We start from the raw sequence: 52,636 nt of genomic DNA on the forward strand, positions 1-52,636 counted from the left end.
TACATCCACCCGTCCCGGAACTTCTGCGCCTGCTCCTCGGGGTTGCCGACGTAGGCGTAGCCGCTCTTGACGGTCCGCATGATGACCTCGCCGATCTCCTGGCCGTCCTGCTTCGCCAGCTCGTCGGGCCGCGAGATCCGGTCGGCCTGCACGCGCACCACGGCCACGTCGTCGTCGAGGCATGCCCGGCCGGCGGCGCCCGCCGCGGCGGGCAGATCCTCCGGACGCAGGTAGGTGTTCCAGAACGCCTCCGTCGTGCCGTACCCGTTCGCGATCCGCGGCGTCAGCACCCGCTGGTAGCGCAGCGCGGCGGCGCGGTCCAGCGGCGCGCCCATGGTGACGATCCCCCGCAGCGATGTCAGGTCGCGCGGGTCGGCCTCCTGGGCATCCGCCAGCCGCTCCAGGTTGGTCGGCGCGCCGATGACATAGGTCAGGCGCTCATCCCGGATGGCATCCAGCACGGTCGCGGGATCGAACGCCGGCAGGCACACCACCTCCGATCCCACGAAGAACGCCGTGTTCGGACCGGCGCAGTAGTTGCCGCCGCGATGGAACCACGGCGACATGTTCATCGTCTTGTCGGTGGGTCCGAGCGGGAAGTGCATGACGACGTCGTGGGCGGTGAGCAGCTCGTTGAGGCTGGTCAGCGGCACGGCCTTGGGCATCCCGGTCGTGCCGGAGGTGTAGAGGCGGGAGGTCTCGTCCCAGGTGCTCGCCCCGTCGGGCGCGCGGAAGCTCGGCGCGCCGGCGACGAGCAGCTCCTCGAACCGCAGCGACCCGGGCACGAGCTCGCCCTCCCCCACGCCGACGATGACCGGCGGACGCGCGGCGGCGAGGTCGAGGGCCGTCGCGACGTCGGCGGCCTGCGCCGCCTCGTACACGAAGATCTTCGGCTTCGCGGCGTCGAGGATGAACGCGGTCTCGGCCGGCGCGAGGCGGAAGTTCATGGGCGAGCTGACCGCGCGCAGTCCCTGGGCGGCGACGTAGAGGAACGCGAACTCGGGCCGGTTCATGAGCTGGTAGCAGACGATGTCACCGACACCCACGCCCTGCGCCGCCAGGCCGGCGACGAGCTGGCCGGTCACCTCGCCGAGCTGTCGGTAGGTCCAGCTGCGCCCGCTCGGCGGGTCGGTGATCGCCGTCCGGTTCGCGTAGCGGTGCGTGTTCCGCTCCACGGCGGCGGCGTAGGTGAAGGTGCTCTCGAAGACGTTCCGGAGCGGGGTCGGGTCGTAGTCGGTGTTGCCCATGGGGGTTTCCTTCGTGCGTGCTATTCGGGTGAGGCGGCCGGCGCGAGGTCGGACCAGAACGGCGGCGCGGTCACGGTGAGACCGCCGTCGACGACGAGCGTGGTGCCGGTGATGTAGGAGGCGGCCGGCGAGAGCAGGAACGCGACCGCGCCGGCCAGCTCCGCCGCGGTCCCGAGCCGGCCGAGCGGGATGCGCTGGGCCGTCCGGTCGGATCCGAGCCCGACGACCGCGTTGTAGTGCCGGGCAGAGTCGGTGTCGAACATGCCCCCGTTGACGGCGTTGACGGTGATGCCGCGCGGCCCGAGCTCCGCGGCGAGGTGGCGCACCCACGACTCGAGCGCCGCCTTGTCGGCGCCGAGGGCTCCGTACAGCGGGAACGCACGTCGCGCGCCGTAGCTGCTGAGCGCGACGATCCGCCCGTCGCGGGGCATCGTGGGCACGACCGCCTGCGCGAGTGCCACGAACGAGCGGACATTGGTCGCCCACGAGCGCTCGAGGTTGTTGGCGGTGAGGTCGAGCGCGGGCTTGAACGCGGAGGCGGCGGCGTTCGCGACGAGGGCGTCGAAGGGCCCGCCGTGCGGGTTGGCGGGGTCGATCTCGGCACGGACGAGGTCCCGGATGGCGGCGGCGTCTTCGAGATCGAGACGCGCCGCCGACGCGCGACCGCCGCGCTCGGCGATGACGGCGACGACATCCGCGGCCAGCTGCGCCTCGCTGCGGAAGGTGAGGACGACGTCCCACCCGTCGGCCGCCAGCGATTCCGCGAGCGCACGCCCGACGCCCCGCGATCCTCCGGTGATCAGAACGCGTCGCCGCGTCGTGCTCGTGGGGCCCATCCCGCGTCACGATACGCCCGCGCGAGGGTGGGTCGCACGGGGTGTCGGCCCGGCGATGTCGGTGCCCGCGCGCACACTGGTCGGCATGGCGGACATCGAGATCATGGAGGTGCGGGCGTACGAGCCGCGCTGCCTCGAATGCGGCGAGGTCGGTCCGATCGAGTCGAGCGTCTTCTTCGCGATGGCGTGGGAGGAGGCGCACGTCTGCGTCGCCGTGCGCATCGACGCGGAGGCCTCGGAGCTGCGCGCCGCGTCCTGAGACGACTCCACCCCGGGGGCCGATAGACTCGCGGCGCACCTTCGGGGCGGTAGCTCAATGGTAGAGCCTCAGTCTTCCAAACCGGCGCGGCTGATCTGCGCTGGCCTGGTAGTACTGAGGAGAGCGACCCTCCCGGCAAGCCCGAGAGGGCGAAAAGAGGGCGAGAGCCCGCACAACTAAATACAGATTCGGGGCGGTAGCTCAATGGTAGAGCCTTAGTCTTCCAAACTAATTACGCGGGTTCGATTCCCGTCCGCCCCTCCAAGAAGTCGGCCTCCGCTATGCTCCACATACCCGAGCATTGGAGCAAGATGAGCGACTCCACGGCAGAAGATTCCGGCGGCGGGGCCGAGTCGAAGTCCAAGACGAACTCCACGCTTGCCAAGTTTCCTCGGCACACGGTCGAGCAAGCCCTTCGCATCCCGGAAGCGATTCTGCAGCAGAACGCGGGGAATCCGGCTACACCCGCTGAAGCCGTCCAATACTCCGGAGGCACCAAGGTTTCAGGTCGCTGGAACGTCGAGATCAGTTCCGCGAAGAAGTATGGCTTCCTCAAGACCGAGGGCAAGACGCTCGTGGTGGAGGAACGCGCCCGCAAGGCGATCTCACCCCAGAGCGAGAACGATCGCAGAGATGCTCTACGGGATGCCGTTCTGTCTGCACCCGATCTCGGCGAGGTCTACAAGTATTACCGCGGCGAGGCGTTGCCCGACGAACCCTTCCTCGCCAACGCCCTGACAGATCGATTCGGGATACCCGCTGACCAGGTGCCCGAGTTCCTTGACATCTTTATGAAGTCGATGCGGTCAGCAAACCTCATCGATGAGAGCGGAGCGCAGGTCCGCCTCCTCGACGCCGGACGTGAAACGTCGTCTGGCACTCCGGCCCCTACAAGCAAGAAGCCGACCAGGACAACAACCGGCGCGACCTGCTTTGTTATGCAGCCGTTCGCGGCACCGCTCGGCGGTTACTACGACCTGATCTTCCGTCCCGCGATCGAACAAGCCGGGCTCACCCCAGTGCGTGCCGATGCGGAGATCTTCGGCACTGGAAAGATCATCGACCAAATCTGGCGCGGCATCCAGGATGCCGAGATCCTGCTGGCGGAACTGACAACGAAGAACCCCAATGTGTTCTATGAACTCGGCCTCGCTCACGCCATCGAGAAGCCCGTCATCTTGATCTCGTCCAACGAGGACGACGTGCCATTCGACCTTCGGCACATCCGCGTGATTCTCTATGATCGCACCGATCCGTTCTGGGGACAGAAGCTGATCGACAACATCGCGGACAAGATCACGTCTGCACGGGAGCGTCCCGAAGAAGCCATCTTCAGACTCGCCGATCGCACATAGCGGGACTGCAGCAGCGCGGGTCGTGGTAACGGCGATCCTGAATAGGCCTAGTGCCCCGAGCGCGAGTCGACTCAGAAAAGGTCGCGAATCTCCACTCCGAAAGCAACCGCGAGCCGATGAAGGATGTCGATGCTGACGTTGCGCCGTCCTCGCTCGATACCGCTGACGTAGGTCGTGTGGACGTCCGCCCGCTCCGCGAGCGTCTCTTGCGACCACTGCCGCTCGGCGCGAAGTTCTCGAACGCGCGTGCCGAGCGCGTCCCGCCAAGGCTGCGGCGGGGCTATTTTCGGCACCTTTCAAACCTGGGCGTGTTGACTCATAGTCTCCATAGACGATGAGTAAGGTCGCGCCGTGGATGCGACCCGACCCCGCTCCCTGCGCGACCCAGACGCGGTATCCGAGCGCTATGCGCTATGGCAGACGAAGCCGACCCTGGCCGCGCTGCGTGACTACGTTGGAGACCTGTCAATCCACGGCAGGGATGCGCCCGCTTTCGACCCGACCGACGCCGGTTCTGATGCGCGGGTGATGTTCGTGCTCGAAGCGCCGGGGCCGAAGTCGGCGACCACGAAGGGCTCAGGGTTCATCAGCGCCGACAACAACGATCAGACCGCCGCGAACCTCTGGCAAGCACGAACGGACGCCGGGCTCATCGACGGCTGCATCCAGGCGAACATCGTGCCGTGGTATCTCGGCGCGGCATCGGTGAAGCCGACGCCTTTGGAGCTCGCGGACGGCTCGATACGGCTTCGCTATCTGATTGACCTGCTGCCGAGCCTGGACACCGTCGTCCTCTGCGGCGACTACGCGCGGCAGGGTTGGCGGCGCTACGTCGCCGGGCTGTTTGACGGCCCCGGCCCGGTCGTGATTGAGACACACCACCCGAGCCCGCAGTCGCTGAACTTCGGCACCCGACGCGCAGAGTTCACCGCCGCCGTCGCCAGGGCTGGCACGCGACCCTAGCGCCCGCCACCGAGACGGCGCGGAGCGGGCCAGGTGTCTTGCCCGCGCACACCCTCGCTGCGCAGGTCGGTTGCCTGCTGGCCGGTGGAGCCGGGGAGCACCCGTCCGGCGGGGGTGCGCCGGTTGTCGCCGGAGCGTCCGCCGTACTCGGTCGGGGTGCCTCCGGGCTGCCGGTAGTTGGGCTTGTCGGTCATGCCTCTATCGTCCCTCGCGCCCACATTCCGCCGCGCGCCGCTGGTAATCCATATCGCTCATTTCATATCTCCATAACGGCATGGAGATTGCGAATAGGGGCATTTCAAGCGGGGCGACTGCCAAACCGGGTTCAATTGCTCGTATGACAGTTGAGAACGGTTCTCAGGGCAGACCGGGCCGCAAGCCGGGTGACCTCGTGCGTCTGGACGCGAAGATCACCGCCGACCTTGACCGGGCGCTGAACGAACTCGTCCTCGCGACCGGGGTCGCCAAGGCGAGCCTCGTCCGTGCGGCGCTTGCACAGTACCTCGCCGCACACGGGGCGCTCACGCCCGAGCACCCCGAACTCATCACCCTTGCCCCGACCGCAGGCCCCGGCCTCGCATCCCAGAGAAAGGACACCCCATGACCATGAGCAGCATGCAGCGGAGGGCGGCACCACCGCCGAACGCCGACCTGCCGCCCTACCCCGAGCACCACGCGGCATCCTCGATCAGCCAGCAGATGGCGACCCGTGCCGCGCACTGGGGACAGACCGCCCGCGGGCTGCGCGACGAGATCGCCGCCACCGAAGAAGCCCTCGTCGCGGCGCTGGACGAGCAGGAGCGCCGCGAGGCGAACCGCACCCGACTCCGCGAAGCCCTCAACGCCAGCACGGATCGAGGTCTCCGATGACCATCCTCAACCCGCATGACACGCGGATCGCGGCGCGGCACCTCAAGTACGACAACACCGCCCAGGAGCGCGAGAACGTCCAGCGCGTGGACCGCGAGGTCTTCGACCGGGTCGCAGAGTACGAGCGCGGCGTCGTCGCCTCAGCGCGGGCGGACGCCGACAAGGGCGACCGGCTCGCAAACGAAGCGGTAGCAGCGGTGGCCGACCTGAACTCGCGGTTCCGCGCCGCTGCCGAGGACGGCAACGTGACCCGCGACCTGCTGCGCGAGTTCAACCGCGTGCGCGCTCAGGCCGAAGCACTGGCGGACTCGCTGAATGTGGCTGAGCGCACCGCGCAGTGGCACGCCGGGCGGCTGAGCGACGTCTACGGGACATGGCTCGCACTCGTGCAGAAGTACCCGACCCTCAAGCCAGGGATTCGGGTCCAGTAAGGCTGACCCGCCGCCGCCGTTCGAGCCATGTCGTCGGCGGCGGGTCTTCAACCGAACAACCCACTGAAAGAGAGGCAACGCAAATGACTCACGTTGACGACCGAAGGCTACTCGCCCCGCCGAGCGCGGCGCTCTATGACTACCACGAGCGCGCTCTGCAACCCGGCACGCGACACGAGCCGGCCACCATCAGCAGCGAGGCGGCGAAGACCACCCGACTACTGAGCACCATCGAGCGTGCCACGGCCCGCATCACTCTCCGCCCGCCTGTCGAGGGTGCCGGACTACTGCGCGAGGCCGTCGCACGGCTCCGCGTCTACGAGGCGCGCGGCGTGCTCGACCGCATGAGCGTGCACACCGTCGCCCGCAACCTGCACGCCGTGTTCTTCACCGGCCACCCATTCGGGCTCATCCACGCCGCCCGCGGCTGGCATCTTCTCGAAGAACTCGACCGCCGCGACCTCATCGAGGTCTGGCTCGACACGCCCTGCTCAGGAACGACGCGCAAGTGGCTCCGTGTTCGACTCTGCGACCGACTCGATGAGTTGCGCTTCTGGGAGTCCGGAAATTGACGTTCCCGACAAGGAGATCCACAAGATTGAGTGCCAAGAAGACTGTTATCCGCAGATGTATCACCCGGACTACAAACTCAGTTAGTCTGAAAGGCATGGCACCCGCGACCCTCGCTCGTCCCGTTGCTGTCCGCGCCGCCCGCGCGATCGCTCCCGCTGAGGTTCTTGAGGTTGTTCGTTCTCGAAGCGACGAGTACGTGCGCGAGCAGATCGCCAAGCGACGCGGCATGAAGTCGGCCGAACGCGAAGCACAGCAGGTGGCTGACCGTCGCGCTCGGGCAGAGGCTGCGGCGGCGGCACTTCGCGCAAGCTGAGTGAGCCAGCTCCCACGTCTGCGCGTAACCCAGCGCTGTCTTCGTGACGACCTAGGGCTGGATGTAGCGCACGCGTCCCGTGACGCGCGCCACTACTGCGCAGAACACGAGGCGCTGCAAACGTTCGTTGGGAAGCGATCTGGCGCGCCCGACGTGGGTGAGCCAGCGCTTCGCATGGGACCGAGCCACGGATCTGTGAAGACGCTTCACATCAACCGCGGGCGAGCGGTGACGATCTTCGACGCTGACAAGAACGTCTGTTGGCTCATCGGCTATGGTCCGACACACGCCAAGGGCGAAGACCGCGACGTGTTCAACGACTTCGAGCGCCTAGACGGGCGCGGCGAACTGCTGCCGACCGCCGACGACTACGAGCTGCTAGAAACGCTCAGCACCGCAGCGCAGATCGATGCACTGACCGAGCTCGGATTGGCACTCTACGAAGAGGCGCGGTCGGAGCCCGGTGTCGAAGTAAATCGCACACTGGGACTTAAGGACGGCAAAGAAGGGTCGATGCTGATCGTCGTCGACCTAGAGGTCTTCGACGACGGCGAGGCCGAACAAGGCTGGATCGTGTTCACTATCCCGCCGCAAACAGGCATTGGTGAGGAGCAGTTGTACGATGTGCTTGGCGCCATCCTTCCCGCGAACATGGACGGCGACTCACTAACGATGGTCGCCAAGGTCGGCGACAGGGCGATCAACTACAACGAGTTGGCATGGACTTGGTCCTGCTACCCAGACGCCTAGGCAGCGAGACGCGACTACGACACTCCCGTGACCACTAGCGCCGCGACGGCGATAGCCAGGGAACCGACAGCGACGGCGAGAGAGGCAATGGCGATGCCAGTGCTTAGGCGCTGCGCGCGGTCGGCGTCGGCCTTCGCGTTGCGCGCCACTTCCAGACTGGCGTTGAGCGCTTCAATCACCTGCTCAAGCGACTCGCTCGTCTCTTGTGCCGCCGCCGCAGCGCGCCGGATATCGCCGTCGCGCTGCGAGCGCATCGACGCTTCCATCTGCTCGCGCGTTGGGACAAATCCGTAGCCGCTCATGCGCCCATTTTGTCGCAAAGTGCACTCTCTTGGGCGGGCGTAAGACTGGTGGCGCTGGTCGGGTTCGGGCGGGCGCGAGAGGGCGAAAAAGAGGGCGACCACGCTCCGCCGAGACGATCCGAGGTTGACCGAAGGCGACCGAGTGTCGAGCGCCGAACGGCCCGAGAAGCCCCGAAATCACTGGGCACGGCGGCTCAGCGCGGTCGGAGTCGGTCGACGGCGGCAAGCAGCGGAAACAGTTTGAGGAGCGGCTTCCAAACTGATTACGCGGGTTCGATTCCCGTCCGCCCCTCTCCGGAGTTCGGCTCCCGGTAGGCCGTCATCATGATGGAGATTAGGATGTTCGGCAGCTCGACGCCGAGCTTGGCCACCGCCCGCGCCGGCGGCTGCGGTCCGAAGAACGCGGCGTAGGCCTCGTTCATCCCGGCGAAGTCCTCGGGCCGCGCGAGAAGCACGGTGACCTGCACGATCGCATCGACCGACGCGCCACCCGCCTCGAGGATCGCCACGCAGTTGCTCAGTGCCTGCGTCGTCTGCTCCCGGATGCCGCGGCCCGCCAGCCCCGTGGTCACCTCGATCCCGGTCATCCCCGACACGAAGAGGAAGGGACCCGCCGCCACTCCCTGGCTGTACAGCGGCGAGGCGGGCGCGTCCGGCGTGCTCACGATGCTCTTCATGCCGACACGGTAGGCCCATCGGCACGGCCGGGCACCCGCTCGAGAGCCTGCGCGTCGGCTCCGGATCGCCGTGACCACTCGGCCGCGCGGCCCGACGGCGTGCACGCTGGACCTCCACCGACGAGAGCAGGTGCCTCATGAGCGACCCCACCACCGGCGAGCCGATCGATGACCCGAGCAAGGAACCCACCACGGAGCCGTCCGGGACTCCCCCGGAGAACCCGTCGGGTGCAACCGCGTAGAGCTCAGCCGCGTCGCGTGGCCTCGTCCGCCAGCGTCTGCAGCGACGGCGGCAGTCGTCCCGCCCCGAAGTCGTAGTAACGCGCCCATTCGGGGGTGATGGCGATGCGCACCATCTGCTCGTACATGCCCCGAACCGCCTGCTCGAAGCCGGCCAGCGCCTCGGGCGGGATGGTCTTGGCCGCCGCGTCGAGGTACTCCGGCGGGATGCCGTCGACCGTCTCCACGGCGGCGGTGCCCCGGATCAGCAGGGACCGGGCGTCGGCGGGTGTCGCACCGGTGTCGATCGTGACCGCCGCGTGCTGCCGCTCGCGCAGGGCGCGGCCCTTCGGCGCGACGGTGGACGTGCAGATCACGAGCTGCTCGCCCGTCCAGACGAAGCCGATCGGGATCACCCGCGGGGTGCCGTCGTCGCCGAGGTACGCCAGGCGGAGCAGCGGGGCATCACGCAGGAGGTCGCGCGCGCCCGGCTGGCCGAGCTCGGCGCGGATCTCGTCCCTGTTCATCCGACGATCTTGGCAAGGCTCTGCCGCGCAGGACCACCCCGACGCGGGGGATACGCCGGGGTGGCCGGCCGTGCAGCACTGAGCAGCTACCGAAAAGCTAGACAGGCGAACGAGTGCGCTCACCCGGTCTACCCCCGGATTGCCAGAGCCTGCTCAGCCTGAGGCGGCCCGGCGACGGCGGGCCCGTGTCGGTCGTCTGGCCTAGTCCGTTCGGCCGATGACAGCGGTCGCCCGTCCCCATATGTTGGCTGCGCGCCGCAGCGAAGGGGAACCGCATGTCGAAACCGCACGTCCGCCCATCCGGGATCCTCGGCCGACTCTCCCGCCTGCGCAAGCCCGGGTCGGCAGCCGTCGCGGCCGTCGCGATCGGGGCGCTGCTGCTGTCGGGCTGCGTGCCGTCCGGTCCGCCGAGCAACCAGGAGGCCGGCGCCGCCGCCGACACCTCCCTCTACGCGGGAGCGCTTCCCGCGCCCGTTCCGATGCCCGAGTCGCCTCACCTGCCGCCCTACCCGCAGGTCCCGACCGATCAGACGCCGGCCGCGATGCAGGCATACAACCGTGCGCTCGGCGTCTACTCGGCGGCCTTCACCGGCGCCCAGGCCGCGACGAAGGCTCAGGCTGCCGCCGTCGACAAGCTCGCGGCCGAGACCCGGAGGGGCGGCAAGACGGCGGTCGCCGCGTGGGAGTCGCTGCTCGTGACCGCCGGCATCGCGGTGGCGGGAGCCGACGGCAAGCCGGTCTCCCTGCACGGCGACACCGGCTCAGGATGGCTCACCAGCGACGCCGAGCTGCGCCTGCACTCGATGCTCTCGGCCTCCCCCGGCGGCATCCGCCTCACGGACCTCGCCGACTCCTGGAGCACGACGTTCCAGCTGTCGAAGAACGACCTCGCGAACCTGCTCTACAAGGCGCTGTACTCCCCTGCCGACCACGACTTCGGCGTGGTGTACCAGGCGATGGGTCCGGGTCTCGTCTCGGGAGCCAAGCAGGTTCCCGTCGCGGACGCCGTGCTCGACTGGGCGCAGACGGAGCTGGTCATGCGCCGGCTGGCGGTCGAGGTCGAGGTCGCGAGCAGCAGGAGGGGAGACGTGGCGACCTCGGGCTATCGGACCGTTCCGGATGCGGGAGCCGCCGTGATCGACCCGGCCGCGTACAGCGCCCCCCGGACCGCCCATCGCGATTGCGTGAGCTACGACAAGAACCCCTGGGGCACCCGGATCCTCGACCAGACCCAGAAGACGCACTCGCAGTTCGTCTTCGACGGGCTCGTCGAGCACTTCTCCGACGCGGCCAAGGAAGCGGCGGGGAACAATGAGCAGAAGATCTTCACCGGGGGTCGCTTCATCGGCATCGCACGAGTGCTGCTTGCGGCCGCGTCGCTCTACGCCAAGGCCACGTCGCTTCGGGCGAGCTTCGACATGCCGAACGCCCCCCTCGTGCGCACGAAGGAGACGCACCCCGGGGAGGTGCGCGACCTCAACATCACCTACACGTTCGACGCCGGCAAGTGGGAAACCGCCCGCGCGTGCCTCAACCTGCTCCTGGGCTTCGCGGGGATCGAGCTACCAGGCACGTCGCCCAAACCTCCGTCGGACATGGACGTCCGGCTGACGACCGATGACCCGTCGATACTCCGGATCGGCGACGGGACCGGCAAGAGCAAGAAGGTGGACAGCGACCAGACCGACAAGGACGGGAGGGTCTCCTTCAAGCTGTCGGGCGCACCGCAGGTCGACCGCCTCCCCCCGCAGGCGACCCCGGACGACACGACCGTCACCATCCGCGCCCTGAACGATCTCGCGAGCTCGGACTTCTTCGGCGACATCCTGTCGGTGCCGTGGGATGCGGCGGACGCCGCGGGCACCTTCGGCCTCAACTTCATCCCGCAGCTGATCGCGCGGTCGAAGTTCATCACCTTCCGGTATCCGGTGCCGGTGCGCGACTGGGAGCTCCATGCGGACTTCCAGGTCACCGCCGTGGGCGAGGTGACCGAGCGCGCCGCGGGCAACGTCCTGTACACGGGATGCGGGCCGGACATGACGGTCGTGGGCTCCGTCAAGGGAACGGCGACCTTCGCATCCGATACCGTCGATGTCTCGGCGCAGCTCCTCAGCAATCGGACGGGCGTCGGCGCCGGTGAGGCGGTCACCTTCGGTGCTCGCGGCGAGGACTTCCAGCTGCGTGACGCGGGCCGCGGCAACGGGGTGTTCATGTTCAGGCTTCCCGTGTCGTACAAGACCGAGAAGGTCTCGCCCTCGTCCGGCGAGCAGCCCATTCGTCACGTCCAAGACATCAGCGCCGAGTGCGTCGGCAGCGGCGGTCTCAGTACGCCCCCGAAGAAGAGCTCCGACTGCGGCGTGCGCGACTACAACTCGACACTCGATGCGACGATCCCGAAGGCGCGCCACGTGTATCTCGCCGACGAGGTCCCCAACATCTACGGCCTCTGGAAGGACTGCGGGACGATGAAGCTGCAGCCCGCCGACCCGCCCGTTGCGCCGACGATGGACGGCTGTCAGAGCCCGAAGGTCTCTGGCGGGCGCATGCCCTCCACCGCGGACATCTTCGACAAGTCCAAAAAACGGCTGGAGATCAGCGGCACCATGAGCTGCAGGACCGAGGGCGCCGGCAGCCTCTCGACGCTCGAGTACAACTGGTCGCTCGAGTTCTGCCGGGTGGAAAACGGGAAGCCGGACTGCTGACGCGGGCCTCTGTCAGACTCCGCTCCGGTTGATGAGCTCGACGACCGGGATCTCGCGGTCGACCCGGTCCTGGTGCTCGGCGAAGAAGGGCGCCTGCTCCACGATCGCCGACCACGCGGCCGACCGCGCCGATCCGCGCAGCACACGGGCGGTGGCGTCGTACTCGCGCTCGTCCTCCTCGACGTGCGCGTGCGGGTCCGCCTCGAGGTCGCGCAGCCAGGCGGGGTCATCGGCCGCGCCGTTGGCCGAGGCGACCACGTAGCTCGTGCCGCGCACGTGCAGCCGCATCATCGGCGTCGTGCGCGGTGCGCCGCTGCGCCGTCCCGTCGTCGTGAGCAGGAGCAGCCGGTCGCGGTGCATGCCCTCGACCTCGCCGCCCGCGCGGAACTGCTCGATCACCTTCGTATTCGCGTCCTGCGCGCTCATGCCCCTCAGGGTGGCGTGCGCGCGAACGGACGTCACGGGCCTCTCAGCGGACTCCCCGGCCCGATACCGTCGTGCCATGGCGTACGCCGAGAACCGGATCACCGTCCCCCGACCGGGGCCGGTGGTCTACGCATTCCTGACCGACCTCGATCACATCACCGCGTGGATCCCCGCCGTGCAGCGCGTCGAGCTGCTGGCGGGAGCGGCGGGCACGGTGGGCGCCGAGTACGAGGCGGCGGTCGACGTGGGCGGCAGCCTGCGATCCGGGCGCCTGACGATCGTGCGGGTCGACCCGCCGACCGGGATGACGATGCGCATCGCCGCCACGCCCATCCGGATGACCGCGACCGTGCGGGTCGACGACGAGGGCGAGAGCTCGCGGGTCACGGTCGTGCTCGACGCGCCGACCCACGGCCTGCTCCGGCTCATGGACGGGCCGCTCCAGAAGGCGTTGCAGGACGCGCTCGCGCAGCTGCCCGGCCTCGCACGCGCGATCGCCGAGCAGGCCTAGGCAGCCGGGCCGCAGAGCTCAGGCGGCCGCCTGCAGCCAGGCGAGCACGGCGAGCACGCGGCGGTGGTCGGTGCCCGAGTCCTCGAAGGCGAGCTTGCCGAAGATCGAGGTCACGTTCTTCTCGACCGCGCCGACCCCGATGAACAGGGCCTCCGCGATCGCACCGTTCGAGCGCCCCTCGGCCATGAGCTGCAGCACCTCCCGCTCGCGCGGCGTGAGGGTGGCGAGCGGATCGTGCCGCCGGCCGATGAGCTGCGCCACGACCTCCGGGTCGAGCACCGTGCCGCCGCCCACGATGCGCGAGATCGCGTCGTCGAGCTCGGCGAGCGAGGCCACGCGGTCTTTGAGCAGATAGCCGACCCGGCCCTGCCCGGCGCCCAGCAACTCCTGGGCATAGGCGACCTCCACGTACTGGGAGAGCAGCAGGATGCCGATGCCGGGCTCCCGCCGCCGGAGCTCGATCGCGGCGCGCACACCCTCGTCGCGGAAGGTGGGCGGCATGCGCACGTCGAGCACGGCGAGGTCGGGATGCAGCTCGGGCACGGCGCCCAGCAGCGCGTGGGCATCGCCGAACGCGCCGATCACCTCATGCCCCGCCTCCTCGAGCACCCGCACGAGACCCTCGCGCAGCAGCACCGAGTCGTCGGCGACCACGACGCGCACTCCCACCCGTCGAGCGTACCGAGCGCGTCGCGCGCTACTCGACCCGCTCTAGGGGGAGGTGCGCCGCGATCACGGTCGGGCCGCCCGCCGGGCTCGTGATGTCGAGCGCTCCGCCGAGGCCCAGCACGCGCTCCCGCAGGTTGGCGAGGCCGTGACCGGGTTCCACCGCGGCGCCCCCGCGGCCGTCGTCGGCGACCGTCAGGTCGAGCCAGGTCCGGTCGGCCTCCGGAACGCGGCGCAGAGCCACGGTCAGGTCGACCTGAGTGGCCGACGCGTGCTTGGCCGCGTTGGCGACGGCCTCCGCGACGATGAAGTACGCGTTGCGCTCCAGTTCCTGCGGCAGCTCCGTGCCGGCCGGCACGCTGGAATGGAACCGGATCGGCACCGCGCCCCGGGCGGCGAGCGACTCCAGCGCGGCCACCAGTCCGCGGTCGAGCAGGATCGGCGGGGCGAATCCGCGCGACAGCGCACGCAGCTCGTCGAGCGCCTCCTTCGACTGCGTGAGCGCCTCGCCGATCAGCCGGCGCGCATGCTCCGGGTCCGCGTCGAGCTGTCGGTCGGCGGCGGCGAGGTCCATCTGCATGCGGACCAGCCGCTGCTGCGGGCCGTCGTGGATGTCGCGCTCGAGCCGCCGGAGAGCGGTGCCCTCCGCGGCGACGGCCGCGCTGCGCGACGCCGAGAGGTCGGAGACCTGCTGACGCAGACCGTCGCTGCGGAAGGCCCCGAGCATCCCCCGAGCCACCCCCCAGTGCGCCCAGACCAGCCCGCGGATCACGAACGGAGCGGTCACCAGGAAGAGCAGACCGACCACGAGATACGCGACCTTGTCGGTCGCCTCGGGGTCGACCCCCGCCGGGAGGAGCCCGATGTGCGTGAGCAGCCAATGCGCCGGATACACGTCCTGTCCGCGCTGCGGCAGGAAGATCGACCAGAACCAGTAGCTGGTCCCGCCGAGTGCCGTGGCGACCCACGAGACCATCACCGAGAACGTGACCGTCGACACGATGAAGTTGACCAGCGCCGCCCACAGCAGGTGCAGCCAGTAGTGCCCGTTGCCGAGCACCGAGCGCAGCCATCCGAGGAACCCCGTGCGGGCCCGGGGGTCGCGCCAGTCGGGACGCGGGATCTCCGGCATCCCCGCGAAGCGCAGCAGCGCGAGTTCCAGGGTGCCGAAACCGCGGGCGACGTAGAGCCCCGCGATCAGCAGGATGACGCCGATGAAGAAGGTGACGATCGTGCCGATGCCGCCGTTGAGCAGGCCGAGCGTGACGCCGAAGCCGACGCTCGCGAGCGGGAAGGCGATGAACAGGTAGAGCAGCTCGCGCGGGACGGCGCTCCAGAGCCGTCCGTAGCGCCGCATCGCGCCGCCGCCCTCGCGCGTGGTCATGTCCGACATCGTCTCAGTGGTGGTGGTCATCGGGGGCTCCTGAATCGTCGAGCTTCCATGTCGCCGGCACCTTCTGGCCCGGCCTCACCACGAGGAACTGGCCCATCATCCCGCTGTCCTCGTGACGCAGCAGGTGGCAGTGGAACATGTACGGGTGGTCGGCGTCGGCGTAGTCCTGGAACGCGATCACGAGCCGGACCCGCTGCCCCGGCGGCAGGTAGACGGTGTCCTTCCAGCCGGCGAGCGCGGCCGGCGGCGGCGCACCGTCGATGGACTGCACCCGGAACTGCACGTCGTGCACGTGGAAGCTGTGCGGGGCGCCCATGTCGTTGACGACATCCCAGATCTCGGTCGTGCCGACCCTGACGACCGCATCGATGCGGTCCATCGCCATCTTGCGGTCGTTGATGGAGGTGCCGTCCATGTGGAAGACGCGCTCCCCCGCCACCCGGCTGGTGTCGATCGCCGGCAGCGGCACGAGGGCCGCCGGGATGTCGCCGGCATGCCGCAGGGTGGCGGCGGCCCGCAGCTGCAGCACGTCGAAGCGGTCCGCGGCGCCGCCCATCCCGTGCACCTCGCCGAGCCTCGGCGGCTCGGAGCGCAGCACGACCCGCTCGCCGGGCGTCATCCGCACCAGGATCTCGGCGCGCTCCCCCGGCGACAGCTGCACGCTGCGCGAGCTGACCGGCTTCGCGAGCAGCCCGCCGTCGCTCGCGATGAGCGAGAACGGCCGGTCGTCGGCCAACGCGAACCGGTAGCTGCGCGCCGGGGATGCATCGAGCAGGCGGAGCCGGACGACATCGGTCGTGACGTCGAGGTAGGGGCCGAGCGTGCCATCCACGAGCAGCCGGTCGCCGAGCCGGCCGGTGAAGTCGTCGTCGCCCGTCGCGAACGAGCCGTCGGGCTGGAACCGCACGTACTGCACGGCGATCGAGATGTCGTCCACGCCGTACTCGTGCGGCAGGGGAAGCGCGCGTTCGGCGGGGTCGTCGAGCAGGAAGAACCCGGCGAGCCCGCGCGCGACCTGGTCGGCGGTCTGCCCGTGCGGATGCGGGTGGTACCACAGCGTCGCGGCGGGCTGGTCGATCCTCCAGCGGGGGTCCCAGTCGCCTCCCGGGGCGACCGTCTGGTGCGGGCCGCCGTCGTCGGCGGCCGGCAGATGCATCCCGTGCCAGTGCACGGTCGTGGGCTGGGCGAGCCCGTTGTGGAACCGCACCTCGACCCGGTCGCCGCGCGAGGCGCGCAGGGTGGGCCCGAAGTAGGAGCCGTCGTAGCCGAGGGTCGGCGTGCGGTGGCCGACGCCGAAGGCGGAGCTGCCGGAGCGCGCTTCCAGGTCGAAGACCTTGGTGCCGTCCGGCCGGATCGTCGGGGTCGCCAGCGGCGGGATCGCGAGCGGGCGATCGAAGTCGACCCTGCCGACCGTGGAGACCGGCGCGCTCACGAACCCGCAGCCGGCCAGCAGCACGGCCACCCCGATGCCCAGGGCGGCGAGAGCGGAGATCGAGGCGAGCACGGCGCGGGGTCGGCGGAGCATGCATCCAGGCTCGCGGGGCGGCGACGGCCCCGGCATCCGGACGACGACCGGATCGGGGGTGGGGACAACCCCCGCACCGGTCCGCGGGTGCCGCGAAGGGCAGCCTCAGCTTGCTTGCGGAATCCCGCGGGCTGCGAAACGGTTGACCCGACGAGGAGGCATTCCATGACCGATGTGAAGTCCGTTCCCCTGACCGGTGTCGACGCCGATGTGGCCGCCGGCGTCGCCCAGTTCCTGAGCCCGGTGGTGCTCGACCTGCAGGCGCTCGCCGTCGACGGCAAGCAGGCGCACTGGCACGTGCGCGGCACCAACTTCCAGGCCGTGCACGAGCTGCTCGACCTCGTGGTCCAGCACGCGCAGGACTACGCCGACCTCGCCGCGGAGCGGGTCGTCGCCCTGGGGCTGCCGGTCGACGCGCGCATCCAGACGGTCGCCGCGAAGACCACGACGCCCGCGCTCGAGCAGGGCTTCCAGCAGTCCGACCAGACGATCGCCCAGGTCATCGCGCAGATCGACGCCGCGCTCGTGACCGTGCGCACGGCGGTCGAGGAGCTGAACGAGCTCGACCAGGTGAGCCAGGATGTCGCGATCGAGATCGCGCGCGGGCTCGACAAGGACCGCTGGTTCCTCTTCGCCCACCTGGCCGCGTAGCCGCCGAGCGGGCGCTACTCGGCCCGCTCGATGCGCTCCATCTCGTCGGCGAGCGCCGGCTGGGCGTAGGGACCGCCGGCATCCCGCAGGCCGTCCATGATCGTGTCGCGCACCTCGGGCGTCTTGTTCTGACTGAGCTTGAGCCGCGCGTCGAAGCGGGTGACCCGCAGGCGCAGGCCCACCGTTCCGAGGGCGAGCCGGCGCGTGCCCTCCGGATCCTCCGCGAGCGAGTGCGGATGCGGCATCCGGCCCTCGAAGTGGTCGGTGAGCCGAGTCAGCACCCGGAAGTTCTCCTCCTCGGAGAGGACTTCGGGCACGCCGTAGAGGTGCGCGGTGACGTGATTCCAGGTCGGCACGATGTCGCCGGGCCCGTACCACCCGGGCGAGACGTACCCGTGCGGACCCTGGACGATGACGAGCATCTCGCGCTCGCCCACCTCGTGCAGCTCGTCGTCGGGCCGGCCGAAGTGCGTGACGATCACGATGCCCTCGGCCTCGTCGTCGAGAAGGGTCGGGTAGTGCGAGGCGACCATGCCGTTCGTGGTCGACGACACGTACGTCGCCCAGGGGTTCTCGCGGATCAGGCGCTTGACCTCCTGCTCGTCGGCGGTGACGTAGCGGGGGGTCTGCCTCATGGCAGCATCATGCCTGATCGACCGGGCACCAGTAGAGCTTGCGGCCGCCCAGCTCCTGCATCGCGATCGGGGTGCCGCACACCCGGCAGGGCAGGCCCGTGCGGTGGTACACCCAGTGCCGGTCGTCGCGACTGGCCATGGCCCGGGCGAGATCCTCGGGGCTGAGGTCGTCCATGGTGAGCATCTGGCCGGTCTCGACGCCGATGGACATGAGGTGCACCCAGTCGTGCCACAGGGCGCGCACCACCTCCTCGGGCAGCTCCCGGCCGGGCGTGAACGGGTTCTGCCGCGCCCGGAACAGCAGCTCCGCGCGGTAGACGTTGCCGATCCCGCTGACGACGGCCTGATCCATGAGCAGCAGGGCGATCGCGACGTTGCGCTTGCGCACTCCGGCGACGAAGCGCTCCTCGTTGGCGACGGGGTCGCCGACCTGGGGATCCGGGCCCAGCTTGTCGATCTGCGCCTGCGCCTGCTCCGGGGTGTCCACCTCGCACACGGTCGGGCCGCGCAGGTCGGCGACCGCGGTCGGCGTGAGCAGCCGCACGCGCACCTGGCCCACCGGCTCCGGCGGCCAGTCGCCGTCGACCGGGGCCTCGAGCTTCTCCTGCTCGCTCATCCGCAGCCGGGCGCGGCGGGGGGCGCCCATCGACCAGGGCGAGTCCTCGTACCCGGCGAGGTCGGTGCCGCGCTGGTTGGTCTGGCCCATCCGGCCGTTGGCCGAGAACGTCGTGGCGTCGACCGTGATGTCGCCCGCGAAGTCCCACGCGCCGTAGAGCCCGAGATGCACGCGCAACAAGAGCTGATGATCGAACTGCAGGAACATCTGCTTGCCGACGGCGAACGCGTCGACGATCTCATGCCCGTCGAGCTGCGCCGCACCGGCCGCGAACCGCCCCTGCGGCGAGCTCACCGCGACGGGCGCGTTCTCGAAGTGCCGCGCGAACTGGCGCGCGATGCGGTGGATGCTGTGGCCCTCGGGCATGCTGGCTCTTCCGGATGGGGTCGATCTAGTAGACGTCGATCTCGTGACCCGCGATGCCGCCGGTCAGCTCGTACTCGGTCAGCTGCGCGATCCGGCGGGCGTGCCGCTCCTCGCCGCTGAACGGCTCGCCGATGAACGCGTCGACGAGAGCGAGCGCGACCTCGGCCGTGTGCTGCCGGGCGCCGATCGCGATGAGGTTCGCGTCGTTGTGCTGGCGGGCCAGCAGCGCCGTGTCGTGATTCCAGACCAGCGCGGCCCGGGCTCCCCGCACCTTGTTCGCGGCGATCTGCTCGCCGTTGCCGGAGCCGCCGAACACCACGCCGAGCGCGTCCACGCCCGACCGCTGGTCGTGGACGACCGCGAGCGCGGTGTTGATGCAGAAGCTCGGGTAGTCGTCGAGCGGGTCGAAGCTCTGCGGTCCATGGTCGATGACCTCGTGCCCGGCGTCGCGCAGGTGCTGCTGGAGGTCGCGACTGAACTCGAGGCCGGCGTGGTCGGTTCCGACGTGGATGCGCATGCTCCTCACCCTAGAGAAACGGCCGGGACGTCGTTCAGGCGGCCCAGTACCCGGCCGCGCACAGCAGGCGGGTCTGCGCGTCCGCCCCGGCGGGCGGCTCGATCGCGGGCGGGAAGACACCCCACTGCCGCCACTCGTCGGCGTGCGGCATGACATGGCGGTCGAGACCGTCGACGAGTTCCGGCGACATCGTGTCGTCGAACCCGGCCAGGCGCGCGATGTGCCACGACTGGAAACCGCGGTACATCGCGAGGTGGGTCAGTGCCTCGGCGAGCGGATAGTCGCCGTAGCTGAAGTGCACGGTGCGCGCTCCGTCCAGCGGAGCGGATGCGGCCGCCGTCGCGGCGGCGTGCGCGCTGCGATACGCGGCGATCGGATCGTCGGAGGCGAGCACGGGCTCCCAGCGATCGCCGATCTCGTCGAGCGGCGTGCCCCGCAGCACCTCCGGCACGAACGCCTCGTCGTGCGCGTGCACGAGCACGATCTGGCCGAGCGTCGGGTCCTCGAACCGGCGCGTCCAGTCGGCCGGCGCCAGGAGGGCGAGCTGCCCGGGCGAGAGCCGCTCGATGACCGCGGCGAGCGCGCCGTCCGCGGTGAGGAAGAGGTCCTGCTCGGGGAGGTTCGGCATGGCCCGGACGCTAACAGCCGCCTGTGACACTCTTGTCGGCCCGCGGCGACGGGAGGATGATCGAAGGCACACCGCGTGAAGCGAGGTCGACATGAGTTCTCGAACCGACATCCCCGACCTGATGCCGACCCTGTCGGCCGGCCGGCACCGTTCGCCCCGGCGGGGCGCCTGTTTCATGGAGTTCGCCTCGTACCTCGCCGGCGAGCGCTGGAGCGATCACCCACGCTGCACCGACCCGACGCTCGCGGCCCTCGCGCGCGCGGTCAACGACACCATTCACGACGATCGCCGCGGCGACCTCGTGCCGCACATCCCGCGCGTGATCGGGCTGCGCGGCGACGACGCCCGGCTCGGACTGCTCGTCTCGCTCCGCGCCGCGACGAGCGCCCTGCCCGTCGCGAGCATGGACCGTCAGCGCGCCCTGGCCGTCGCGGTGCTCGCCGCCCTCGAGGCGCTCGCGGTGTACGGCATCAACGAGCCGGCCGCACGCGACGACGCCCTGGACGCTCTGGCCGAGACGCCGGATGCCGCGGCCTGGGCCGCCGCGCACCTGGCCGTCTGGCAGGTGCAGGCCTCCGAGCTCGTGCGGCACGGCTGCGACGCGATCGTGCGGGCGGCCGCGATCGGCCTCGCGCAGGCGTGCGTCGACGATGCCGACGACCGCCTCGCGGCGATGCTCGTCTCGGCCATCGACGACGCCGAGGCGTTCCTCGGGCGCACGCCGCATCCGGCGCCCGCGCCCATCGAGACCGCCACCCGCGAGCCCGCGCTGACCTGAGCGTTCTGGGTTCGAGGATCCAGCGGCGGGAACGCGAAGCCTAGGCTGGGGGGATGCCTGGAGAGAACCTGACCCGAGTCGAAGCCCAGGAGCGCAAGGCGCTCGTCGACGTCGAGAGCTACGACGTCATCCTGGACCTCACGACGGGCCCCGAGACGTTCCGGTCGACGACGACCGTGCGCTTCTCGGCCCGCGCCGGAGCCTCGACCTTCCTCGATGCGATCACCCGCACGGTGCACTCGATCCGCCTGAACGGCGCCCCGATCGACGTGGATGCCGCCGACGGAGTGCGCATCCGCCTCGACGGCCTGCAGGAGCACAACGAGCTCGTCGTCGACGCCGACTTCCTCTACACGAACACGGGCGAGGGCCTGCACCGCTTCGTCGATCCCGTCGACGGCGAGGTCTACCTCTACAGCCAGTTCGAGGTCCCCGACAGCCGCCGCGTGTACGCGGTCTTCGAGCAGCCGGACCTCAAGGCGACGTTCCGGTTCACGATCACCGCCCCCGAGAACTGGACCGTCGTGTCCAACTCCCCCACCCCGGATCCGACCCCCGCGGGTGACGGCGCCGCCACCTGGGAGTTCGAGCCGACGCCGCGCATCTCGAGCTACATCACCGCGATCGTCGCCGGGCCGTACGCATCGATGCACGATGAGCTGACGAGCTCCAGCGGCCGCACGATCCCGCTCGGCGTGTACGTGCGCAAGTCGCTGGCGCCCCACATGGATGCCGACTACATCTTCGACATCACCAAGAAGGGCTTCGCCTACTACGAGGAGAAGTTCGGCTACCCGTACCCCTTCGCCAAGTACGACCAGCTCTGGGTGCCCGAGTTCAACGCGGGCGCGATGGAGAACGCCGGCGCGGTGACCTTCACCGAGACCTACGTCTTCCGATCGAAGGTGACCGACGCGATCAAGGAGCGTCGGGTCGTCACGATCCTGCACGAGCTCGCGCACATGTGGTTCGGCGACCTCGTGACCATGAAGTGGTGGAACGACCTGTGGCTGAACGAGTCGTTCGCCGAATGGGCGTCGACCATCGCGACCGCCGAGGCGACCGAGTGGACCGAGGCCTGGACCACGTTCCAGGCCATGGAGAAGAGCTGGGCGTACCGGCAGGATCAGCTGCCCTCGACCCACCCCATCGTCGCCACGATCAACGACCTCGAGGACGTGCAGGTCAACTTCGACGGCATCACCTACGCCAAGGGCGGGTCGGTGCTGAAGCAGCTCGCCGCGTGGGTCGGGATCGACGCGTTCTTCGCGGGCGTCGGCGCGTACTTCGCGAAGCACGAGTACGGCAACACCGAGCTGACCGACCTGCTGGCCGAGCTCGAGACCACGAGCGGCCGCGACCTCGCCTCGTGGGCGAAGCTCTGGCTGGAGACGGCCGGCGTCAACACGCTGCGTCCCGAGATCGAGACCGACGGCGAGGGCACGATCACCGCGTTCCGCATCCTGCAGGAGGCGCCCGCCGATCACCCCGACCTGCGCCCGCACCGCCTCGCCGTCGGGTTCTACGACGAGCGCGACGGCAGGCTCGTGCGCACGCACCGGCTCGAGCTCGACCTCGACGCCGTGGCATCGACCGAGGTCGCCGATCTGGTGGGCCGCGCCCGGCCGGACCTCGTGCTGCTCAACGACGACGACCTCGCCTACGCGAAGATCCGCATGGACGACCGCAGCCACGCGACCGCGCTGGCGCGCCTGTCCGACATCGAGTCCCCGCTCGCCCGCGCGCTGGTGTGGGGAGCGGTGTGGGATGCCGCCCGCGACGCCGAGATCCCGGCGAGCGCCTACGTCGACCTGGTGCTCGCGCACATCGCGCCCGAGACCGAGTCGACGACGCTGCGCCTCACCCTGACCCAGCTGCTCACGGCCGCCCGGATCTACGTGGCCCCGGCCAAGCGCCCGGCGACGATCGATCGCATCGGCGACGCCCTGTGGGCGCTCGCGCAGGGCGCCGAGGCAGGGTCGGACGCGCAGTTCCAGTTCGTCAAGTTCTTCGCCAACGCCGCGTCGAGCGCGGCCCACGCCGGCAGCCTCCGCGGCCTGCTCGACGGCTCGACGGCCCTGCCGGGGCTCGAGATCGACGACGACCTCGGCTGGGAGCTGCTCGAGGGCCTCGTGCTCGCGGGCGGGGCCGGCGAGGAGGAGATCGCCGCGCGACTGGAGAGCGACAACACGGCCAACGGGCAGCAGGCCGCCGCGCGCGTACGGGCCGCCATCCCGACCGCCGCCGCGAAGCGCAGAGCCTTCGAGACCGGATCGCGCGACGGCTCGATCCCGAACACGATCCTGCGCAACATGGGGCTGGGCTACCAGCACGTGAACGACCCCGTGGCGCTCGAATCGCTCGTCGCGCCCTACTTCGAGATGCTCGAGGGCGTGTGGCGCAACCGCACCTACAAGATCGCGGAGTACATCGTCGACGGCTTCTACCCCGCGCCGCTCGCATCGCAGGCGCTCGTCGACGCGACCGAGGAGTGGCTGAGCGAGAACGATGAGATCCCGGCGCTGCGTCGGCTCATCGTCGAGAACCTGGCCACCGTGCAGCGTGCGCTGCTCGCGCAGAAGCGCGACGCCCGGGGGTAGGGGGCCGGCATCCAGCCCCCGATCGTTAGGGTCGGAGGGTGATCGAAGTCCACCAGCTCACGAAGACCTTCGGCGCCACCACCGCGGTCGACCACGTCGACTTCACGGTGCGCCCCGGGCTCGTGACGGGATTCCTCGGGCCGAACGGCGCCGGCAAGTCGACGACCATGCGCATGATCGTGGGCCTCGACCGGCCCACCTCCGGCGAAGCACGCGTCGACGGCGTGCCCTATCGGCAGCTGCGCGACCCGCTGCGGCGAGTGGGCGTGCTGCTGGATGCCAAGGCCGTGCACAGCGGACGCACCGCGCGCGAGCACCTGCGCGCGATGGCGGCGACGCACGGGATCGGCGCGGGGCGGGTCGACGAGGTCATCGCGCTCACCGGGCTGCAGAGCGTCGCGCGCCGCCGGGTCGGCGGCTTCTCGCTCGGCATGGGCCAGCGGCTCGGCATCGCCGCCGCGCTCCTCGGCGACCCGCAGACGCTCATCCTCGACGAGCCGGTGAACGGCCTCGACCCCGAGGGCGTCGTGTGGGTGCGCACCCTCGCCCGGCATCTGGCCGGGGAAGGCCGCACCGTCTTCCTCTCCTCGCACCTCATGAGCGAGATGGCGCAGACCGCCGACCACATCATCGTGCTCGGCCGCGGCCGGATCATCGCGGACGCCCCCGTGGGCGACATCATCGCGCAGTCCACGGGCGGCGCCGTGACGGTGCGCTCGCCGCAGCCGGCCGAGCTCGGCGCGGCGCTGACCGCGGCGGGCGCGACGGTGACGACCGCCGCCGACGGCGCGCTGCTCGTGACCGGGATGGCCGCCCCCCGGATCGGCGAGCTCGCCGCCCAGGACCGGCTCGTGCTGCACGAGCTCACCCCGGTCGCCGGATCGCTCGAGCAGGCCTACATGGAGCTCACGCAGGGCGAGACCGAGTACGTCTCCGGCAGCGCGCCGGAGATGCCCGCACCGCCCCCGCCCACCGGGGCCCCGATCTCGACAGGAGGCCCGCGATGAGCGCCGCCGCTCCCGCCGCGCCGAGTCTGCAGGGGTCGCACGGCGTCACCTTCGGCGGCGTGCTGCGCTCCGAATGGATCAAGCTGCGCAGCCTGCGCTCCACGTTCTGGTGCGCGGTGATCATCGTCGTGCTGAACGTCGCCCTCTCGCCGCTGCTCCTCGCGGTCCTGCCGGCCGATCAGCTGCCGTCGGGCACGTCGCTCCTGTCGTTCATCGTGAGCGCGATCACGGTCGGCAGCGGCTTCACGTCGCTCGTCGCCGCCGTCATCGGAGCGCTGACGATCACCGGGGAATTCGGCACCGGGATGATCCGCTCGACGTTCACGGCGGTGCCGAAACGGACCCCCGCTCTGGCGGCGAAGGCGATCGTGCTGACCCTCGCGGTCTTCGTGGTCGCCGTGGTCTCGGTCGCCCTCTCGACCCTGATCGTGCTCGCCCAGGCCGCCGGCCGTGGGCTCGACGTCGAACTCGACGGCGCCTTCTGGCTCGCCCTGCTCGGCGATGCCGGGTACCTCGCGCTCATCGGCCTGATGGCCCTCGCGATCGGCGCGATCATCCGGAACACCGCGGGTGCCATCGCGACCATGGTGGGGCTCATCCTCGTGCTGCCGAATATCGCGAGCCTCGTCGCGGCGCTGGCGAAGGTCACCTGGCTGCAGAACGTGGGCGAGTTCCTGCCCTCCACCGCGGGCTCCCGGATGTACGCCTATCCGGCATCCGGCCTGGACGACGTGACGCGGCAGGTACAGCCAGGCGCGATCCTCCTGGAGCCCTGGCAGGGGCTGCTCGTGCTCCTCGCGTGGATCGTGGTGCTCGGCGCGGTCGCGATCGTGCTGGTGCGACGCCGAGACGCCTGATGGGCGGCTGGAGCGCGTTCTGGGAGCAGGTCGGGGTGTTCTTCACCTCGGCCTGGGGCCGCCCCGTGCAGGTCGCCCTCATCGTCGTGCTCGCGATCGTGGCACGGCTGGTGCTGCACTTCGTCATCCGGCGCTTCGTCGAGCGGGTCATCTCGGGTGCGAAGAAGAAGGCCGGCGTCGACGACACGACGGCCATCGCGGCCTCGCCGCTCGCGGCCATGCGCGTCGTGCAGCGCAGCCGGGCCCTCGGCGGCGTGCTGTCGAGCATCGTCACGACGCTCGTCGTCATCGTCGCGGTGGTGTGGATCGTCTCGGTCGCCGCACCGCAGGCGGCCGGCGCGTTCAGCCTCATAACCGCGGCCCTCGGCGCCGGGCTCGGCTTCGGCGCGCAGAACATCGTCAAGGACGTGCTCAACGGGCTGTTCATGGTCGCCGAGGATCAGCTCGGCGTGGGCGACGTGATCGACACCGGATTCGCGACCGGCGTGGTCGAGCAGGTCGGCATCCGGATCACCCAGGTGCGCGACGTCAACGGCACCCTCTGGTACGTGCGCAACGGCGAGATCCTGCGCGTCGGCAACCTCTCCCAGGGCTGGGCCCGCGTCATCATCGACCTCGCGGTGCCCTACGACTCGGACGTCGAGCTCGTGCAGCAGAAGCTGCTGGAGGCCGCGACCGCGTTCGCGGGCGAGTCCAAGTGGAAGCGTCTCGTGATCGAGAAGCCCGAGATCTGGGGCATCGAGTCCGTCTCCGCGGAGGCGATCGTCATCCGGCTCGTCGTGAAGGTGCGCTCGGGCACCAAGGATCAGGTCGCGCGGGCGCTGCGGCCGCGGCTCAAGATCGCGATCGACGAGCTCGGCGTCACGCTGCCGCCGCTCAACTCGATCGCGCTGCGTCCGACGCCGGGCGGCCAGCTGCCGGGCGGCCGGCCCGCGCCGAAGCCGCCGACGACATCACCGGCCGGAGCCCCCGCGAAGCCGAGCTCCTCGAACGGCGGGCGAGCCGGATGAGCGACCTCACCCTGCGCATGGGACAGGACGGCGATCCCGTCGGCGGTTCCTTCTGGGCCGCCGTCGGCGGGCGGGGGACGTTCGAGAAGCTCGTGCGCGCGTTCTACGCGGGCGTCCGCGACGACGACGTGCTGTGGCCGATGTATCCGGAGCATGACCTCGAGGGCGCGATCCAGCGGCTCACCGGTTTCCTCGAGCAGTACTGGGGCGGCCCCGGCACGTACAGCGAGCAGCGCGGGCATCCGCGGCTGCGGATGCGGCACGCGGCGTTCCCCGTGACGCCGCTCGCGCGCGACCGCTGGCTGGCGCACATGAGGGCGGCCCTCGACGCGCTCGAGCTGTCGCCCCTGCACGAGGCGATGCTGTGGGACTACCTCGAGCGCGCCGCCCACGCGATGGTGAACCGCGCCTAGCGCGCCTCAGGCGACGCCGAGATACGCCTCCTTGATCGACGGGTCGGCCATGAGCTCGCGGCCGGTACCCGTCTTGGTGATCGACCCGGTCTCGAGCACGTAGGCGCGATCCGCTCGGGCGAGGGCCTGGTTCGCGTTCTGCTCGACGAGCAGGATCGTCGTGCCCTGCTTGGCGATCTCGGTGATGATCGAGAAGATCTGCCGGATGAACTGCGGCGCGAGCCCCATCGAGGGCTCGTCGAGCAGCAGCAGGCGCGGGCTCGACATGAGCGCGCGGCCGATGGCCAGCATCTGCTGCTCGCCGCCGGACATCGTGCCGCCCATCTGGGTCCGCCGCTCCAGCAGGCGCGGGAACAGCGAGTACACCCGCTCGAGATCGTCGGCGACGCCGCTGCGCTCACGGCGCCCGAAGGTGCCCATGTCGAGGTTCTCCGCCACGGTCATGCCCGGGAACACCCCGCGCCCCTCCGGAGCCTGCGAGATGCCTCGTGCGACGCGCTTGTGCGCCGCGAGCCGCGTGATGTCCTCGTCCTCGAACAGGATCCGACCGGCGGACGGCGTCAGCAGGCCCGAGACGGTGCGCATCGTCGTGGTCTTCCCGGCGCCGTTGGCGCCGATGAGGCTCACGATCTCGCCCTTCTCGACCGTGATCGACATGTCGTGGATCGCCTCGATGCGCCCGTAGCGCACCTTCAGGCCCTGGAGCTCAAGCAACGTCATCTTCGGGCTCCCCCAGGTAGGCGGCGATCACCTTCGGGTCCTCGCGGATCTCCGCCGGCAGGCCGTCGGCGAGCTTCTTGCCGAACTCGAGCACGACGATCCGGTCGGTCAGGCCCATGACGAGCTTCATGTCGTGCTCGATGAGCAGCACCGTGTACCCGTCGTCGCGGATGCGGCGGATGAGCTCCATGAGCTCCTCCTTCTCCGCCGGATTGAAGCCCGCCGCCGGCTCGTCCAGGCACAGCACCTTCGGGTCGGTCGCCAGAGCGCGCGCGATCTCGAGGCGCCGCTGGTCGCCGTACGGGAGGTTGCGCGCGAGCGTGCCGGCATCCCGCCCGATCCCGACGAAGTCCAGCAGCGCCTGCGCGCGCTCGACCGCGGTGCGCTCCTCGCGCCAGTGCCGCGGCAGGCGCAGTAGCGCGCCCACCACGCTCGTCTTGTGCCGGGCGTCGAGCCCGACGACGACGTTCTCGAGCGCGGTCATCTCGCCGAACAGCCGGATGTTCTGGAAGGTGCGCGCCAACCCGAGCCGGGTGATCCGGTGGCGCACCTTGCCGACGAGCGAGACGCCGTCCAGCAGCACCTGACCGCTCGAGGGCCGGTAGACGCCCGTCATCGCGTTGAACGCGGTGGTCTTGCCCGCGCCGTTCGGACCGATGAGCCCCAGGATCTCGCCACGGCGGATGACGAACGAGAGGTCGTCGAGGGCGACGAGTCCGCCGAACTTCACGGTGAGGTTGCGCACCTCGAGGAGGGCTTCGCCCACTGCGGTGCCGATCTCCCGTTCGGGAGCCGCCGCCTCTGCGATCTCCTCGGGAACCTCCGCGTCCGGTGCAGGGTCGACCGGGCCCTCGGGGGCCGCGGCGCCGTCGCGATCGGTCATCGCCGTGCCCCGCTCCGCTGCCGATCGCTCGCCGATCCGGCGGGTTCCCGCAGGAACGCGTACGCGCGCCGCGAATAGGCGAGCAGCTTCTGCCGCGCGGCCAGGATGCCACCCGAGCGGAAGATCATCAGCACCACCAGCGCGGCGCCGAAGATCAGGTACTTGAACTCCGCGATCGCGATGAAGCGGTTCGGGATGTACGCCACGAGCGCCCCGCCGATGATGGCGCCGACCTTGTTGCCCGCGCCGCCGAGCACGACCGCGGCGAGGAACAGGATCGACTGCTGCACGGTGAAGCTCTGGTTGTTGACGAACCCGACCTGGCCGCCGGCCAGCGCGCCGGTCAGACCGCCGACGGCCGCACCGATCGCGAATGCCCACACCTTGAACTTGAACACGGGCACGCCCATGATCTCGGCGGCGTCCTCGTCCTCCCGGATCGCGACCCAGGCGCGGCCGACCCGGGAGCGCTCCATGTTCCCGACCAGCAGGAGCACGACGATGATGATCGTGATCGTCAGCCAGTACCATGGCGCGCCGTTCGAGGCGGAGAACAATGGTTGCTGGAGCCCGTTGGATCCGGTGATCGTGCCCGGTGGCCGACCGACGTTCTGGAAGCCCACCTGACCGCGGACGGCGGGGATGATCGTGGCGAGCAGGCGGATGATCTCTCCGAAGCCGAGCGTCACGATCGCGAGATAGTCGCCGCGGAGCCGCAGCGTCGGCACACCCAGGAGCACACCGAAGAACATGGTCACCGCCATCGCGAGCGGCAGGGTCCACAGGAACGGGATCTTGAAGAATGGCGAGTCCGGGCTCGTGAACATCGCGGCGACGTACGACCCGACCGCGAAGAACGCCACGTAGCCGAGGTCGAGCAGTCCGGCGTAGCCGACCACCACGTTCAGGCCGATCGCGATGAGGGCGTAATACGACATCTGGAACAGGTTGATGTCCCAGTTGGTGCCGCCGCCGCCGGCGGTCTCGGTGGAGATGATCGGGAGGTTCAGCGCCGGCGCCGCGTAGGCGAGGATGACGATCGGCAGCAGGACGCCCCACTGCGCCGGGCGGCTCAGGCTGTTCCACCGCGAGATGGCACCCGAGTTGGCGACGCCGCGTCCCTTCGCTTCGCGACCGAGCTCGTCCTGCTCCGCCTGGGGGTCGGGTTGCAGGGTGGGACCGTTGACCGTGCTCATGCGCGGCTCCTTCCCATGGACTGTCCGAGGAGGCCGGTGGGCCGCACGACGAGCACGACCACCAGCACGACGAAGGCGACGACATCCGACCATTCGGCCGCGCCCAGCAGCGTCTGGCCGTAGTTGCCGATCAGGCCGATCAGCAGTCCGCCGAGCAGCGCACCGCGGACGTTTCCGATGCCGCCGAGGACGGCCGCGGCGAACGCCTTCACGCCGAGCACGAATCCGCCGTTGTACTGCGCACCCTGCGGCACGAGCATGATCCAGAAGATCGCGCCGACGCCGGCGACGAGGCCACCGATGATGAACGTGATGACGATGATGCGCTCGCGGTTCACGCCCATGAGGGTCGCCGTATCCGGATCCTGGGCCACCGCTCGGATGCCGCGCCCGATGCGCGAGCGCCGGATGAACTGGTCGACGACGACCATCGTGACGATCGCTGCGACGAGGATGACGATCTCGTAGTTGTAGACGATCCCGCCGAAGACGTCGAAGACCTGCACCGTGGGGATCAGGATGACGCTGGGCTCCGGCTGCGCGCCGCGCCAGAGGAAGAACAGCCCCTGGATCGTGAACGAGACGCCGATCGCGGTGATCAGGTAGACCAGGCGTGGTGGATTGCGCTTGCGCAGGGTGCGATAGGCCGCGCGTTCGACGATGAACGCCACGATCGCCGAGGCCGCCATGCCCGCGAGCAGCGCCAGCAGCAGATCGCCGATGAGCGCAGGGAGGGGCAGATTCGGGGTATCGCCGTTGAACCCCAGTCCGGTGAGCGTGAAGACCACGGCGTAGACGCCGGAGATGAAGACCTCGGAGTGCGCGAAGTTGATGAGGTTCAGCACGCCGTACACGAGGGTGTAGCCGAGGGCGATGAGGCCATAGACGGCCCCGTAGGTCAGGCCGCCGAAGGTGTTGCTCCAGAAGCCCTGGATGAAGGATTGGACGTCGAAGTTGATCCAGGAGTCGTCCATGGGGACGGCCTGGAGGACGAGATCGAGCACAGGGGGTCCTCGCTGGTCGAGACGTACGGGGCGGGCACGGATGCCCGCCCCGTACGGTTGCGAACTACTTGCCGATCGTTCCGATGGGTTCGATCTTGCCGTCCGCGACCTTGTAGCCGTAGACCGCAGGGGCCTGCAGCTCACCCGTGGAGTCCCACTTGTAGTGCTTGCTCAGCCCGTCGGCGTCGTAGTTCTTCACCCAGTCGAGCAGCTTCGCCCGGTCGGTGTTGCCCTTGTCGATGCCCGCGAGCAGGATCGTCGCCGAGTCGTAGCCCTCGATCGAGTAGGTGCCCGGCTCGGCGTTGAACGCCGTGTTGTAGGCCTTCTCGAAGTCCGGGATCAGCTCGCCGGGGATGCAGGGGCAGGTGAAGTAGGCGTTCTTCGAGGCCGAGCCCGCCTGCTTGATGAACTGGTCGTCCTTCACGCCGTCGGGGCCGACGAACGTGCCCTTGAAGCCCTTCTGCACAAGCTGCTGGTCGAAGGGCGCGCCCTCCGCGTAGTAGCCCGCGTAGTACACGGCGTCGGCCTTCGAGTTGATGACCTTGGAGACGGTGGCCGAGAAGTCCTTCTGACCGGTCGTCACCTTGTCGCTGCCGGCCAGGCTCGAGCCGAGCTTCGGCTTGGTGGCGTTGGCCAGGCCCACGCCGTAGTCGGAGTCGTCCTGCACCAGGAAGACCTTCTTGGCCTTGAGCTTGGTGGTGATGAAGTCGGCGGCCGCCGGTCCCTGGATGCTGTCGTTGCCGAGCGCCCGGAAGAAGGTCTTCCAGCCGTTCTGGGTCAGCGTCGGGTTGGTCGCCGACGGGGTGATGTGCACGAGGCCCTGGTCCTCGAAGATCTGCCCGGTCGCCTTCGACTCACCCGAGAACGGAAGACCGATGACTCCGACGATCGCCTTGTTGCTCGCGGCCTGAGTGGTCGGGCCCGTCGCCTTCGCCGGGTCGCCCTCCGTGTCGTACTTCTGGAACTGCACCTGGCACTTCGGGTTGGCCTTGTTGTGCTGGTCGATGGCCAACTGGACACCGTTGTAGATGTTGATGCCGAGGGCCGCGTTGGCGCCGGTCTCCGCGCCGACGTAGCCGATCGTGAGCGACGAGGCGCATTCGGCCTTGCCGTCGCCGGCGGGAAGCACTGCGTCCTTGGGCACGTCGACCGAGTCGATGGTCGGGATGTCGACCTTGTCGGACCCGCCGCCTCCGGACGTGCCGCCGCCGCCGGACGGATTGGCGCAGCCGGCGAGCAGGAGGCCCGCGGCCGCCACGACGGACAACGTCGCGATGACTCTCTTCTGGATCATGTTGTCTCCCTGCTGTGATTCCGGCCCCGAGGTAGACGAGACGACCTCGGCCCGGCGATTGTGGCGATCCTATCCCGGGCGTTCGCCCCGGCAAGGCACGATCCGGCAACGTGCGCCGTAGGTTGGATTCCGATGAGCGACAACTCGGATGCCGCGGATGCCGTCGTGATCGGAGCGGGCCTCGCCGGCCTCGTGACCGCCGCCGAACTCGTGGCCGCGGGAAAGCGCGTGATCGTGCTCGAGCAGGAGCCCGAAGCCTCGCTCGGCGGCCAGGCCTGGTGGTCGTTCGGAGGGCTGTTCCTCGTCGACTCCCCCGAGCAGCGCCGCATGGGCGTGCACGACGGTCTCGATCTCGCCCGGCAGGACTGGTTCGGCAGCGCCGAATGGGATCGCGACGAGGACGCGTGGGGGCGGGCCTGGGCGGAGGCCTACCTGACGTTCGCCGCGACCGAGAAGCGCGCCTGGCTGCGCGAGCGCGGCGTGACGTTCTTCCCCGTCGTCGGCTGGGCCGAGCGCGGCGGCTACACCGCATCCGGCCATGGCAACTCGGTGCCGCGGTTCCACATCACCTGGGGCACCGGCCCCGGCATCCTGGAGCCGTTCATCGACGCGGTGCGCGCGGGGGTCGAGGCGGGACGCGTCGAGCTGCGCTTCCGGCACCGGGTCGACGAGCTCGTCGTCGAGGCCGGCGCGGTCGTCGGGGCCCGAGGCGCCGTGCTCGCCGACGACGACGCCGAGCGGGGCGCGGCGTCGAGCCGGGACGTCGTCGGCGACTTCGAGGTGCGCGGCGCCGCGGTCGTCGTCGCGAGCGGCGGCATCGGCGGCAACCACGAGCTGGTGCGCGCGGCGTGGCCCGACTGGCTCGGCACCCCGCCGGAGAAGATGCTGAGCGGCGTGCCCGCCCACGTCGATGGCCGGATGCTGGGCATCAGCGAGACGGCGGGCGCGCGCCTGGTCAACGGCGACCGTATGTGGCACTACGTGGAGGGCATCGAGAACTACGCGCCCGTGTGGGAGCAGCACGGCATCCGGATCCTGCCCGGACCCTCGAGCATGTGGTTCGACGCCACGGGGGCGCGCCTGCCCGTGCCGCTGTTCCCCGGCTTCGACACCCTCGGCACGCTGCAGTACCTGCGCGAGCTCGGACACGACCACTCCTGGTTCGTACTGGATCAGGCGATCATCGAGAAGGAGTTCGCCCTCTCGGGCAGCGAGCAGAACCCGGATCTCACGGGCAAGAGCGTGCGCGAGCTGCTGCGCCAGCGCCTCGGCAGGGGCGCCACGGAGCCGGTGGAGGCGTTCAAGGAGAAGGGCCCGGACTTCGTCGTCGCCGACACGCTCGACGACCTGCTGGCGGGGATGCGGGAGCGCAACGACGGCATCGAGCTCGACGGCACGCGGATCGCCGTCGAGCTCGGCGCGCGCGACCGGGAGCTGGCGAACCCGTTCGCGAAGGACCTGCAGGTCGTCGCGCTGCGGGGCGCGCGCCGCTACCTCGGTGACAAGCTCATCCGGGTCGCGAAGCCGCATCGGATCCTCGACCCGAAGCGCGGGCCGCTCATCGCCGTCAAGCTGCACGTGCTGACCCGCAAGAGCCTCGGCGGCATCCAGACCGACCTGAGCGCTCGCGCACTCGCGGCGGACGGTGCGCCGGTGCCCGGCCTGTACGCGGTCGGCGAGGCGGCGGGGTTCGGCGGGGGCGGCATCCACGGGTACCGCGCGCTCGAGGGCACCTTCCTCGGCGCCTGCCTGTTCACGGGACGCACCGCGGGTCGCGCGATCGCCGCGGCCCTGTAGGCGCTCTAGCGGGCGAGGGTCCAGGCGCGACGGCGCACGAGCACGTGACCGCGGTCGGAGGTGAGCCGGGTCCACGGACCCGTCTCCAGGATGCGCACGGTGTCGTCGCCGAGGAACCCCATGCTGAACGCCGCGAACGCCGCTCCCGCCGGCACGTGCTCGAAGCCGGGGATCGGCCGGCCCCACACCTCGGTGCGCACGCGTCGCACGATCTGCTCCCCGGCGGCCTCCGGCACGGCGCCGGCGATCTCCTCGATCCCGGCGCGGGCCACGCCGTCCAGCAGCGGCGCCTCGGTGGACGGCAGCGGATGCCATCCCCCGCGCGGCGGGGAGATCGCGGCCCAGGTCGCGCTCGCCACCGACATCGGCAGCGAGATCGTCACGGTCTGCGCGGCCGCCGGGTCGAAGCTCGAGGCGATGTCGCCGACCTCGGCGCGCGCGCGATCCAGCCGGCTCGACAGCGATCCGATCGGCACGACCACGTCGAAGACCGCCTGCTCGCCGCCGTCGCCGGGGGCGAGCGCGAAGGTGCGCAACCCCAGCACCGTCGGGGTCTCGTCGAGAAGTCCCACCGGGTACAGCACCGCGGCATAGACGGCCAGGACGCCGCTCCCTGCGATCAACCGCACGGAGCCGTCCTCGATGCGGCCGGCGCGGCCGAGGAAGACCCGGAGGTCATCGAGCGAGGCGACGTCGACGAGAGTGAAGGTGTCGCTCATCCGGCGACCTAGACTACCGGGCGTGAGCGACCCCCTGTCGGGCCTCCTGGCCGCCCTCGACCTGACCGACACGGGCGCCCGCACCGCTGAGGACATCTTCACGGGCCCCAGCCTCTTCATGCCCACCGGCCGGGTGTTCGGCGGTCAGGTGCTCGCGCAGTCCCTCGTGGCGGCGATGCGCACCGTGCCCGAGGACCGCGCCGTGCACTCGGTGCATGGCTACTTCCTGCGCCCGGGCGACGTCGAGCTGCCGATCACCTTCTCGGTGGACCGCATCCACGACGGGAGGTCGTTCAGCGCCCGCCGGACCCAGGCCTATCAGCGCGGGACGCCGATCCTGTCGATGATCGCGTCATTCCAGACCGAGGACGAGGGCCTCGAGCACCAGGTGCCGATGCCCCAGGGCATGCCCGACCCCGAGTCGCTGCCGAGCGCCGCGGACGCGCTGCGCGGCTTCGATCACCCCATCGCCCGGTTCTGGGCGACCCAGCGCGCGTTCGACATCCGGCACCTCGACGCGCCGATCTACGCGACCGCCGACCCGGAGCGCCGCCCGATGCAGGCGGTCTGGATGCGCACGATCGGCGCCATGCCCGACGAGCCGAACCTGCACAGAGCCGCTCTCGCCTACGCGACCGACTACGCGATCCTCGAACCGATCATGCGTCAGCACGGCGTGGCCTGGGGTGCGGCCGGGCTCAAGGTCGCGAGCCTCGACCACGCGATGTGGTGGCACCGGTTCGCCCGGGTCGACGAGTGGCTGCTCTACGTGCAGGAATCGCCGACGGCGACCGGGGGGCGCGGGCTGGCGACCGGACGGATCTTCCGCCGGGACGGGGCGCTCGTCGCAAGCGTCGCGCAGGAGGGCATGGTGCGGGTCCCCGATCCGCGCGACTACGACGGGCGCTGACCCGGGCTACCGCTCGGACCCGCGCGCTCGGGCCGGCGCGCTCAGCCGCGGCGCGTGAACGCGATCGGCTCGTCGGACCACGCGCTCCAGCTCGCCCGTTCGTCCTCGGTGATCTTGCGCGGACGCTGCGTGGTCGGGTCGACGAGCACGATCGTGGATGCCGCACGCGCGTACTGCGTGAACGGCTCCGCATCCAGCGGTGAGCACACCTCGTAGCAGATCTCGAGGCTCGCGCCGCCGAGCCGCCCGAGCCAGAGCTGCACGTCGAGCGGCTGGGACTGGTACGGCACCGGCGAGAGGTACTCGATCTCCTGCCGCGCGACGAGCCACAGGGTCGAGGGATTGGTCACCGAGTCGACGATCTCGGCCCCCCAGAAGGCCTGCACGCGGGCCTCCTCGAGCAGCACGAGCATGGCCGCATTGTTCACGTGGCCGTAGGCGTCGAGGTCGTTCCAGCGCAGCCGCACCGGCACGTGCATCCGGGTCATCGGTCGCCCCCGCTCAGGAGCGCGTGAGCCGGCGGTGCACGGAGGCGTGCGGAGCCGCGGCCTCCGGGCCGAGCCGGTCGATCTTGTTGGCCTCGTACGCCTCGAAGTTGCCCTCGAACCAGTACCAGCTCGCCGGGTTCTCGTCGGTGCCCTCGTAGGCCAGGATGTGCGTCGCGATCCGGTCGAGGAACCACCGGTCGTGCGTGATGACCACCGCGCACCCGGGGAACTCGAGCAGCGCGTTCTCGAGCGACTGCAGGGTCTCGACGTCGAGGTCGTTGGTCGGCTCGTCGAGCAGCAGCAGGTTGCCGCCCTCCTTGAGGGTCAGCGCGAGATTGAGGCGGTTGCGCTCGCCGCCGGAGAGCACGCCGGCCTTCTTCTGCTGATCCGGCCCCTTGAACCCGAACTTGCTGACGTAGGCGCGGCTCGGGATCTCGGTCTTGCCCACGGTCAGGATGTCGAGGCCGTCCGACACGACCTCCCACAGCGTCTTGGTCGGGTCGATGTTCGAGCGGGTCTGGTCGACGTAGCTGATCTTGACCGTCTCGCCGACCTTGAGGTCGCCGCCGTCGAGCTGCTCGAGGCCGACGATCGTCTTGAACAGCGTCGTCTTCCCGACGCCGTTCGGGCCGATCACTCCGACGATGCCGTTCGGCGGGAGCGTGAAGCTGAGCCCGTCGATGAGCGGGCCGCGCTCGTCGAAGCCCTTCTGCAGGTTCTTGGCCTCGATGACGATCGTGCCCAGGCGCGGTCCCGGCGGGATCTGGATCTCCTCGAAGTCGAGCTTGCGGGTGCGGTCCGCCTCCGCGGCCATCTCCTCGTAGCGGGCCAGGCGCGCCTTGGACTTCGCCTGGCGGCCCTTCGCGTTGCTGCGCACCCAGTCGAGCTCGTCGGCGAGGCGCCTGGCGAGCTTCGCGTCCTTCTTGCCCTGCACCTCCAGGCGCTCGGCCTTCTTCTCGAGATAGGTGGAGTAGTTGCCCTCGTAGGGGTACAGGTGACCGCGGTCGACTTCGGCGATCCACTCGGCCACGTTGTCGAGGAAGTACCGGTCGTGGGTGACGGCGATCACGGCGCCGGCGTACGACTTGAGGTGCTGCTCGAGCCACTGCACGCTCTCGGCGTCGAGGTGGTTGGTGGGCTCGTCGAGCAGGAGCAGGTCGGGCTTGGCGAGCAGGAGCTTGGTGAGCGCCACGCGGCGCTTCTCGCCCCCGGAGAGATTGGCGACGCTCGCATCGCCCGGCGGGGTGCGCAGGGCGTCCATCGCCTGCTCGAGCTGCGAGTCGAGGTCCCAGGCGTCGGCCGTGTCGATGTCCTCCTGCAGCGTGCCCATCTCGGCCAAGAGCGCGTCGAAGTCGGCATCGGGATCCGCCATCGCGGCCGAGATCTCGTTGAAGCGGTCGATCTTGCCCTTGATCTCGCCGACGCCCTCCTGCACGTTCTCGAGCACGGTCTTCGACTCGTCGAGCTCGGGCTCCTGCATGAGGATGCCGACGCTGTACCCCGCCGAGAGCTTGGCCTCGCCGTTGGACGGCTGGTCGAGTCCGGCCATGATCTTGAGGATCGTCGACTTGCCGGCGCCGTTGGGGCCGACCATGCCGATCTTCGCGCCGGGCAGGAACGCCATGGTGACGTCGTCGAGGATGACCTTGTCACCCACCGCCTTGCGGGCGCGCACCATGGAGTAGATGTATTCGGCCATGGAGCCAGCCTACGGGTCGGCCGGGCGCCCTTCCTGATCGCGCGGGCGGGCCGCTACCAGTCGATCTTGCGGGTCTTGCCCGCGAGGCAGCGACCGGTCGAGAAGACCTTCTGGGCGGTACTGGCGTAGCCGATGTTGCCGTACTCCCCGACCAGGCAGGTGCGACCGAGCAGGATCGAGAACTCGATGTTGTCGGCCTGCAGGTTCACGGTCGTGGTGTCGGGCGTGACCTCCATCGCCGCCTTCGGGTACCCCGCGGCGACGAGGTTGTCGATGAACTCGCGTCCGTTGAGCGTGCCGCCCTTGGCGATGAGCGTCTTGTTGACCTGGTCGAAGTACGGCAGGTTCTCGGCGGCGTTGCCCTGCAGCGCGATCGTGGGACTCGCCGTCGGCGTGGGGCTCGGCGCTTTCGACGCGGTGGATGCGGTGTGTGCCGGGCCGGCGGGGGCCGCGGGGGTGCATCCGGCCAGCAGCGTCACCGTCGCGAGCGCGACGGCGACGAGCGCACTGCCCAGCGCGACCCGCGCGCGAAACGGACCTGACGACACGTCGACTCCCCTCGTCCGCGCCGAGTCTAGGGGTGCCGAACCGCGGGTCCGCTCGGAGGACGCCCGGGGCCGCCCGAGAGCGCCGCGGCTAGAACGGCAACGCCGCCTCGGTCGCTCGCTGAGCGCGTGCGGCGGCCAACTCGTCGCCCGGCTCGGCGTCGCCGTCGCCGACGGCCTCGGACGCGTCGCCGGCGTCCGCGTGCCCGGCCGTCTCGCCGCTCTGCGTCGCTTCCGCGGCCGCGGAGGCCGCGACCGTGCGGGAGAACACCGCGGTGCCCCAGCTGAGGTCGTGGCCGAGGGCGTCGGCGTCGATCTCGACGTTGGTGCCGTGCTTGTCCTCGGTCGCCCACTCGCGCACCCGCAGCCGCCCGGTCACGACGACGCGCTGCCCCTTCGCGACCGAGCCGACGACGTTGGTGGCGAGCTGGCGGAAGGTGGTGACGGTGTACCAGTTGGTGTCGGCATCCACCCACTTGTTCTCGGCGCGGTCATAACGCCGCAGCGTCGAGCAGAGCCGGAATGACGTGATCGGCAGCCCGTCGCTCGTGACGAGGTGGCGCGGCGTGGTGGCGACGAGGCCGGTGACGGTGATGGTGTCGGGCATGGGGGGCTCCTTCGAGAGATCGTGGTCTCGGATGCCGGAGCGGGTTCGTGCCGGGAAATCCGCCCCGGCATCCGATGGCCCCATGCTCGTCAGCCGCCCGGGAACGCGGGACGCCCGCGCCCCGATCTGGGGAAGCGGGCGTCGGACGCGGGGTGTGGAGGCGGCTCAGTGCTCCCGGAACTCGGGCCAGTCCGACCCCGGCGCCATGGCCGCGTGCAGCGCGCTCTTCGCGACGTCGAGCGACGGGTACGTGCCGCGGTCCTGGGCTTCCGGGTCGTCGATGAGGCGCACCGTGTACCCCTCGTCGGACCGCAGGATCGAGCCGATCGCACCGTTCGGCCCGAAGGCCACCCAGCGCTGCTGCGTCACCTGATCGTTCATCGTCGAACTCCCTTCGGAAGCGGAACTTCGGATGCGACTCACGGTACGCCGGGCGACCCATCCTGGCCCGGTTTGGCGGCAACCCCTCAGGACGCGACCTAGGCTGCCACGAGTGACCCATCTCGCCGCCGACGACCGATACGACCGGATGCCGTACGAGCGCTCCGGGCGCAGCGGTCTCCTGCTCCCCCGCATCTCGCTCGGCCTGTGGAACAACTTCGGTTCCGACCGTCCGCGCCAGACCCAGCGCGAGATCCTGCTGCGCGCGTTCGATCTCGGCGTGACGCACATCGACCTCGCCAACAACTACGGCCCGGACGGCGGGGATGCCGAGCGCACCTTCGGGGCGGTGCTCGCCTCCGACCTGCGGCCGTATCGGGACGAGCTGGTGGTATCGACCAAGGCGGGTTATCGGATGTGGCCGGGCCCGTACGGCGAGTGGGGATCGCGCAAGGGCATGCTGGCCTCGCTCGACCAGTCGCTGGGACGGATGGGGCTCGACTACGTCGACATCTTCTACTCGCACCGGCCCGACCCGAGCACCCCGATCGAGGAGACCATGGGCGCCCTGGCGTCGGCGGTGCGGGCCGGCAAGGCGCTGTACGCCGGCGTCTCGAACTACGACCCGGAGCAGACCCGGGCCGCGGCGGCGGCGCTCGCGGCCGACGGCGTGCCGCTGCTCATCCACCAGCCGCGATACAACATGTTCGACCGCGAGATCGAGCGCGGGCTGCTGCCCGTGCTCGCGCAGGTCGGCGCCGGGGCGATCGTCTACTCGCCCCTCGCGCAGGGCCTGCTCACCGACCGCTATCTCGCGGGCGTGCCGAGCGACTCCCGGGCGGCGATCGGCCGTTGGATGACAGAGCGCAACATCTCGCCCGAATACCTCGAGACGGCGCGGGCGCTGAACGAGATCGCCCGGGGCCGCGGCCAGACCCTCGCGCAACTCGCGCTCACCTGGGTGCTGCGGCATCCGGAGGTCACGAGCGCGCTCATCGGCGCCTCGAGCGTCGCGCAGCTCGAGGACAACCTGCGCGCTGCGACGGCCGCGCCGCTGACCGCCGATGAGCTCGCGGCGATCGAGCCGCTGGCCCGCGAGGGCGTCGGAGAGGCCTGAGCGTCGGTCCGGACCGAGCGCACGAAAGCCCCGGTCCGGCCGGAATGTCGGTGGCCGGGGTCATGATCGGCGCATGGACCTCCTCGAGCGCAGCGCTCCCCTGCCGACCTCCCGGTCGTTCCCGGGCCTGCGGCTCGTGCCGCTGCACGCCGGGCTGACCCGGGTGCTGCACCGCGACGGCAGCGTGCTCGGGTACGTCGAGACGGTTCCGGATGCCGCGGGCGTCCGGTACCGCGCCAAGCGCATGCGGCCCCGCGCCGCCGGGTTCACGGTCGTCGGCGAGTTCTGGTCGCCCGACGAGGCGCTCGACGCCCTGCGCTTCGCGTAGTCGCCCCGCCGCGAGCGCCTTCGGCCTCGACCGGCGATTCGGTTCCCGCCCGCGCGGGCGCCGGGGTTATGGTGCGCGCATGCAGTGGTGGAACGACCTCGTCGACTGGACCCAGTCCGACGCAGGGTGGCGGATCATCTCGGGGGCGATCATCCCCTTCATCGCGATCGTGGTCGCCGGCATCGTCGGGGCCGTCATCGGGCGCGGCGTCACCCGGCGACTGGTGGCCCAGCGCGATCACGAGACGCGCGCGTCGGCGGTGACCGCGCTCATCCAGGCGGGTCAGGATGCCGCCAAGTGGCACAGCCAGTCCGCCGCCGCGAAGGAGCACGCCGCCCATCTCGCGAGCGAGGCGGACGTCATGGTGCGCCTGCTGCCGATCTCGGGCGCCGGACTCGCCGCCGACTGGGCCACGCACCAGCTCGCCGAGATGCGGACGAACTCCGTCAGCTACAGCTACGCGGCCGACCAGACCTTCTCGGAGTACCGCGATCGCCTCGTGCTCTGGCTGCACAAGCCGGGCAAGGGCAAGCGGCTGTTCACGACCGATCTGCAGCGCTGGCGCTACGACGACCAGGGCCCCGATCCGCTCGTGGTCGAGCAGCAGAAGTGGGCCGAGGAGCAGGTGACCGCGACGACCCACGAGGCGCCGGAGCACGCGGCGTCGCTGCCGGTCGGCGGCGCGACCACGGCGCTGCCCGCATTCGGCACCTCGCCGGCGGCGCCCGCCGAGAAGGCCGCGAACTGAAGGCGGTGCTCTACTCTGGGCTCGGTTGCCCCCCGTAGCTCAGTGGATAGAGCATCCGGTTTCTACCCGGCTGGTCGGGAGTTCGAATCTCTCCGGGGGGACTGGCTCCGGAGCCGCCCTCGATCTGACGCGAATGCCGGGTGCGGCGCGCTCTGACCGTGCATTCGCGTCAGATGGATGCCGTCCAGGCAGGCGGGCGGGCGCTCAGACCGCGAGCGCGAGCGCGGCGAGCACGCGCTGCACGGTGGGCACGCCCTCCGCGCGGAAGACCTCGGTGCCGTCCTCGCGGCGCACGATGACCGTGGGAGTCGCGCGGATCCGCTCGGCGGCCGCGGCATCCGGAGCGCTCGCGACGTTGCGCTCGACGACGGATGCCGCCGGAACCAGGCGCGCGGCCTCGTCGAGCACGGCCCGCGTCGCCGTGCAGGCGCCGCAGAAGCTCGAACTGTAGAGCTCGACGATCACGCCGGGGACAACGCCGGCGGGGGCCGCGGGATTCCGTGACCAGCAATACATACCAATGTTATATAAACTGGGTATATGACTTCGACCCGACGCGAGACCCTCTCCGCCCTGCTGGTCGCGAGCAACCGCCTCGTGCGGGTCGCGGCCCAGGCGACCGGCAACCGCACCCCCTCCGCGATCTGGCGGGCGCTCGGCATCCTCGAGAGCGACGGCCCGATGCGGGTCGGCGAGCTCGCGACCGCCTGCCGCGTCACCCAGCCCGGCATGACGCGCGCCCTCGGACAGCTGGTCGAGGAGGAGTTCGTGTCGCGCATCGCCGACACCGCCGACTCGCGCGCGTGGCTGATCCGGATCACGCCCAAGGGCACCGCGACACTGCACGCCTACCGCGCCGAGATCGGCACGGCCCTCGAACCGTTCTTCCGCGACCTCGACGACGCCGACTGGCGAGCGCTCGAGCGCGCGACCGAGTTGATGGCCGCGCGCACCGCGGTCGAGAAGGAGGCGGCCTCATGAGCACCGCACCCGCGCACGGCAACGCCACCGGCGAGACCGCCAGCATCCTGAAGCAGCCGCGCACGGTGTGGGCGATCGCGTTCGCGTGCGTCATCGCGTTCATGGGCATCGGGCTCGTCGACCCGATCCTCAAGGGCATCGCCACCGAGCTGCACGCCACCGCGACCGAGACCGAGCTGCTGTTCACGAGCTACCTCGCGATCACCGGACTCATGATGCTCGTCACGAGCTTCATCTCCAGCCGGATCGGCGCCCGCCTGACCCTGCTGATCGGCCTCGCCTTCATCGTGCTGTTCGCGCTGCTCGCGGCGCTCAGCCCGTCCGTGGAGGCGATCATCGGATTCCGCGCCGGCTGGGGCTTCGGCAACGCGCTGTTCATCTCCACGGCGCTCGCCACCATCGTGGGGGCGGCATCCGGCGGCACGAGCGCGGCGATCATCCTGTACGAGGCGGCGCTCGGGCTGGGCATCGCGGTCGGTCCGCTCGTCGGCGGCCTCCTCGGGTCGATCGCGTGGCAGGGCCCGTTCTTCGGCGTCTCGGTGCTCATGGCGATCGCGTTCGTCGCGATCCTGGTGCTCCTGCCCCGGGAGGCCCAGGGCGTCGTGCGTGAGAAGACCCGGTTCACGGCGCCGCTGCGCGCGCTCGGCAACCGCACGCTGCTGGTGCTGGCGCTCGCCGCCCTGTTCTACAACGTCGGCTTCTTCACCCTGCTCGCGTTCTCGCCGTTCGCCCCCGGGCTGAACGGGTTCACGGCGCTCGATCTCGGCTTCGTGTTCTTCGGCTGGGGCGTCGCGGTCGCCGTGACGAGCGTGTGGGTCGCACCGATCCTGACCGCTCGGATGCCGCGGTCGACGGTGCTGGCCGTCGTGCTGCCGCTGCTCGCGATCGACCTCGGGCTCGTGGGCCTGCTGGTCGCGAGCACGGTCGGGATCATCGTCTGCATCATCGTGGGCGGGCTGTTCCTGGGCGTGCTCAACACCGTTCTCACCGAGGCGGTCATGAACGCCACCGACCTGCCGCGCTCGGTCGCGTCGTCGGCGTACTCGTTCGTGCGGTTCATCGGGGGCGCGGCCGCTCCCCCGCTCGCCGCCGCGATCGCCGCCTGGACCGGCGACCCGGCGATCTCGTTCTACGTCGGCGGCGCGTCGGTGCTCGTCGCGACGGTGCTCATCGTCGCGGGCCGCCATCAGCTGCGCCGTATCGACGGCGGCGAGGAGACCGTGCGCGAGGAGGCCGAGGACATCGGCGTCGCCGACGCGGCCTGAGCGGCACGCATCCGATCGACGTTTCGCCATCGGATGCGTGCCGCGCGAGCGCGATCGGATGGCGAAAGGCTCAGGGAAGGGGCGCGATGTGCTCGCGCACGATCACCTGCGCGGGGCGGGTCGTCGGGGTGCGCCGCTAGAGTCGGGGCATGGCAGCGCACGACGTCCTCGTCTGGATCGACTGCGAGATGACCGGCCTCGATCTGTCGATCGACGAGCTCGTCGAGGTCGCCGTCGTGGTCACCGACTACGACCTCAAGCCCCTCGACCCCGGCTTCTCGATCGTCATCAAGCCGGATGCCGAGGCCTTCGAGCACATGAGCGACTTCGTCGTCGCGATGCACACGACCTCCGGGCTCATCGACGAGATCCCGCACGGCAAGAGCCTCGGCGAGGCCGAGTACGAGGTGCTCGAGTACATCCTGAAGTTCGCACCCGACGCGCAGTCGGCGCCGCTGGCGGGCAACACGATCGGCACCGACCGCTCGTTCCTGGCGAAGTTCATGCCGCGGGTCGACCAGCACCTGCACTACCGCAGCGTCGACGTGTCGTCGATCAAGGAGCTGGCCCGCCGCTGGTACCCGCGTGCCTACTTCCAGGCGCCCGCAAAGAACGGCGGACACCGGGCGCTCGCCGACATCCTCGAGTCGATCCGCGAGCTCGACTACTACCGCCGCATCCTCTTCGTCACCGAGCCGGGACCGAGCTCGGAGCAGGCCCAGGAGGTGTCGGCCGCGACCACCGCCGCGTGGGCCGACCAGCTGCCGGCGCACGCCCCGCACGACTGAGCGTCACCGGCCCGCGTCCGCGAGGCGCCCGTTCGGCGGAACACGCACGTCGCGGCCTCGCGGCGCGCGTCGCGGAGCCCGCGCGGTGCTCTACAATCGTGGGGTTGCCCAGCCACACGTGGGAGGGCGCATGGTGGATGTAGCTCAGTTGGTAGAGCACTGGCTTGTGGTGCCGGTGGTCGCGGGTTCGAGCCCCGTCATCCACCCCACGATGTCACTGACCCAGCCGGACGAGGCCCTCGAGGAGCGCGAGCTCTTCGAGCCCGACCGCGCCTGGAGCACCGTCGTGTGGAACGATCCGGTGAACCTCATGACCTACGTGACGCACGTCTTCCGCACCTACTTCGGCTACCCCCGCCGGGAGGCCGAGCGGCTCATGCTGCTCGTGCACCACGAGGGCCGGGCGACGGTGGCGTCGGGCCCGCGCGAGGAGATGGAGCGGCACACCGAGGCGATGCACGAGTTCGGGCTGTGGGCGACCGTGGAGCGGATCTGATGCGGAGCGAGACGCGATGAGGGTGCAGCGCCGGCGCGGCGACATCGTCGTGGGGCTCGACGCGGTCGAGCGCGACCTGCTCGCCTCGCTCGCGACCCAGTACGACGAGGTGCTGCACGACGACGAGGGTGACGACGCCGTGCACGACCGGCTGTTCCCGGTGGCGTACCGCGACGATCCGGACGCCGACGACGAGTTCCGCCGGTACACCTACGAGGGCCTCGTCGAGCGCAAGAGCGCGAACGCGGGCCGGATCGCGGCATCGATCGCGGCGGCGGGCGACGGGCGCATCCTGCTCGACCCGGATGCCGTCGGCGCCTGGCTGCCGGCGCTCACCGACCTGAGGCTCGTGATCGCCGAGCGGCTCGGCATCCGGCACGACGACGACACCGTGCCCGACGACCAGCTCGGGCAGGTGTACCACTGGCTCGCCGAGCTGCAGGCGCGCCTCGTCGACGCCGTCGATCGCTGAGAGCGATGCCGCTCGACGTGGATGCCGAGGCCTTCGAGGCCCTCGTCGTCGAGGAGCTCGACGCGCTGCCCGATGAGATGGTCGACGGGCTCGAGAACGTCGTTTTCGTGTGCGAGGACGCGCCGGAGGACGGGTCCGACATCCTGGGCGAGTACCAGGGCGTCGACCTCACGCGCCGCGACCGCTACGGGTTCGGCGAGCTGCCGGATCGCATCGTGCTGTTCCGGCTGCCGCTGCTCGCGTACTGCCGCGACCTCGACGAGCTGCACGACGAGGTGCACGTCACGCTCGTGCACGAGATCGCCCACTACTTCGGCATCGACGACGACGAACTCCACCGCCTCGGCTGGGGGTGAGGCGCGCGAGTGACCGGCCAGGTGACGTCGGCATGGAGGTGCGGGTGCTCGCGGGCGGCGAAGGCGGCCTCCTGGCGGGCCCAGCGGTCCCAGTGGGGGGCGTAGGCGTCGCCGTCGCGGGCGAGCGCGCGGCGGCGGCGCGAGGCGGCATCCAGCTCGACCCAGACGCCGAGGGTGGCCAGGCGCCGGGCGGCGCGGCTGAGGGCGCCGCAGCCCTCGACGACGAGGGGGCGGGCGGGGTCGACCGGATGCCAGATCCCGGGCTGCTGGGTGGTCCAGTCCCAGCCCCGCCATCCCGGATCCTCCGAGCGCAGTACGTCCGCCACGACGGCGGCGCTCCCGGCCTCCAGGCCGTCCCACCCGGGGTAGATGTCGTCGAGGCTCACGAGCTGGGCGCCGAGGGCCGGCGCGAGCCGCTCGCCGAGGCTCGTCTTGCCCGCCCCCGAGCCGCCGTCGACGAGCACCACCGGGCGCGGAACCGCCGCCGCCCGTGCGACGAGGTCCTCGAACGAGGTGACGAGCTCAGGCACCGACAACTCAGGCACCGACGAACCTCCAGGTGCCGAGCGCGACGGCGAGGCCGATCGCGAGCGCCGTGACGACGACACCGGTCCCCGCGAGCACGAGGTCGCCCGCCCCGAACCGCGACGCGCGCGCCCAGGTGCGCGGCCCCGGGGCGCCGAAACCCCGGGCTTCCATCGCCGTCGCGAGCTTCGTTCCACGACGCACCGCGAGCACGAGCAGGGCGATCGCCTGTCCGAGCGCGCGCCGGATGCGGCCGCGGTCGGCGATCCCGCGCGCCCGGCGGGCGAGCGCGAGGTCGCGCCAGTCGGCCACGAGCAGCCCCACCAGCCGGAACGCGGCCAGCGCGCCGAGCACGAACCGCGCCGGCAGGTGCAGCCGCTGCGCGAGGCCGTCCGCGAGGTCGGTCGGGTCGATCGTCGCGAGCAGCAGGATGCCCGGGATGCCGATCGCCAGCACGCGCAACCCGACCGCCGCCGCGAGCGCGAGCGATCCGCTCGTCACCGTGACCGGCCCGAGCGCGAGCAGCACGGCCCCTGCGTCGACCCCGTAGAGGGCCGTCGTGATCGCCGCCAGCGCCCCGGCCACGACGAGCGGGATGCTGCGCCGCGCCACGGCGCCGAGCCCCACCCGGGCGAACGGCGCGAGCACGAGCACGGCGACGAGCACCACCCCCGCCGACACCACGTCGATGGAGAGCACGAGCGCGACCGTCACGAGCAGCGCGACGCCGAGCTTGGTGACCGGATTGACGCTCACGCGGTCACCGCCGCCCGGCCGAGCTCGAGCCGGGCGTCGGCGAGGGCCGCCACGAGCTCCGCATCGTGGGTGGTCGTCACGATCGCGGTGCCCGCGCGCAGCAGCTCCGCGAGCAGGGCGACGAGCTCGGCCCAGGTGACCGCGTCCTGCCCGAACGTCGGCTCGTCGAGCACGAGCACGCGGGGCCGGCCGGCGAGCACCGCACCGACGGACAGCCGGCGCTGCTCGCCGCCGGAGAGCGTGTGCGGCTGGGCGTCGGCGAGCGCGCCCAGGCGCAGCCGCTCGAGCAGCGGGTCGATGCGCGCGGCGAGCTCCGCGCCGCGGAGGCCGAGCGCCCGCGGGCCGACCTCGAGCTCGGCGCGCACCGTGGGCGCGACGAAGGTGTGCGCCGGCTCCTGGAACACCGTGCCGATGCGGGTGAGCAGTTCGCGGGACCGCCAGCGCACCGGGCCGGGGCCGAGCCCGGCGGCGAGGGCGGGCGCCGCCTCCACCGCGCCCGCGACCGGCGGCAGCAGGCCCCCCAGGGTGAGGGCGAGCGTCGTCTTGCCGGAGCCGTTCGGGCCGGTCACCGCGAGCGCCGATCCCACCGACACCGTGGTCCGGACGCCGCCGGCGGCGATCGCGGCGCCGCGCCCCACGCTCAGGTCGCGCGCCGAGAGCAGCGTCTCGCCGGCCGCCCAGTCGCGCACCGGATGCGCCGGCGGCCGGCCGGGAACCCAGACGCCCGCGGCCGCGAGTTCCGCGCCGCGCGCGGTCAGCACGGCATCCGGAGCACCGTCGGCCACCACCCCGGCGCCCGCCTCGAGCACCACCACCCGATCGACCACGTCGAGCCAGGTCGCGACCCGGTGCTCGACCACCACGACCGTGGCGCCCGTCTCGGCGGCGATCCGCGCGACCGCGTCGCGCACCTCGATGACGCCCTCGGGGTCGAGGCTGGCGGTCGGTTCGTCGAGCAGCAGCAGCCCGGGGCGCATGGCGAGCACCGCCGCGAGTGCGAGCCGCTGGCGCTGACCGCCGGAGAGCGCCGCGGTCGAGGCGTGCAGCGGCAGGTCGAGCCCGACCATCCGGAGCGCCTCGGGCACCCGGCGGCGGATCTCGTCGACCGGCACGCCGAGGTTCTCGCAGCCGAACGCGACCTCGTCGCCCACCCGCGCGAGCACGGTCTGGGCGTCGGGGTCCTGCAGCACGAGGCCGGCGCGTCCGCGGGCGGCGGCGGGCGATATCCCGTCGATCGTCAGCTCGCCGGCGGCGTCGCCCTCCTCGCCGTCGGCGCCGAGCACGCCCGCGAGGGCGGCGAGCAGCGTGCTCTTGCCCGCGCCCGACGGCCCGAGCAGCAGCACCCGCTCCCCCGGCTCGATCGCCAGGTCGAGGCCGGTGAGCGCGGGCGCGCCCCGGCCGGCGTGCCGCCAGCCCCAGCCCCGGGCGCGGACCGCGACGCCGCGAACGCCGCCGCCGCTGCCGCTGCCGACCGTGGTCAGCGCGACCTCCCGGCGGGGAAGCGCGAGAGCGCCCCGGTGCGTGCGAGCGCCCGCACGGCGAACCACGCGAGCAGCCCGCAGATCGCCCCCGACAGGATCGTCGTGCCGATGTAGACGCTCTTCGCCGCGGCATCGAGCGCGACCACCGACGAGCTCAGGAAGCTGTCGAGCACGCCCTCCGCGATCCCGGTGCCGACACCCGCGAGCACGGCGATCCACCACGAGCCGAGCCGGTACAGCACGATCGCGAACACGATCTCGGCACCGAGGCCCTGCACGATGCCGGAGATCACCGTCGTGAAGCCCCACTGCGACCCGATCGCCATCTCGACGATCGCGGCGAGCAGCTCGACGAAGATCGCGGCACCCGGCTTGCGGATCACCAGCCCGCCGAGCACGCCCGCGAACAGCCACAGGCCGTTCAGGATGCCGAACAGGCCGGGCGAGAACGCGAGCGGGGTCGAGAGCGGGGTCCATGCGATCCCCCACGCCCAGAAGACGACCCCGCAGGCGACGCCGAGCACGGCGGCCACCACGATGTCGACGACGCGCCAGCGGGCGACGGTGCGGATGGGAAGAGCTGCTGCGGTCATGCGTGCCTCCGGATCGGTCGGCACGGGTTTCGAGATGCCTCCCTGCGCCGGCATGATCCGGATCAGGTTCGACGGTCGGAGCTTGGATCAGCTCCCTCTCAGCCCGGCACACCGGACTCCCGTGTTCGACGCCGATCCTACGCGTGCGCGCGCCCCACCGCGCGCGGCGCTACGCGGCCGAGGCGACGTCGTCGACGAAGCCGACCGCGACGTACTCCAGCTTCGAGAAGTCGACGGTCGCGTCGTTCGCCGCGGAGTTGTCGATGACGTACGCGATGTTGACGGCGAGGTCGCGCATGCCCGACGTGAAGTTCTGGCCGACGAACCGCGCGCAGACGATGATGCCCTGCACGATGACGAAGTCGCCCCGCTCGTCGCTGCCGCGCAGCGACGGGTCCGCCCGGTTCACGTCGAATCCGGCCGGCGTGCGGTACTTGAGCGGGTGCTCGAACCGGGCGAGCAGGTAGTCTGGTCGATCGGAGCCCGGGATGACGCGCAGGGCGTCGGCGCGCAGCGGAAGCGCGGCCTCCAGCTCCGCCGGTCCGATGTCGAGACGGGTCAGGACGAAACCGGGCATGCCGACAGCGTGCCAGATTCAGCGGGCCAGGCCGAGCGCGAGTCCCCGCCGGCGCACCCGGCCGCCCCAGCGCACGCCCTTCATGACCGGGTAGATCGCCGCGAACACGACCATGGGGGCGCGCAGGGCCGGATTGGCGATCCCGTGCGCGTCGTAGGTGCGCTCCCACCGGCGCACGTAGCTGGCGTAGTCCCGGGGGTTGTCGTCGAGGCGCCGCGCGCTCATGCCGGCGACCATGTCCGAGCTGTAGACGACGCGGTGCCCGCGACGCTGCAGGTGGATGCTGAGGTCGATGTCCTCGTGCATCTCGTCGTTCGCGTCCCGGCACGCGACGCCCCGGATGTCGCGCCAGGCGCTCGCACGGATCGCCATGTTGCTGCCGAACACGAAGTGGTAGTCGCGAGCGAGACGCAGGATCGCGCGGCGCAGCGCGTCGTCGGCGTGATGCCCGAGCCGCTGCAGCGGCATGTCGTAGTAGATCATCGGGCCGGTCGCGGCATCGACGGTGCCGTCGGCGAAGATCCGGCGCACCTCCTGCACCCAGTCCGGCTCGATCACCGAGTCGGCGTCGATGCGGCCGATGACCTCGCCGATCGCCTGGTCGAGCCCGAAGTTGCGCGTCGGCACGAGACCCTGCTCGGCGTCCTGGCGGAAGATCCGCAGCGGCGCGTCGGGGAACTCCGCCCGCAGCGACTCGAGCACGGCGAGCGTGGAGTCGGTCGAGCGGTTGTCGACGACGAGGATCTCGTCGGCCGGCTCCGTCTGATCGATCGCGGCGACGACGCAGGCCCGGATCCGCTCTTCCTCGTTGAAGGCGGGGATGACGATCGAGACCGTCGGCCCCCCGGCTGGTGGCATGGCGCCAGACTAGCGGCAGGGAGTCCGCCGAGCGCCAGCCGGGACCTCTAACCCCAGGGCTGCGTCACGTGGGCGCGCATCCACGCCAGCGGATCCTCCGGCGTGCCGGACGCGTCCAGGATGCCGAAGTGCAGATGCGTCCCCGTGCTCTCCCCGGTGTCGCCGACCCGGCCCACGATCTCCCCCCGGGTGACGTGGTCGCCGACGGCGAGGTGCAGCGACCCCGCGATCATGTGGCCGTAGACGCTCGTGACCGTCTCTCCGTTCACGTCGTGCCGGATCATGACGTGCTCGCCCAGGTCGCCGAAGAACCCTGCCTTCACGACGGTGCCGTCGGCGATCGCGGCGATCGGGGTGCCGGCGCCGGGCACGAGGTCGACGCCGCTGTGCATGCTCGAGCAGCCGCCGCAGGGCGGGATGCGCCGGCCGAACCCGCTGCTCATGCGCGTCGCCGGGTCGATCGGCCACTGCACGAGGGTGATCGAGGTCATCGTGACCCCGTCGCGGGGTGCGACCCGGATCGGGTCGGTGTGCGCGGCGAGGTCGAGGTGCTGGGATGCCGCATCGAACCGGGCGTGCTCGACGACGGAGGCGAAGGCCGGCAGCGCGACGACGGTCGTCCCGGCGGCGATGAGCACCGCCGTGAGCGAGGCGCCCGCGATGGACAGCAGGACGGAACGGGACAAGGGAGGTCTCCGGGGGGTCGGGCGCGGCGTGCGCGGGGGCGCGCAACGCGGCACGCCGATTCGGGTTCGGGCCCACACGGAGGCCGCACACGGCGCGATCCACGACTGCACCGGAGCCTCCGGAGCCGAATCATTGATTTCCGATGTTTCTGGGCGGTCCCTGGCAACGGCATCCGGGCCCCGCCCCCGACACGGCGGCGTTCGAGAGCGGCGGCTAGCGTGATCGGAATGCAGGCGGCATCCACCCCTACCCCCTCCCCGATCTGGCCCGGTACGGCCTACCCGCTCGGCGCGACGTTCGACGGCAACGGCACCAACTTCGCGCTCTTCAGCCAGGTCGCCGAGGGCGTGCAGCTGTGCCTGATCGCCGAAGACGGCACCGAGACCCGCGTCGACCTGACCGAGGTCGACGGCTACGTCTGGCACGGCTACCTGCCCGGGGTCCAGCCCGGGCAGCGCTACGGCTACCGGGTGAGCGGCACGTGGGATCCGGCGACCGGTCAGCGCTGCAACCCGGCCAAGCTGCTGCTCGACCCGTATGCGAAGGCCACCACCGGCGACATCCGGTGGGGGCAGTCCATGTTCGGCTACACCTTCGGCAGCCCCGAGCAGCGCGACGACTCCGACAATGTCGCCGACACGCTGCACGGGGTCGTCATCAACCCCTTCTTCGACTGGACCGGCGACCGCGCCCCGCGCACCCCGCTCGCCGAGACCGTGATCTACGAGGCGCACGTCAAGGGACTCACGCAGCAGCATCCGGACGTGCCCGAGCATCTGCGCGGCACGTACGACGCGATCGCGCACCCGTCGGTCATCGCCCACCTGCAGAAGATCGGCGTGACCGCGGTCGAGCTCATGCCGGTGCACCAGTTCGTCGACGAGGGCAACCTGCAGGACAAGGGCCTGCACAACTACTGGGGCTACAACACGATCGCGTTCTTCGCGCCGCACGCGGCCTACGCGGCATCCGGCCGGCTCGGCCAGCAGGTGCAGGAGTTCAAGGGCATGGTGCGCGCCCTGCACACCGACGGCATCGAGGTGATCCTCGACGTGGTCTACAACCACACGGCCGAGGGCAACCATCTCGGCCCGACGATCTCGATGAAGGGCATCGACAACGCCGCCTACTACCGGCTCGTCGACAAGACGCCCGAGTACTACATGGACTACACGGGCACCGGCAACTCGCTGAACGCGGGCGACCCGCGGGCGCTGCAGCTCATCATGGACTCGCTGCGCTACTGGGTGACCGAGATGCACGTCGACGGGTTCCGGTTCGACCTGGCCTCCACGCTCGCGCGCGAGTTCTACGACGTCGACCGGCTGTCGACCTTCTTCGAGCTCGTGCAGCAGGACCCGGTGGTCTCGCAGGTCAAGCTCATCGCCGAGCCGTGGGATGTGGGGCCGGGCGGCTACCAGGTGGGCAACTTCCCGCCGCAGTGGGCGGAGTGGAACGGCAAGTACCGCGACACGGTGCGGGACTTCTGGCGCCGCGAGCCGGGCACGCTCGGCGAGTTCGCCTCCCGCATCACCGGGTCGAGCGACCTGTACGAGGACACCGGACGACGTCCCGTCGCGTCGATCAACTTCGTCACCGCGCACGACGGCTTCACCCTGCGCGACCTCGTCTCGTACAACGGCAAGCACAACGACGCCAACGGCGAGAACGGCAAGGACGGCAACGACGACAACCGATCGTGGAACTGCGGCGCCGAGGGCCCGACCGACGACGCCGGCATC

64 protein-coding genes, 3 tRNA genes and 1 riboswitch (2 of these 68 cut by a window edge) are annotated in these 52,636 nt (G+C 70.6%); of the genes, 33 read left to right on the forward strand and 34 right to left on the reverse strand.

Going from position 1 to position 52,636, the window contains the following annotated elements; translation table 11 throughout:
• Positions 1–1,247: the 5' portion of a class I adenylate-forming enzyme family protein gene (locus ABD285_RS13750; RefSeq protein ID WP_344203048.1), read on the reverse strand. 412 nt of this gene lie to the left of the window's left edge; the window shows 1,247 of its 1,659 coding nt (coding positions 1–1,247); it begins with the start codon at positions 1,245–1,247; its stop codon lies beyond the left edge, outside the window.
• Positions 1,248–1,267: 20 nt separating this feature from the next.
• Complete coding sequence (locus ABD285_RS13755; protein ID WP_284255037.1) at positions 1,268–2,083, reverse strand: SDR family oxidoreductase; 816 nt, start codon at positions 2,081–2,083, stop codon at positions 1,268–1,270.
• Between the two features lie 85 nt (positions 2,084–2,168).
• On the opposite strand from ABD285_RS13755, the gene ABD285_RS13760 reads away from it, so the two are divergent.
• From ABD285_RS13760 to ABD285_RS13770, 3 genes are all read left to right on the forward strand, one after another.
• Positions 2,169–2,342 (forward strand): hypothetical protein, encoded by a 174-nt coding sequence (locus ABD285_RS13760; protein WP_284255036.1) that lies wholly within the window; start codon positions 2,169–2,171, stop codon positions 2,340–2,342.
• Positions 2,343–2,532: 190 nt separating this feature from the next.
• Positions 2,533–2,606, forward strand: a tRNA-Gly gene (locus ABD285_RS13765).
• Positions 2,607–2,653: 47 nt separating this feature from the next.
• Positions 2,654–3,697, forward strand: a complete 1,044-nt coding sequence (locus ABD285_RS13770) for a hypothetical protein (RefSeq protein ID WP_284255035.1) — start codon at positions 2,654–2,656, stop codon at positions 3,695–3,697.
• A 71-nt stretch (positions 3,698–3,768) separates the two neighbouring features.
• Here the strand turns inward: ABD285_RS13770 and ABD285_RS13775 are convergent, their stop codons facing one another.
• Positions 3,769–3,990, reverse strand: a complete 222-nt coding sequence (locus ABD285_RS13775) for a helix-turn-helix domain-containing protein (protein ID WP_284255034.1) — start codon at positions 3,988–3,990, stop codon at positions 3,769–3,771.
• A gap of 58 nt (positions 3,991–4,048) precedes the next feature.
• Between ABD285_RS13775 and ABD285_RS13780 the strand changes: the two genes are divergently transcribed.
• Positions 4,049–4,660 (forward strand): uracil-DNA glycosylase, encoded by a 612-nt coding sequence (locus tag ABD285_RS13780; protein ID WP_284255033.1) that lies wholly within the window; start codon positions 4,049–4,051, stop codon positions 4,658–4,660.
• On the opposite strand, the gene ABD285_RS13785 is transcribed toward ABD285_RS13780, so the two are convergent.
• A complete protein-coding gene (locus ABD285_RS13785) occupies positions 4,657–4,854 on the reverse strand; it encodes a hypothetical protein (protein ID WP_284255032.1) in 198 nt (65 codons plus the stop codon). The two genes, ABD285_RS13780 and ABD285_RS13785, sit on opposite strands and share 4 nt — an antisense overlap.
• A 143-nt stretch (positions 4,855–4,997) precedes the next feature.
• Between ABD285_RS13785 and ABD285_RS13790 the strand changes: the two genes are divergently transcribed.
• From ABD285_RS13790 to ABD285_RS13815, 6 genes are all read left to right on the forward strand, one after another.
• Positions 4,998–5,264, forward strand: a complete 267-nt coding sequence (locus ABD285_RS13790; protein WP_344203051.1) for a ribbon-helix-helix domain-containing protein — start codon at positions 4,998–5,000, stop codon at positions 5,262–5,264.
• A complete protein-coding gene (locus ABD285_RS13795; RefSeq protein ID WP_284255030.1) occupies positions 5,261–5,530 on the forward strand; it encodes a hypothetical protein in 270 nt (89 codons plus the stop codon). Before ABD285_RS13790 ends, ABD285_RS13795 begins: the two co-directional genes overlap by 4 nt.
• Complete coding sequence (locus ABD285_RS13800; RefSeq protein WP_284255029.1) at positions 5,527–5,961, forward strand: hypothetical protein; 435 nt, start codon at positions 5,527–5,529, stop codon at positions 5,959–5,961. Before ABD285_RS13795 ends, ABD285_RS13800 begins: the two co-directional genes overlap by 4 nt.
• Before the next feature lie 83 nt (positions 5,962–6,044).
• A complete protein-coding gene (locus tag ABD285_RS13805; RefSeq protein ID WP_284255028.1) occupies positions 6,045–6,533 on the forward strand; it encodes a hypothetical protein in 489 nt (162 codons plus the stop codon).
• Between the two features lie 95 nt (positions 6,534–6,628).
• Complete coding sequence (locus ABD285_RS13810; RefSeq protein WP_344203053.1) at positions 6,629–6,847, forward strand: hypothetical protein; 219 nt, start codon at positions 6,629–6,631, stop codon at positions 6,845–6,847.
• A 195-nt stretch (positions 6,848–7,042) separates the two neighbouring features.
• Complete coding sequence (locus ABD285_RS13815; RefSeq protein WP_344203055.1) at positions 7,043–7,597, forward strand: hypothetical protein; 555 nt, start codon at positions 7,043–7,045, stop codon at positions 7,595–7,597.
• Between the two features lie 14 nt (positions 7,598–7,611).
• Here the strand turns inward: ABD285_RS13815 and ABD285_RS13820 are convergent, their stop codons facing one another.
• The 3 genes from ABD285_RS13820 to ABD285_RS13830 all read right to left on the reverse strand — a co-directional run bounded on the left by ABD285_RS13820 (position 7,612) and on the right by ABD285_RS13830 (position 9,322).
• Positions 7,612–7,899 (reverse strand): hypothetical protein, encoded by a 288-nt coding sequence (locus tag ABD285_RS13820; protein WP_284255026.1) that lies wholly within the window; start codon positions 7,897–7,899, stop codon positions 7,612–7,614.
• A gap of 263 nt (positions 7,900–8,162) precedes the next feature.
• Positions 8,163–8,576 carry a RidA family protein gene (locus ABD285_RS13825; protein WP_284255025.1) on the reverse strand — a complete coding sequence of 138 codons (414 nt, stop codon included), beginning with the start codon at positions 8,574–8,576 and terminating at the stop codon, positions 8,163–8,165.
• Between the two features lie 245 nt (positions 8,577–8,821).
• Complete coding sequence (locus tag ABD285_RS13830; protein WP_284255024.1) at positions 8,822–9,322, reverse strand: pyridoxamine 5'-phosphate oxidase family protein; 501 nt, start codon at positions 9,320–9,322, stop codon at positions 8,822–8,824.
• Between the two features lie 275 nt (positions 9,323–9,597).
• Here ABD285_RS13830 and ABD285_RS13835 point away from each other — a divergent pair, with 275 nt between their 5' ends.
• Positions 9,598–12,024: a hypothetical protein gene (locus ABD285_RS13835; RefSeq protein WP_344203058.1), complete on the forward strand. Its 2,427-nt coding sequence runs from the start codon at positions 9,598–9,600 to the stop codon at positions 12,022–12,024.
• A 12-nt stretch (positions 12,025–12,036) separates the two neighbouring features.
• Here ABD285_RS13835 and ABD285_RS13840 read toward each other — a convergent pair whose 3' ends face one another.
• Complete coding sequence (locus ABD285_RS13840; RefSeq protein ID WP_284255020.1) at positions 12,037–12,450, reverse strand: nitroreductase/quinone reductase family protein; 414 nt, start codon at positions 12,448–12,450, stop codon at positions 12,037–12,039.
• 76 nt (positions 12,451–12,526) lie between these two features.
• Between ABD285_RS13840 and ABD285_RS13845 the strand changes: the two genes are divergently transcribed.
• A complete protein-coding gene (locus ABD285_RS13845; protein WP_284255019.1) occupies positions 12,527–12,961 on the forward strand; it encodes an SRPBCC family protein in 435 nt (144 codons plus the stop codon).
• Between the two features lie 18 nt (positions 12,962–12,979).
• Here the strand turns inward: ABD285_RS13845 and ABD285_RS13850 are convergent, their stop codons facing one another.
• The 3 genes from ABD285_RS13850 to ABD285_RS13860 are packed head-to-tail and all read right to left on the reverse strand — an operon-like array spanning position 12,980 to position 16,545.
• Positions 12,980–13,624: a response regulator transcription factor gene (locus ABD285_RS13850; RefSeq protein WP_284255736.1), complete on the reverse strand. Its 645-nt coding sequence runs from the start codon at positions 13,622–13,624 to the stop codon at positions 12,980–12,982.
• A 34-nt stretch (positions 13,625–13,658) separates the two neighbouring features.
• Positions 13,659–15,041, reverse strand: a complete 1,383-nt coding sequence (locus tag ABD285_RS13855; protein WP_344203061.1) for a sensor histidine kinase — start codon at positions 15,039–15,041, stop codon at positions 13,659–13,661.
• Complete coding sequence (locus ABD285_RS13860; protein ID WP_344203063.1) at positions 15,025–16,545, reverse strand: multicopper oxidase family protein; 1,521 nt, start codon at positions 16,543–16,545, stop codon at positions 15,025–15,027. Before ABD285_RS13860 ends, ABD285_RS13855 begins: the two co-directional genes overlap by 17 nt.
• A gap of 165 nt (positions 16,546–16,710) precedes the next feature.
• Here ABD285_RS13860 and ABD285_RS13865 point away from each other — a divergent pair, with 165 nt between their 5' ends.
• Positions 16,711–17,196 carry a Dps family protein gene (locus ABD285_RS13865; protein ID WP_284255015.1) on the forward strand — a complete coding sequence of 162 codons (486 nt, stop codon included), beginning with the start codon at positions 16,711–16,713 and terminating at the stop codon, positions 17,194–17,196.
• 14 nt (positions 17,197–17,210) lie between these two features.
• Here ABD285_RS13865 and ABD285_RS13870 read toward each other — a convergent pair whose 3' ends face one another.
• Genes ABD285_RS13870 through ABD285_RS13885 form a run of 4 tightly spaced genes read right to left on the reverse strand, consistent with a single transcriptional unit; the run spans position 17,211 to position 19,958 of the window.
• Positions 17,211–17,831 carry an FMN-binding negative transcriptional regulator gene (locus ABD285_RS13870; RefSeq protein ID WP_344203066.1) on the reverse strand — a complete coding sequence of 207 codons (621 nt, stop codon included), beginning with the start codon at positions 17,829–17,831 and terminating at the stop codon, positions 17,211–17,213.
• Positions 17,832–17,838: 7 nt separating this feature from the next.
• Complete coding sequence (locus ABD285_RS13875) at positions 17,839–18,813, reverse strand: Fpg/Nei family DNA glycosylase (protein ID WP_344203068.1); 975 nt, start codon at positions 18,811–18,813, stop codon at positions 17,839–17,841.
• 25 nt (positions 18,814–18,838) lie between these two features.
• Positions 18,839–19,330, reverse strand: a complete 492-nt coding sequence (locus tag ABD285_RS13880) for a ribose-5-phosphate isomerase (RefSeq protein ID WP_344203070.1) — start codon at positions 19,328–19,330, stop codon at positions 18,839–18,841.
• Between the two features lie 34 nt (positions 19,331–19,364).
• Positions 19,365–19,958: a hypothetical protein gene (locus ABD285_RS13885; protein WP_284255014.1), complete on the reverse strand. Its 594-nt coding sequence runs from the start codon at positions 19,956–19,958 to the stop codon at positions 19,365–19,367.
• A 91-nt stretch (positions 19,959–20,049) separates the two neighbouring features.
• Here ABD285_RS13885 and ABD285_RS13890 point away from each other — a divergent pair, with 91 nt between their 5' ends.
• The 6 genes from ABD285_RS13890 to ABD285_RS13915 are packed head-to-tail and all read left to right on the forward strand — an operon-like array spanning position 20,050 to position 26,623.
• Positions 20,050–20,736 carry a hypothetical protein gene (locus tag ABD285_RS13890; RefSeq protein ID WP_284255013.1) on the forward strand — a complete coding sequence of 229 codons (687 nt, stop codon included), beginning with the start codon at positions 20,050–20,052 and terminating at the stop codon, positions 20,734–20,736.
• Between the two features lie 53 nt (positions 20,737–20,789).
• On the forward strand, positions 20,790–23,336 hold the full coding sequence (gene pepN / locus ABD285_RS13895) for an aminopeptidase N (RefSeq protein ID WP_284255012.1): 2,547 nt from the start codon (positions 20,790–20,792) through the stop codon (positions 23,334–23,336).
• A 38-nt stretch (positions 23,337–23,374) separates the two neighbouring features.
• Positions 23,375–24,343: an ABC transporter ATP-binding protein gene (locus ABD285_RS13900; protein ID WP_344203073.1), complete on the forward strand. Its 969-nt coding sequence runs from the start codon at positions 23,375–23,377 to the stop codon at positions 24,341–24,343.
• The gene (locus ABD285_RS13905) at positions 24,340–25,200 is read left to right on the forward strand and encodes an ABC transporter permease subunit (RefSeq protein WP_284255011.1); all 861 of its coding nucleotides are present in this window, start codon (positions 24,340–24,342) and stop codon (positions 25,198–25,200) included. The genes ABD285_RS13900 and ABD285_RS13905 overlap by 4 nt, the downstream gene beginning before the upstream one ends.
• Entirely contained in the window at positions 25,200–26,210 is a 1,011-nt protein-coding gene (locus ABD285_RS13910; protein WP_284255010.1) for a mechanosensitive ion channel family protein, read from the forward strand. Before ABD285_RS13905 ends, ABD285_RS13910 begins: the two co-directional genes overlap by 1 nt.
• On the forward strand, positions 26,207–26,623 hold the full coding sequence (locus tag ABD285_RS13915) for a globin (RefSeq protein ID WP_284255009.1): 417 nt from the start codon (positions 26,207–26,209) through the stop codon (positions 26,621–26,623). Before ABD285_RS13910 ends, ABD285_RS13915 begins: the two co-directional genes overlap by 4 nt.
• 6 nt (positions 26,624–26,629) lie before the next feature.
• On the opposite strand, the gene ABD285_RS13920 is transcribed toward ABD285_RS13915, so the two are convergent.
• From ABD285_RS13920 to ABD285_RS13940, 5 genes are all read right to left on the reverse strand, one after another.
• On the reverse strand, positions 26,630–27,343 hold the full coding sequence (locus tag ABD285_RS13920) for an ABC transporter ATP-binding protein (RefSeq protein WP_284255735.1): 714 nt from the start codon (positions 27,341–27,343) through the stop codon (positions 26,630–26,632).
• Positions 27,330–28,226: an ABC transporter ATP-binding protein gene (locus tag ABD285_RS13925; RefSeq protein ID WP_344203077.1), complete on the reverse strand. Its 897-nt coding sequence runs from the start codon at positions 28,224–28,226 to the stop codon at positions 27,330–27,332. Before ABD285_RS13925 ends, ABD285_RS13920 begins: the two co-directional genes overlap by 14 nt.
• Positions 28,223–29,422 (reverse strand): branched-chain amino acid ABC transporter permease, encoded by a 1,200-nt coding sequence (locus ABD285_RS13930; RefSeq protein ID WP_284255008.1) that lies wholly within the window; start codon positions 29,420–29,422, stop codon positions 28,223–28,225. Before ABD285_RS13930 ends, ABD285_RS13925 begins: the two co-directional genes overlap by 4 nt.
• Positions 29,419–30,426, reverse strand: coding sequence for a branched-chain amino acid ABC transporter permease (locus ABD285_RS13935; protein WP_284255007.1), 1,008 nt, complete (start codon positions 30,424–30,426; stop codon positions 29,419–29,421). Before ABD285_RS13935 ends, ABD285_RS13930 begins: the two co-directional genes overlap by 4 nt.
• Before the next feature lie 64 nt (positions 30,427–30,490).
• A complete protein-coding gene (locus tag ABD285_RS13940; RefSeq protein ID WP_284255006.1) occupies positions 30,491–31,720 on the reverse strand; it encodes a branched-chain amino acid ABC transporter substrate-binding protein in 1,230 nt (409 codons plus the stop codon).
• A gap of 132 nt (positions 31,721–31,852) precedes the next feature.
• Here ABD285_RS13940 and ABD285_RS13945 point away from each other — a divergent pair, with 132 nt between their 5' ends.
• The gene (locus ABD285_RS13945) at positions 31,853–33,517 is read left to right on the forward strand and encodes an FAD-binding dehydrogenase (RefSeq protein ID WP_344203078.1); all 1,665 of its coding nucleotides are present in this window, start codon (positions 31,853–31,855) and stop codon (positions 33,515–33,517) included.
• A gap of 5 nt (positions 33,518–33,522) precedes the next feature.
• Here ABD285_RS13945 and ABD285_RS13950 read toward each other — a convergent pair whose 3' ends face one another.
• Positions 33,523–34,236 carry a DUF8185 domain-containing protein gene (locus ABD285_RS13950; RefSeq protein WP_284255005.1) on the reverse strand — a complete coding sequence of 238 codons (714 nt, stop codon included), beginning with the start codon at positions 34,234–34,236 and terminating at the stop codon, positions 33,523–33,525.
• Between the two features lie 34 nt (positions 34,237–34,270).
• Here ABD285_RS13950 and ABD285_RS13955 point away from each other — a divergent pair, with 34 nt between their 5' ends.
• Positions 34,271–35,146 (forward strand): acyl-CoA thioesterase, encoded by an 876-nt coding sequence (locus tag ABD285_RS13955; RefSeq protein WP_425565067.1) that lies wholly within the window; start codon positions 34,271–34,273, stop codon positions 35,144–35,146.
• Between the two features lie 41 nt (positions 35,147–35,187).
• On the opposite strand, the gene ABD285_RS13960 is transcribed toward ABD285_RS13955, so the two are convergent.
• The 5 genes from ABD285_RS13960 to ABD285_RS13980 all read right to left on the reverse strand — a co-directional run bounded on the left by ABD285_RS13960 (position 35,188) and on the right by ABD285_RS13980 (position 38,866).
• Positions 35,188–35,634: an acyl-CoA thioesterase gene (locus ABD285_RS13960; protein ID WP_344203080.1), complete on the reverse strand. Its 447-nt coding sequence runs from the start codon at positions 35,632–35,634 to the stop codon at positions 35,188–35,190.
• Positions 35,635–35,647: 13 nt separating this feature from the next.
• Positions 35,648–37,333 (reverse strand): energy-dependent translational throttle protein EttA, encoded by a 1,686-nt coding sequence (ettA, locus tag ABD285_RS13965; protein ID WP_284255004.1) that lies wholly within the window; start codon positions 37,331–37,333, stop codon positions 35,648–35,650.
• 53 nt (positions 37,334–37,386) lie between these two features.
• Complete coding sequence (locus ABD285_RS13970; RefSeq protein WP_284255003.1) at positions 37,387–37,881, reverse strand: DUF6993 domain-containing protein; 495 nt, start codon at positions 37,879–37,881, stop codon at positions 37,387–37,389.
• An 88-nt stretch (positions 37,882–37,969) separates the two neighbouring features.
• Positions 37,970–38,485, reverse strand: a complete 516-nt coding sequence (locus ABD285_RS13975; RefSeq protein WP_284255002.1) for a single-stranded DNA-binding protein — start codon at positions 38,483–38,485, stop codon at positions 37,970–37,972.
• Positions 38,486–38,650: 165 nt separating this feature from the next.
• Positions 38,651–38,866, reverse strand: coding sequence for a methyltransferase (locus ABD285_RS13980; RefSeq protein ID WP_284255001.1), 216 nt, complete (start codon positions 38,864–38,866; stop codon positions 38,651–38,653).
• 148 nt (positions 38,867–39,014) lie between these two features.
• Between ABD285_RS13980 and ABD285_RS13985 the strand changes: the two genes are divergently transcribed.
• From ABD285_RS13985 to ABD285_RS14000, 4 genes are all read left to right on the forward strand, one after another.
• Positions 39,015–39,983 (forward strand): aldo/keto reductase, encoded by a 969-nt coding sequence (locus tag ABD285_RS13985; protein ID WP_425565068.1) that lies wholly within the window; start codon positions 39,015–39,017, stop codon positions 39,981–39,983.
• A gap of 73 nt (positions 39,984–40,056) precedes the next feature.
• Positions 40,057–40,311: a hypothetical protein gene (locus ABD285_RS13990; protein ID WP_284254999.1), complete on the forward strand. Its 255-nt coding sequence runs from the start codon at positions 40,057–40,059 to the stop codon at positions 40,309–40,311.
• Positions 40,312–40,390: 79 nt separating this feature from the next.
• Entirely contained in the window at positions 40,391–41,059 is a 669-nt protein-coding gene (locus tag ABD285_RS13995) for a hypothetical protein (RefSeq protein WP_284254998.1), read from the forward strand.
• A gap of 28 nt (positions 41,060–41,087) precedes the next feature.
• Positions 41,088–41,160, forward strand: a tRNA-Arg gene (locus ABD285_RS14000).
• A gap of 103 nt (positions 41,161–41,263) precedes the next feature.
• Here ABD285_RS14000 and ABD285_RS14005 read toward each other — a convergent pair.
• Complete coding sequence (locus ABD285_RS14005) at positions 41,264–41,524, reverse strand: thioredoxin family protein (RefSeq protein ID WP_284254997.1); 261 nt, start codon at positions 41,522–41,524, stop codon at positions 41,264–41,266.
• A 75-nt stretch (positions 41,525–41,599) separates the two neighbouring features.
• Here ABD285_RS14005 and ABD285_RS14010 point away from each other — a divergent pair, with 75 nt between their 5' ends.
• The 7 genes from ABD285_RS14010 to ABD285_RS14040 all read left to right on the forward strand — a co-directional run bounded on the left by ABD285_RS14010 (position 41,600) and on the right by ABD285_RS14040 (position 45,417).
• Positions 41,600–42,040, forward strand: a complete 441-nt coding sequence (locus tag ABD285_RS14010; RefSeq protein WP_344203083.1) for a MarR family winged helix-turn-helix transcriptional regulator — start codon at positions 41,600–41,602, stop codon at positions 42,038–42,040.
• Positions 42,037–43,305: an MFS transporter gene (locus ABD285_RS14015; RefSeq protein ID WP_344203085.1), complete on the forward strand. Its 1,269-nt coding sequence runs from the start codon at positions 42,037–42,039 to the stop codon at positions 43,303–43,305. The genes ABD285_RS14010 and ABD285_RS14015 overlap by 4 nt, the downstream gene beginning before the upstream one ends.
• Positions 43,306–43,454: 149 nt before the next feature.
• On the forward strand, positions 43,455–44,093 hold the full coding sequence (gene orn / locus ABD285_RS14020) for an oligoribonuclease (RefSeq protein ID WP_344203087.1): 639 nt from the start codon (positions 43,455–43,457) through the stop codon (positions 44,091–44,093).
• Between the two features lie 133 nt (positions 44,094–44,226).
• Positions 44,227–44,302, forward strand: a tRNA-His gene (locus tag ABD285_RS14025).
• A gap of 2 nt (positions 44,303–44,304) precedes the next feature.
• On the forward strand, positions 44,305–44,589 hold the full coding sequence (gene clpS, locus ABD285_RS14030) for an ATP-dependent Clp protease adapter ClpS (protein WP_284254996.1): 285 nt from the start codon (positions 44,305–44,307) through the stop codon (positions 44,587–44,589).
• Between the two features lie 16 nt (positions 44,590–44,605).
• Complete coding sequence (locus ABD285_RS14035; RefSeq protein ID WP_284254995.1) at positions 44,606–45,061, forward strand: DUF2017 family protein; 456 nt, start codon at positions 44,606–44,608, stop codon at positions 45,059–45,061.
• A 5-nt stretch (positions 45,062–45,066) separates the two neighbouring features.
• On the forward strand, positions 45,067–45,417 hold the full coding sequence (locus tag ABD285_RS14040) for a metallopeptidase family protein (RefSeq protein WP_284254994.1): 351 nt from the start codon (positions 45,067–45,069) through the stop codon (positions 45,415–45,417).
• On the opposite strand, the gene ABD285_RS14045 is transcribed toward ABD285_RS14040, so the two are convergent.
• The 7 genes from ABD285_RS14045 to ABD285_RS14075 all read right to left on the reverse strand — a co-directional run bounded on the left by ABD285_RS14045 (position 45,369) and on the right by ABD285_RS14075 (position 50,893).
• Positions 45,369–45,947 carry a nucleoside/nucleotide kinase family protein gene (locus ABD285_RS14045; protein ID WP_344203090.1) on the reverse strand — a complete coding sequence of 193 codons (579 nt, stop codon included), beginning with the start codon at positions 45,945–45,947 and terminating at the stop codon, positions 45,369–45,371. The two genes, ABD285_RS14040 and ABD285_RS14045, sit on opposite strands and share 49 nt — an antisense overlap.
• Before the next feature lie 7 nt (positions 45,948–45,954).
• Complete coding sequence (locus tag ABD285_RS14050; RefSeq protein WP_284254992.1) at positions 45,955–46,698, reverse strand: energy-coupling factor transporter transmembrane component T family protein; 744 nt, start codon at positions 46,696–46,698, stop codon at positions 45,955–45,957.
• Complete coding sequence (locus ABD285_RS14055) at positions 46,695–48,179, reverse strand: ABC transporter ATP-binding protein (RefSeq protein ID WP_344203561.1); 1,485 nt, start codon at positions 48,177–48,179, stop codon at positions 46,695–46,697. Before ABD285_RS14055 ends, ABD285_RS14050 begins: the two co-directional genes overlap by 4 nt.
• Complete coding sequence (locus ABD285_RS14060) at positions 48,176–48,772, reverse strand: ECF transporter S component (protein WP_344203092.1); 597 nt, start codon at positions 48,770–48,772, stop codon at positions 48,176–48,178. Before ABD285_RS14060 ends, ABD285_RS14055 begins: the two co-directional genes overlap by 4 nt.
• Positions 48,773–48,794: 22 nt before the next feature.
• Positions 48,795–48,896, reverse strand: a riboswitch (TPP riboswitch).
• A 45-nt stretch (positions 48,897–48,941) separates the two neighbouring features.
• On the reverse strand, positions 48,942–49,349 hold the full coding sequence (locus tag ABD285_RS14065) for a hypothetical protein (protein ID WP_284254990.1): 408 nt from the start codon (positions 49,347–49,349) through the stop codon (positions 48,942–48,944).
• Positions 49,350–49,367: 18 nt separating this feature from the next.
• Positions 49,368–50,207, reverse strand: a complete 840-nt coding sequence (locus ABD285_RS14070) for a glycosyltransferase family 2 protein (protein WP_344203094.1) — start codon at positions 50,205–50,207, stop codon at positions 49,368–49,370.
• A gap of 47 nt (positions 50,208–50,254) precedes the next feature.
• Positions 50,255–50,893, reverse strand: a complete 639-nt coding sequence (locus ABD285_RS14075; protein WP_344203096.1) for a M23 family metallopeptidase — start codon at positions 50,891–50,893, stop codon at positions 50,255–50,257.
• Positions 50,894–51,121: 228 nt separating this feature from the next.
• On the opposite strand from ABD285_RS14075, the gene glgX reads away from it, so the two are divergent.
• Positions 51,122–52,636, forward strand: partial view of a glycogen debranching protein GlgX gene (gene glgX / locus ABD285_RS14080; protein ID WP_284255732.1) — the 5' portion only. Its footprint extends 684 nt past the window's final position; only the first 1,515 of its 2,199 coding nucleotides appear in the window; it begins with the start codon at positions 51,122–51,124; the stop codon falls past the right edge of the window.

This window comes from Pseudolysinimonas kribbensis, assembly GCF_039531715.1.
In the GTDB taxonomy this organism is placed as follows: domain Bacteria; phylum Actinomycetota; class Actinomycetes; order Actinomycetales; family Microbacteriaceae; genus Pseudolysinimonas; species Pseudolysinimonas kribbensis.

Excerpts from the sequence above, each read along its gene's own strand:
- ABD285_RS14060 (WP_344203092.1), bottom strand. The coding sequence starts at position 48,772 with ATGACCGCAGCAGCTCTTCCCATCCGCACCGTCGCCCGCTGGCGCGTC.
- ABD285_RS13980 (WP_284255001.1), bottom strand. The coding sequence starts at position 38,866 with ATGAACGATCAGGTGACGCAGCAGCGCTGGGTGGCCTTCGGGCCGAAC.
- pepN (WP_284255012.1), top strand. The coding sequence starts at position 20,790 with ATGCCTGGAGAGAACCTGACCCGAGTCGAAGCCCAGGAGCGCAAGGCG.
- ABD285_RS13940 (WP_284255006.1), bottom strand. The coding sequence starts at position 31,720 with ATGATCCAGAAGAGAGTCATCGCGACGTTGTCCGTCGTGGCGGCCGCG.
- ABD285_RS13800 (WP_284255029.1), top strand. The coding sequence starts at position 5,527 with ATGACCATCCTCAACCCGCATGACACGCGGATCGCGGCGCGGCACCTC.
- ABD285_RS13990 (WP_284254999.1), top strand. The coding sequence starts at position 40,057 with ATGGACCTCCTCGAGCGCAGCGCTCCCCTGCCGACCTCCCGGTCGTTC.
- ABD285_RS13905 (WP_284255011.1), top strand. The coding sequence starts at position 24,340 with ATGAGCGCCGCCGCTCCCGCCGCGCCGAGTCTGCAGGGGTCGCACGGC.
- ABD285_RS14035 (WP_284254995.1), top strand. The coding sequence starts at position 44,606 with ATGAGGGTGCAGCGCCGGCGCGGCGACATCGTCGTGGGGCTCGACGCG.
- ABD285_RS13880 (WP_344203070.1), bottom strand. The coding sequence starts at position 19,330 with ATGCGCATCCACGTCGGAACCGACCACGCCGGCCTCGAGTTCAGTCGC.
- ABD285_RS13950 (WP_284255005.1), bottom strand. The coding sequence starts at position 34,236 with ATGAGCGACACCTTCACTCTCGTCGACGTCGCCTCGCTCGATGACCTC.
- ABD285_RS13865 (WP_284255015.1), top strand. The coding sequence starts at position 16,711 with ATGACCGATGTGAAGTCCGTTCCCCTGACCGGTGTCGACGCCGATGTG.
- ABD285_RS13915 (WP_284255009.1), top strand. The coding sequence starts at position 26,207 with ATGAGCGACCTCACCCTGCGCATGGGACAGGACGGCGATCCCGTCGGC.
- ABD285_RS13770 (WP_284255035.1), top strand. The coding sequence starts at position 2,654 with ATGAGCGACTCCACGGCAGAAGATTCCGGCGGCGGGGCCGAGTCGAAG.
- ABD285_RS13855 (WP_344203061.1), bottom strand. The coding sequence starts at position 15,041 with ATGACCACCACCACTGAGACGATGTCGGACATGACCACGCGCGAGGGC.
- ABD285_RS13810 (WP_344203053.1), top strand. The coding sequence starts at position 6,629 with ATGGCACCCGCGACCCTCGCTCGTCCCGTTGCTGTCCGCGCCGCCCGC.
- ABD285_RS13920 (WP_284255735.1), bottom strand. The coding sequence starts at position 27,343 with ATGACGTTGCTTGAGCTCCAGGGCCTGAAGGTGCGCTACGGGCGCATC.
- ABD285_RS13840 (WP_284255020.1), bottom strand. The coding sequence starts at position 12,450 with ATGAGCGCGCAGGACGCGAATACGAAGGTGATCGAGCAGTTCCGCGCG.
- ABD285_RS14070 (WP_344203094.1), bottom strand. The coding sequence starts at position 50,207 with ATGCCACCAGCCGGGGGGCCGACGGTCTCGATCGTCATCCCCGCCTTC.
- ABD285_RS14065 (WP_284254990.1), bottom strand. The coding sequence starts at position 49,349 with ATGCCCGGTTTCGTCCTGACCCGTCTCGACATCGGACCGGCGGAGCTG.
- ABD285_RS13835 (WP_344203058.1), top strand. The coding sequence starts at position 9,598 with ATGTCGAAACCGCACGTCCGCCCATCCGGGATCCTCGGCCGACTCTCC.
- ABD285_RS13910 (WP_284255010.1), top strand. The coding sequence starts at position 25,200 with ATGGGCGGCTGGAGCGCGTTCTGGGAGCAGGTCGGGGTGTTCTTCACC.
- ABD285_RS13790 (WP_344203051.1), top strand. The coding sequence starts at position 4,998 with ATGACAGTTGAGAACGGTTCTCAGGGCAGACCGGGCCGCAAGCCGGGT.
- ABD285_RS13820 (WP_284255026.1), bottom strand. The coding sequence starts at position 7,899 with ATGAGCGGCTACGGATTTGTCCCAACGCGCGAGCAGATGGAAGCGTCG.
- ABD285_RS13830 (WP_284255024.1), bottom strand. The coding sequence starts at position 9,322 with ATGAACAGGGACGAGATCCGCGCCGAGCTCGGCCAGCCGGGCGCGCGC.
- ABD285_RS13930 (WP_284255008.1), bottom strand. The coding sequence starts at position 29,422 with ATGAGCACGGTCAACGGTCCCACCCTGCAACCCGACCCCCAGGCGGAG.
- ABD285_RS13785 (WP_284255032.1), bottom strand. The coding sequence starts at position 4,854 with ATGACCGACAAGCCCAACTACCGGCAGCCCGGAGGCACCCCGACCGAG.
- clpS (WP_284254996.1), top strand. The coding sequence starts at position 44,305 with ATGTCACTGACCCAGCCGGACGAGGCCCTCGAGGAGCGCGAGCTCTTC.
- ABD285_RS13960 (WP_344203080.1), bottom strand. The coding sequence starts at position 35,634 with ATGACCCGGATGCACGTGCCGGTGCGGCTGCGCTGGAACGACCTCGAC.
- ABD285_RS13825 (WP_284255025.1), bottom strand. The coding sequence starts at position 8,576 with ATGAAGAGCATCGTGAGCACGCCGGACGCGCCCGCCTCGCCGCTGTAC.
- ABD285_RS14040 (WP_284254994.1), top strand. The coding sequence starts at position 45,067 with ATGCCGCTCGACGTGGATGCCGAGGCCTTCGAGGCCCTCGTCGTCGAG.
- ABD285_RS13845 (WP_284255019.1), top strand. The coding sequence starts at position 12,527 with ATGGCGTACGCCGAGAACCGGATCACCGTCCCCCGACCGGGGCCGGTG.
- ABD285_RS13885 (WP_284255014.1), bottom strand. The coding sequence starts at position 19,958 with ATGCCGAACCTCCCCGAGCAGGACCTCTTCCTCACCGCGGACGGCGCG.
- orn (WP_344203087.1), top strand. The coding sequence starts at position 43,455 with ATGGCAGCGCACGACGTCCTCGTCTGGATCGACTGCGAGATGACCGGC.
- ABD285_RS13760 (WP_284255036.1), top strand. The coding sequence starts at position 2,169 with ATGGCGGACATCGAGATCATGGAGGTGCGGGCGTACGAGCCGCGCTGC.
- ABD285_RS13805 (WP_284255028.1), top strand. The coding sequence starts at position 6,045 with ATGACTCACGTTGACGACCGAAGGCTACTCGCCCCGCCGAGCGCGGCG.
- ettA (WP_284255004.1), bottom strand. The coding sequence starts at position 37,333 with ATGGCCGAATACATCTACTCCATGGTGCGCGCCCGCAAGGCGGTGGGT.
- ABD285_RS13995 (WP_284254998.1), top strand. The coding sequence starts at position 40,391 with ATGCAGTGGTGGAACGACCTCGTCGACTGGACCCAGTCCGACGCAGGG.
- ABD285_RS14015 (WP_344203085.1), top strand. The coding sequence starts at position 42,037 with ATGAGCACCGCACCCGCGCACGGCAACGCCACCGGCGAGACCGCCAGC.
- ABD285_RS13945 (WP_344203078.1), top strand. The coding sequence starts at position 31,853 with ATGAGCGACAACTCGGATGCCGCGGATGCCGTCGTGATCGGAGCGGGC.
- ABD285_RS13925 (WP_344203077.1), bottom strand. The coding sequence starts at position 28,226 with ATGACCGATCGCGACGGCGCCGCGGCCCCCGAGGGCCCGGTCGACCCT.
- ABD285_RS14010 (WP_344203083.1), top strand. The coding sequence starts at position 41,600 with ATGACTTCGACCCGACGCGAGACCCTCTCCGCCCTGCTGGTCGCGAGC.
- ABD285_RS13985 (WP_425565068.1), top strand. The coding sequence starts at position 39,015 with ATGCCGTACGAGCGCTCCGGGCGCAGCGGTCTCCTGCTCCCCCGCATC.
- ABD285_RS13890 (WP_284255013.1), top strand. The coding sequence starts at position 20,050 with ATGAGTTCTCGAACCGACATCCCCGACCTGATGCCGACCCTGTCGGCC.
- ABD285_RS13875 (WP_344203068.1), bottom strand. The coding sequence starts at position 18,813 with ATGCCCGAGGGCCACAGCATCCACCGCATCGCGCGCCAGTTCGCGCGG.
- ABD285_RS13755 (WP_284255037.1), bottom strand. The coding sequence starts at position 2,083 with ATGGGCCCCACGAGCACGACGCGGCGACGCGTTCTGATCACCGGAGGA.
- ABD285_RS13795 (WP_284255030.1), top strand. The coding sequence starts at position 5,261 with ATGACCATGAGCAGCATGCAGCGGAGGGCGGCACCACCGCCGAACGCC.
- ABD285_RS13975 (WP_284255002.1), bottom strand. The coding sequence starts at position 38,485 with ATGCCCGACACCATCACCGTCACCGGCCTCGTCGCCACCACGCCGCGC.
- ABD285_RS13870 (WP_344203066.1), bottom strand. The coding sequence starts at position 17,831 with ATGAGGCAGACCCCCCGCTACGTCACCGCCGACGAGCAGGAGGTCAAG.
- ABD285_RS13860 (WP_344203063.1), bottom strand. The coding sequence starts at position 16,545 with ATGCTCCGCCGACCCCGCGCCGTGCTCGCCTCGATCTCCGCTCTCGCC.